Annotated in this window: 45 protein-coding genes (2 of these 45 running past the window's edge); 30 read left to right on the top strand and 15 right to left on the bottom strand. The window is 41.5% G+C overall.

Annotated features, from left to right (window positions below; translation table 11 throughout):
* From FUA25_RS06825 to FUA25_RS06810, 4 genes are all read right to left on the bottom strand, one after another.
* A protein-coding gene (locus FUA25_RS06825) for a fibronectin type III domain-containing protein (protein WP_147756154.1) crosses the window boundary here: on the bottom strand, positions 1 to 4,916 show its 5' portion. Its footprint begins 127 nt before the window's first position; the window shows 4,916 of its 5,043 coding nt (coding positions 1-4,916); its start codon is at positions 4,914 to 4,916; its stop codon lies off the left edge, out of view.
* A gap of 235 nt (positions 4,917 to 5,151) precedes the next feature.
* The gene (locus tag FUA25_RS06820; protein ID WP_147756153.1) at positions 5,152 to 8,013 is read right to left on the bottom strand and encodes a T9SS type A sorting domain-containing protein; all 2,862 of its coding nucleotides are present in this window, start codon (positions 8,011 to 8,013) and stop codon (positions 5,152 to 5,154) included.
* Positions 8,014 to 8,180: 167 nt separating this feature from the next.
* Positions 8,181 to 12,824 (bottom strand): DNA polymerase III subunit alpha, encoded by a 4,644-nt coding sequence (dnaE, locus tag FUA25_RS06815; protein WP_147756152.1) that lies wholly within the window; start codon positions 12,822 to 12,824, stop codon positions 8,181 to 8,183.
* 162 nt (positions 12,825 to 12,986) lie between these two features.
* The gene (locus FUA25_RS06810) at positions 12,987 to 13,199 is read right to left on the bottom strand and encodes a hypothetical protein (RefSeq protein ID WP_147756151.1); all 213 of its coding nucleotides are present in this window, start codon (positions 13,197 to 13,199) and stop codon (positions 12,987 to 12,989) included.
* Positions 13,200 to 13,468: 269 nt separating this feature from the next.
* On the opposite strand from FUA25_RS06810, the gene FUA25_RS06805 reads away from it, so the two are divergent.
* The 3 genes from FUA25_RS06805 to FUA25_RS06795 are packed head-to-tail and all read left to right on the top strand — an operon-like array spanning position 13,469 to position 18,322.
* Positions 13,469 to 15,541 (top strand): thiamine pyrophosphate-dependent enzyme, encoded by a 2,073-nt coding sequence (locus FUA25_RS06805; protein WP_147756150.1) that lies wholly within the window; start codon positions 13,469 to 13,471, stop codon positions 15,539 to 15,541.
* A gap of 38 nt (positions 15,542 to 15,579) precedes the next feature.
* Positions 15,580 to 16,884: a M48 family metalloprotease gene (locus FUA25_RS06800; RefSeq protein ID WP_147756149.1), complete on the top strand. Its 1,305-nt coding sequence runs from the start codon at positions 15,580 to 15,582 to the stop codon at positions 16,882 to 16,884.
* 16 nt (positions 16,885 to 16,900) lie between these two features.
* On the top strand, positions 16,901 to 18,322 hold the full coding sequence (locus tag FUA25_RS06795) for a DUF6770 family protein (protein WP_147756148.1): 1,422 nt from the start codon (positions 16,901 to 16,903) through the stop codon (positions 18,320 to 18,322).
* Between the two features lie 30 nt (positions 18,323 to 18,352).
* Here the strand turns inward: FUA25_RS06795 and FUA25_RS06790 are convergent, their stop codons facing one another.
* Positions 18,353 to 19,354, bottom strand: a complete 1,002-nt coding sequence (locus FUA25_RS06790; protein ID WP_147756147.1) for a glycosyltransferase — start codon at positions 19,352 to 19,354, stop codon at positions 18,353 to 18,355.
* A 44-nt stretch (positions 19,355 to 19,398) separates the two neighbouring features.
* Positions 19,399 to 20,571 carry a class I SAM-dependent RNA methyltransferase gene (locus tag FUA25_RS06785; RefSeq protein WP_147756146.1) on the bottom strand — a complete coding sequence of 391 codons (1,173 nt, stop codon included), beginning with the start codon at positions 20,569 to 20,571 and terminating at the stop codon, positions 19,399 to 19,401.
* Positions 20,572 to 20,720: 149 nt separating this feature from the next.
* Here FUA25_RS06785 and FUA25_RS06780 point away from each other — a divergent pair, with 149 nt between their 5' ends.
* Both FUA25_RS06780 and FUA25_RS06775 read left to right on the top strand, forming a co-directional pair.
* Positions 20,721 to 21,482, top strand: a complete 762-nt coding sequence (locus tag FUA25_RS06780) for a class I SAM-dependent methyltransferase (protein ID WP_147756145.1) — start codon at positions 20,721 to 20,723, stop codon at positions 21,480 to 21,482.
* Positions 21,483 to 21,493: 11 nt separating this feature from the next.
* Complete coding sequence (locus tag FUA25_RS06775) at positions 21,494 to 22,186, top strand: ZIP family metal transporter (RefSeq protein WP_147756144.1); 693 nt, start codon at positions 21,494 to 21,496, stop codon at positions 22,184 to 22,186.
* A 53-nt stretch (positions 22,187 to 22,239) separates the two neighbouring features.
* Here the strand turns inward: FUA25_RS06775 and FUA25_RS06770 are convergent, their stop codons facing one another.
* Both FUA25_RS06770 and FUA25_RS06765 read right to left on the bottom strand, forming a co-directional pair.
* Positions 22,240 to 23,604 carry an OmpP1/FadL family transporter gene (locus tag FUA25_RS06770; protein ID WP_228411664.1) on the bottom strand — a complete coding sequence of 455 codons (1,365 nt, stop codon included), beginning with the start codon at positions 23,602 to 23,604 and terminating at the stop codon, positions 22,240 to 22,242.
* An 82-nt stretch (positions 23,605 to 23,686) separates the two neighbouring features.
* Entirely contained in the window at positions 23,687 to 24,652 is a 966-nt protein-coding gene (locus FUA25_RS06765; protein ID WP_147756142.1) for a prolyl-tRNA synthetase, read from the bottom strand.
* A gap of 142 nt (positions 24,653 to 24,794) precedes the next feature.
* Between FUA25_RS06765 and proS the strand changes: the two genes are divergently transcribed.
* The 7 genes from proS (at position 24,795) to FUA25_RS06730 (ending at position 32,606) form a co-directional block, all read left to right on the top strand.
* The gene (proS, locus tag FUA25_RS06760; RefSeq protein WP_147756141.1) at positions 24,795 to 26,270 is read left to right on the top strand and encodes a proline--tRNA ligase; all 1,476 of its coding nucleotides are present in this window, start codon (positions 24,795 to 24,797) and stop codon (positions 26,268 to 26,270) included.
* A gap of 113 nt (positions 26,271 to 26,383) precedes the next feature.
* Entirely contained in the window at positions 26,384 to 27,667 is a 1,284-nt protein-coding gene (locus tag FUA25_RS06755; protein WP_147756140.1) for an OmpA family protein, read from the top strand.
* Positions 27,668 to 27,773: 106 nt separating this feature from the next.
* Positions 27,774 to 29,114 (top strand): Nramp family divalent metal transporter, encoded by a 1,341-nt coding sequence (locus FUA25_RS06750; protein ID WP_147756139.1) that lies wholly within the window; start codon positions 27,774 to 27,776, stop codon positions 29,112 to 29,114.
* Entirely contained in the window at positions 29,111 to 29,857 is a 747-nt protein-coding gene (locus FUA25_RS06745) for a transporter (RefSeq protein WP_185146669.1), read from the top strand. Before FUA25_RS06750 ends, FUA25_RS06745 begins: the two co-directional genes overlap by 4 nt.
* A 72-nt stretch (positions 29,858 to 29,929) precedes the next feature.
* A complete protein-coding gene (locus FUA25_RS06740) occupies positions 29,930 to 30,469 on the top strand; it encodes a nucleotide exchange factor GrpE (RefSeq protein ID WP_147756137.1) in 540 nt (179 codons plus the stop codon).
* 75 nt (positions 30,470 to 30,544) lie between these two features.
* The gene (gene dnaJ / locus FUA25_RS06735; protein WP_147756136.1) at positions 30,545 to 31,657 is read left to right on the top strand and encodes a molecular chaperone DnaJ; all 1,113 of its coding nucleotides are present in this window, start codon (positions 30,545 to 30,547) and stop codon (positions 31,655 to 31,657) included.
* 85 nt (positions 31,658 to 31,742) lie between these two features.
* Positions 31,743 to 32,606: an alpha/beta hydrolase gene (locus FUA25_RS06730; protein WP_147756135.1), complete on the top strand. Its 864-nt coding sequence runs from the start codon at positions 31,743 to 31,745 to the stop codon at positions 32,604 to 32,606.
* A gap of 8 nt (positions 32,607 to 32,614) precedes the next feature.
* Here FUA25_RS06730 and FUA25_RS06725 read toward each other — a convergent pair whose 3' ends face one another.
* From FUA25_RS06725 to FUA25_RS06715, 3 genes are all read right to left on the bottom strand, one after another.
* Positions 32,615 to 33,292 carry a DedA family protein gene (locus FUA25_RS06725; RefSeq protein WP_147756134.1) on the bottom strand — a complete coding sequence of 226 codons (678 nt, stop codon included), beginning with the start codon at positions 33,290 to 33,292 and terminating at the stop codon, positions 32,615 to 32,617.
* Between the two features lie 62 nt (positions 33,293 to 33,354).
* Positions 33,355 to 34,467, bottom strand: coding sequence for a peptide chain release factor 2 (gene prfB, locus FUA25_RS06720; protein ID WP_147756133.1), 1,113 nt, complete (start codon positions 34,465 to 34,467; stop codon positions 33,355 to 33,357).
* An 84-nt stretch (positions 34,468 to 34,551) separates the two neighbouring features.
* Positions 34,552 to 35,907, bottom strand: coding sequence for an AAA family ATPase (locus tag FUA25_RS06715; RefSeq protein WP_147756132.1), 1,356 nt, complete (start codon positions 35,905 to 35,907; stop codon positions 34,552 to 34,554).
* A gap of 230 nt (positions 35,908 to 36,137) precedes the next feature.
* Here FUA25_RS06715 and alaS point away from each other — a divergent pair, with 230 nt between their 5' ends.
* The 3 genes from alaS to FUA25_RS06700 all read left to right on the top strand — a co-directional run bounded on the left by alaS (position 36,138) and on the right by FUA25_RS06700 (position 41,657).
* Positions 36,138 to 38,795 (top strand): alanine--tRNA ligase, encoded by a 2,658-nt coding sequence (gene alaS, locus FUA25_RS06710; protein WP_147756131.1) that lies wholly within the window; start codon positions 36,138 to 36,140, stop codon positions 38,793 to 38,795.
* 195 nt (positions 38,796 to 38,990) lie between these two features.
* Positions 38,991 to 41,420 carry a DUF5686 family protein gene (locus FUA25_RS06705; RefSeq protein WP_147756130.1) on the top strand — a complete coding sequence of 810 codons (2,430 nt, stop codon included), beginning with the start codon at positions 38,991 to 38,993 and terminating at the stop codon, positions 41,418 to 41,420.
* Entirely contained in the window at positions 41,421 to 41,657 is a 237-nt protein-coding gene (locus tag FUA25_RS06700) for a hypothetical protein (RefSeq protein WP_147756129.1), read from the top strand.
* 10 nt (positions 41,658 to 41,667) lie between these two features.
* Here the strand turns inward: FUA25_RS06700 and folP are convergent, their stop codons facing one another.
* Positions 41,668 to 42,504 (bottom strand): dihydropteroate synthase, encoded by an 837-nt coding sequence (gene folP, locus FUA25_RS06695; protein WP_228411663.1) that lies wholly within the window; start codon positions 42,502 to 42,504, stop codon positions 41,668 to 41,670.
* A 78-nt stretch (positions 42,505 to 42,582) separates the two neighbouring features.
* Between folP and FUA25_RS06690 the strand changes: the two genes are divergently transcribed.
* From FUA25_RS06690 to tpiA, 4 genes are read left to right on the top strand one after another with little or no spacing between them, the layout of a single operon-like run.
* Complete coding sequence (locus tag FUA25_RS06690; protein WP_147756128.1) at positions 42,583 to 43,146, top strand: DUF1599 domain-containing protein; 564 nt, start codon at positions 42,583 to 42,585, stop codon at positions 43,144 to 43,146.
* Positions 43,147 to 43,150: 4 nt separating this feature from the next.
* Positions 43,151 to 44,239 (top strand): BT_3928 family protein, encoded by a 1,089-nt coding sequence (locus tag FUA25_RS06685; protein WP_147756127.1) that lies wholly within the window; start codon positions 43,151 to 43,153, stop codon positions 44,237 to 44,239.
* A 22-nt stretch (positions 44,240 to 44,261) separates the two neighbouring features.
* A complete protein-coding gene (locus FUA25_RS06680; RefSeq protein WP_147756126.1) occupies positions 44,262 to 44,633 on the top strand; it encodes a TerB family tellurite resistance protein in 372 nt (123 codons plus the stop codon).
* Between the two features lie 21 nt (positions 44,634 to 44,654).
* A complete protein-coding gene (gene tpiA / locus FUA25_RS06675) occupies positions 44,655 to 45,419 on the top strand; it encodes a triose-phosphate isomerase (RefSeq protein WP_147756125.1) in 765 nt (254 codons plus the stop codon).
* Between the two features lie 64 nt (positions 45,420 to 45,483).
* Here the strand turns inward: tpiA and clpP are convergent, their stop codons facing one another.
* On the bottom strand, positions 45,484 to 46,167 hold the full coding sequence (gene clpP, locus FUA25_RS06670; protein WP_147756124.1) for an ATP-dependent Clp endopeptidase proteolytic subunit ClpP: 684 nt from the start codon (positions 46,165 to 46,167) through the stop codon (positions 45,484 to 45,486).
* A 71-nt stretch (positions 46,168 to 46,238) separates the two neighbouring features.
* Positions 46,239 to 48,164 carry a DNA primase gene (gene dnaG, locus FUA25_RS06665; protein ID WP_147756123.1) on the bottom strand — a complete coding sequence of 642 codons (1,926 nt, stop codon included), beginning with the start codon at positions 48,162 to 48,164 and terminating at the stop codon, positions 46,239 to 46,241.
* A 117-nt stretch (positions 48,165 to 48,281) separates the two neighbouring features.
* On the opposite strand from dnaG, the gene tsaE reads away from it, so the two are divergent.
* The 8 genes from tsaE to FUA25_RS06625 all read left to right on the top strand — a co-directional run bounded on the left by tsaE (position 48,282) and on the right by FUA25_RS06625 (position 54,237).
* Positions 48,282 to 48,689 (top strand): tRNA (adenosine(37)-N6)-threonylcarbamoyltransferase complex ATPase subunit type 1 TsaE, encoded by a 408-nt coding sequence (tsaE, locus tag FUA25_RS06660; protein ID WP_147756122.1) that lies wholly within the window; start codon positions 48,282 to 48,284, stop codon positions 48,687 to 48,689.
* A gap of 94 nt (positions 48,690 to 48,783) precedes the next feature.
* Entirely contained in the window at positions 48,784 to 49,977 is a 1,194-nt protein-coding gene (locus FUA25_RS06655; RefSeq protein WP_147756121.1) for an alanine dehydrogenase, read from the top strand.
* Complete coding sequence (locus FUA25_RS06650) at positions 49,978 to 50,349, top strand: hypothetical protein (protein ID WP_147756120.1); 372 nt, start codon at positions 49,978 to 49,980, stop codon at positions 50,347 to 50,349.
* A gap of 151 nt (positions 50,350 to 50,500) precedes the next feature.
* Entirely contained in the window at positions 50,501 to 51,130 is a 630-nt protein-coding gene (locus FUA25_RS06645; protein ID WP_147756119.1) for an NUDIX hydrolase, read from the top strand.
* A 26-nt stretch (positions 51,131 to 51,156) separates the two neighbouring features.
* Positions 51,157 to 51,954: a lysophospholipid acyltransferase family protein gene (locus FUA25_RS06640; protein ID WP_147756118.1), complete on the top strand. Its 798-nt coding sequence runs from the start codon at positions 51,157 to 51,159 to the stop codon at positions 51,952 to 51,954.
* A gap of 12 nt (positions 51,955 to 51,966) precedes the next feature.
* Positions 51,967 to 52,410, top strand: a complete 444-nt coding sequence (locus FUA25_RS06635; protein ID WP_147756117.1) for a hypothetical protein — start codon at positions 51,967 to 51,969, stop codon at positions 52,408 to 52,410.
* Positions 52,411 to 52,419: 9 nt separating this feature from the next.
* Positions 52,420 to 52,983 carry a hypothetical protein gene (locus tag FUA25_RS06630; protein ID WP_147756116.1) on the top strand — a complete coding sequence of 188 codons (564 nt, stop codon included), beginning with the start codon at positions 52,420 to 52,422 and terminating at the stop codon, positions 52,981 to 52,983.
* A 66-nt stretch (positions 52,984 to 53,049) separates the two neighbouring features.
* Positions 53,050 to 54,237, top strand: a complete 1,188-nt coding sequence (locus FUA25_RS06625) for a homogentisate 1,2-dioxygenase (RefSeq protein ID WP_147756115.1) — start codon at positions 53,050 to 53,052, stop codon at positions 54,235 to 54,237.
* A gap of 57 nt (positions 54,238 to 54,294) precedes the next feature.
* Here FUA25_RS06625 and FUA25_RS06620 read toward each other — a convergent pair whose 3' ends face one another.
* Positions 54,295 to 54,585, bottom strand: coding sequence for a hypothetical protein (locus FUA25_RS06620; RefSeq protein WP_147756114.1), 291 nt, complete (start codon positions 54,583 to 54,585; stop codon positions 54,295 to 54,297).
* Between the two features lie 187 nt (positions 54,586 to 54,772).
* Between FUA25_RS06620 and FUA25_RS06615 the strand changes: the two genes are divergently transcribed.
* The 3 genes from FUA25_RS06615 to FUA25_RS06605 form a co-directional block, all read left to right on the top strand.
* Positions 54,773 to 56,050, top strand: coding sequence for an acetyl-CoA hydrolase/transferase family protein (locus FUA25_RS06615; RefSeq protein ID WP_147756113.1), 1,278 nt, complete (start codon positions 54,773 to 54,775; stop codon positions 56,048 to 56,050).
* Positions 56,051 to 56,190: 140 nt separating this feature from the next.
* Complete coding sequence (gene hppD, locus FUA25_RS06610) at positions 56,191 to 57,321, top strand: 4-hydroxyphenylpyruvate dioxygenase (RefSeq protein WP_147756112.1); 1,131 nt, start codon at positions 56,191 to 56,193, stop codon at positions 57,319 to 57,321.
* A 37-nt stretch (positions 57,322 to 57,358) separates the two neighbouring features.
* Positions 57,359 to 57,671 carry the 5' portion of a hypothetical protein gene (locus FUA25_RS06605; protein ID WP_147756111.1) on the top strand. Its footprint extends 149 nt past the window's final position, so 313 of the gene's 462 nt are visible here — the first part of the coding sequence; its start codon is at positions 57,359 to 57,361; the stop codon falls past the right edge of the window.

The raw sequence follows: 57,671 nt of genomic DNA, 5'->3' as shown, positions 1-57,671 counted from the left end.
CTTCCTGAAATATCAGTGATGATTACAGAAGTTACATCTTTAACATCTGAAATATTCAATACATCCTGGAATGGGTTAGGATATAATGAAACCTCTTTAGTATTAACTGAAACATTTGCTGTTCCAAGAACAGTGGTCAGATCATATTTAAAATCATCAATTAATACACTGTAAGCAGGAGAACCAGTATGTCTCAGCGCAAGTGTGGTTACACCTGCAGGAACTCCGGTAATAGTTAAGAAGTAATTGTCAACAGCTGTTACACTGGTGGCAGTATAGGTTCCTAAAACAACGAAAGTCGCCGCATCTGTAGGATTGGTCATATAACCCACTTCCACTATCCCACCAGCCGTAAAGTTTGCTCGTCCTTTAAAGGCTAGGCTATAGTTTCCGGTGCTTAAATTGCTTAAAGCAGGTAATTTAACGATAGCAATTTCAGTGGCTGAGTTACCGTACAGATAAAGGTTATTAGGACTGCTCATTACCGTACTTGCCTGAACATACGTATTTGAAGAACCGGCCACAATTTTAGACCAACAAGTTGGAAGAACCTGACCTGTAGCACTTGTCGTATCAAAATTCTCGTACAAAGTGGCAACTTCCACACAGTTAGTGGTAAAGTTAAGAGGTCCGGACCATGAACTTTGATCTGAAGCAGAACAGTTACTTCTGATCCATGCATAATAGGTTGTTGCAGGGTTTAGACCTGTAACAGACGCAGGTGAAACTGCACTCGTTACGGAGTTGGAACTGTTTAATACAGTTGTAGCCGTTGGTGCAGTGTTTACTGTACTGTAATACACCGTGTAGCCATTGGCCGGTACTGTTGTTGAGGCAGTCCATGTAAATCCTGCGGTGGTTGTTCCTGATGCAGAAAGCGCAAAATTAGTAGGCGCTAAACAGGTTGGAGCCGGGGCTATATTTAATGTATAATCAATATAGTTTCCATAAGGAGCCGGACCACAGGAAGTAATTGCGCCTGAATAAGACGAGGCAATTCGCATTCTGTAATTTCCGATAGCCAATGTAGAAGGGATATTGATTGTTCCAGTATTAGTTGCAGCGTATGCAGTTGTGGCAACGATGGTTTCGCCAGTATCAGCAAAATCAAGATCATTGTTCAGATCAACCCAAATGTAGTAATAATAAGTACTTCCTCCTGATGATTTCAGTTGATAATTAAAACTTCCACCAGGGTAACTTGTTACCGAAGTAGCGGTATTATCTACATAAGCAGTGTACGAAGAAACAGTATAGCTGATATTGTTCACTGCACCTGTAGTAGAAACATCATTTAAATAATAAGCGGTTGAACTGCCACCACCTGTTGGAATACAATATCCTGTAACTACAGTTGCAGGTCCTACCCAAACGCTCTGATCTGTTGTGCTGCAATGAGAGCGAACCCAAGCATAATAAGTAGTATTAGATGTTAAACCAGGGATTGTTGCCGATGCAGTAGTTGAAGTTACAGAATTGCTGGCATCCAGAACAGTAGTTGAAGTCGGTGCTGTATTAACAGTACTGTAATAAACATCATAACCACCTGCTGGAGCCGAAGCTGGAGCCGTCCACGCAAGTGAAATAGAATTCAGCGTGGCACCTGAACTGCTCAGTCCGGTTGGTTCCTGACAGGTTGGCGTTACATCAACCGAGATATTATCTACATACAGCCTGTTCATATCGGCAGCGGAATACGCGTTGAAACCGATATAATAAACACCAGTAGTAGAAGGTGTAAAGTCAACAATCACACTGTTGGCGGTTGTTCCGTTCACTACATTTGGGTAATCTGCCAATACAGTTGTCATAGCGGTGTTCACTGCGCTGTTACCATAGGCAACTTTCAGCTTTTCAGGATAAGTAGTACCGCTCGCATTTCCATAAATAAATTTCAAACGGTATGAAGTTCCGCCGGTTAAATTAAGTCCCTGAGTATAGAACCAGGCATTTGCCGGATTTGCTGTATTATAAGTATAATTTAGGACCTTTGTATTAAAACTTCCTGTTGCCGGAGAATATGTAATCCAGTCATTTCCAGTACCGGCATTCTGAATCGTTGTACATGCCGGAAGTGCTGGCGTGGTCACACTTTCAAAATCCTGCGCATATGGAATATTGGTTGCCGTACACAAAGTCGTTGCAGAACCTGCGGTGACCCAAGTACTGAATTGAGTGGTTGAACATTTAGATCTCACCCACACATAATAGGTGGTATTAGCCGATAAACCAGCAATTGTTGCGTTAGTAGAAGTAGAACTTACAGAATTTGTACCATCTAAAACTGTTGTAGAAGTAGGTGCTGTATTCACTGTACTGTAATAAACTTCATACCCTAATGCAGGAGCAGGAGTTGGTGCCGTCCAGGCTACAGCAACTGAGTTTACCGTAGGCCCGTTCACAGCAACTGCTGAAGGTTCCAAACAAGCTGGAGGAGCTACTACATTGAATGTAAAATCAACATAATTTCCATAAGGAGCAGGTCCACAAGCCGTAATTACTCCATTCTCGGATTCGCCAATTCTTACGCGATACGACCCCAGGGCCTGACCAACAGGAATGTTAAATGATCCGGCAGTAGTTGCAGCATATGTAGTAGTTGCTAAAATTGTTTCTCCGACATCAGAAAAGTCCAGATCATTATTCCAGTCAATCCATATATAGAAATAACAGGTCGCAGTTGTAGAACTGGTTATCGCATAGTTTAAAGTTGCCCCTGCGTAACTTGAGAATGAAGTAGCCGTATTATCTGCATAAGCTGCATATGCACTTGCCGAATAGTTTAGATTAGTGGTACCTCCGGTAGTGGTAATCGTTTTTAAATAATAGGTTGTAGAACTAGATCCACCAGTCGGGATACAATAACCTGTATATCCTGCTGCAGGCTGAGCTGTCCAGGTGCTTTTATCAACAGTACTACAGTTTGATCTCACCCAAAAATAATATTGAGTACCTACTGTTAATCCTGGAACTGTAACAGTAGTTGTAGTACTGGTAACAGAATTGGTACTGTTGAGAACTGTTGTAGAAGTAGGTGCAACATTAGAAGTGCTGTAATAGATCTCATAACCATTCGCAGGCGCTGTAGCTGGTGCAGTCCATGATAGATCTATTGAATTTGCCGTTTGACCTGTCACCAGAAGTGAAGTGACAGGGAAACATGTTGGAATTTGTTCCCAAATCACATCATCATAATAATATGATTTTCCGTCTGCCGGATTCATAATCGCAAGACGTGCACCTGCTGGAACCGTAGAAGGTACAACAACAGAGTAATCTGCTCCTGTAGTATAGGTGGTATTTGTTATATTCAGGGTTTGAATATTTACAAAAGTTGAAGCATCTGTTGGGATTGTTACGTAACCCACATTTAATGTTCCTGGTGCAACTCCAACTCTCGCCTTCATTTTCAACCAATGCGTACCGGCATTAATATTACTGAACTCCGGTAACACTACTGTTACAGGGGTCTGAGCTGCGGTTGCAGTCTGGAAAATATTTCTCGTACCCGATGCTGGAGTAGTTGATGAGATGCTTTGAGAACCTGGTGTAGTTGCCGGAACAATTCTTCCCCAACAAAGTGGCACCGCATTTCCGGTAGCATAGCTGTCAAAATTCTCCGTCATCGACGTCAAAGGTGCACAAAGTGTAGCTGCAGTTCCTGACGATGCAGACCATGTTCCAACATCTGTTGTTGAACAGCGAGGTCTAACCCACACATAATAATTAGTTCCTGGCGTTAACCCGGTAATTGTACCGGAATTCGTATTTGTGGTAACTGAATTACTGCTGTTTAAAACCGTTGATGATGTAGGTGCAGTATTTACTGTACTGTAATAAACTTCATAATTTGCTGGAGCGGATGCCGACGCCGTCCAACTCACATTTAATGATGTGGCTGTCGGAGTATTCACCGTAATAGCACTGGTCACCCACAAACATGACTGAGGAGTCCATGTAAATGTCTGGCCTGACGCCGGATAATTAACATTATCTCTGGCAACCGTAGCACTGTTAGAAGTTCCGGCTGTGGTAGCATTCCATGGAGTGGCTGCCGCACCTGTTCTGTTGTTAAAATCCGTACTTACTGTTCCTCTCAAACCAACTTGATTGGTTCGTGAGGTCGTACTGATATTATAAGTTGGTCCGTAAACTGCGGAGATAACATTTGTAGTTTCAGCCAATCTTAACTGGAAATTTAGATGGTTGCTTAATGCAGTTGTTGTACCGTAATCATTATAACCTTTCCATTCTATAACAAATACTCTGTTAGGAGCAGTTCCTTCTGTTGATGTATAGATCTTACCGGTTCCGTAGCGAATTACCGCGGTTGCAGAGCCCGAGGTGGCATTATTCGACATCGTAATAGTACCGGCAACCTGATCAAATGCAGTAACTGTTGTACTGGCAGGTATTCCATTAACGTTATTCAGCAGTTTACCAACTTCAATCCCCTGAAAGGATCCTACATTGGTGATCACATTTGAACCTGTGGTAGTAACTCCGGAGGTGACAAATGCACCCCATAAGTCCCGGTTCATAACACCAATCGCTCCTGCGTATCCTGTGGTGTCAGATATTACCGTACTACTCGTACTTGTGGTCGTGCCAAAGGTAGCCCCCCCGTTAGAATTAACATAAATTGATGTGTAATTAATACCATTAAAATTAAAGCCAAATGGTATGGTGACTGCCCATCCAGATGTATCATTTGTCGTAGCTGTAGTGGCGTCACTCCCTGTAACAACCGTACCGGTAGAAGCAATACTGGTAAATGTACCAACATTTTGCGAAAACGTATAGCCGCTTACCTGGGCATCCAAGCTTTGCACGGCTCCAAACAATGTAAGAACTATAATTCCTACATTTTGTAAACCACGGCGCCAACACCATCGATTTGTGTAAACTTTTTTCATAAAAATGTAAATTTAAAATTAAAATTATGTGTAAAAGTATAAATTTTTATTATACTAAACAATTTTTATTTTTTAACATATTATTTATCGCGATTACATTCAAAATATAGATATTCTGCATAAAAAACTTAAATACTATTTATTTTTTTTATTTTCTCTTTAGGTGTCTTTTAAAGTGGAATAATAAAAAAAAGGCAGCATACTGCTGCCTTAGATTTACTTAACTATGCTGTTTTTATTTTTTAATGGCTTTAAATGATTTCAATGATCCGTCATTATAATGCAGTGTTAATATATATAAGCCCGCTTTAAGGTCGATAAGATTTATTTCCTTATCGGGCTTATTAACCGTTTTAACTTTTCTGCCGGACACATCTGTTATGATTACATACTTAACATTCTTTATGTCTGAAATGTATACAACATCTCCGAAAGGGTTCGGATACATTTTTACCTCATCTTTAGACGCAGCGTTTACTGTGCCCAATATGATACCATTGGTGCTGACAGTGATGGTATAATTGCCTTCCAATTCATCCACAGTCGGATTGTACTGGCCTATGTTAATATAGTAAATCACTCCAATAGTTGTCGCAAACGAAGCGGTTTCTGAAGCACCGGCCGCACCTGCATCTTTATTAATGATACACGAAAGCGATCCGCAGCTTCCGGAATAAATTCCGATCTCCGGATCCCATGCACCTACATTGGTAACATCAACTGTGATGGTTGAACCGTCCCCTATTAAGGTATACCAAACTCCATCATTCATAATTGCTGTACCACAAGATACAAAGCCTGCATTATTCGTGGCTCCACTGGCATCCTGTGTGTTGACATAAGGGGTCAGCACTGTTGTGACCGCATTGATAGCGCCGGAACAAGCGTCATTTGCAGGGAGTGCAGCCGGAGTAGTGATACAGATATTGAAATTATTAGCATATCCTGCTCCGTTGGCATTGTACACTCTTATATAATAAGTTTGCCCTGGAGTAAGGCCATTTAATGATGCGGAAGACACAGAAGATGTATCACAAAGCATACTTGCCAAAGTTCCGCATGCCCCACTGAAAACCTGAAGAGAAAGCGCAGTAGAACTGGTTGTGCCAACAGAAACCACATTGGATAAAGTCACGATATGGGAAGAATTAGCAGCCACAAAGGAATACCATACATCATCGTTAGGTGTTCCTGTACAAGGAGCGACCGCTATACCGGAATCTGTAGCATTAAGTGTACTTCCTGAAATAGCGGATGTACAGGTGCTGGTTCCGCTTACTGTCAGACTGGTCGCGGTGGAACATTCATCATTTAAAGGTGTGGTAGGGGTAATGATGCAGATACTGAATGTATTGGCAGCTGCAGATCCCGCAACACTGTTATATACCCGTACATAATAAGTTTGGCCAACTGTTAGACCAGTCAGAACTGTTGGGGTTGTATAACTTGTATCGCAGGTTACACTTGAAAGCGTTCCGCAGGAGCCGCTCATTACCTGCAGATAAAGTGACGTAGAACTTGTTGTGCCAACAGACACGACATTGTATATAAGGACAGTATGGGCAGTAGAAGTCGCCACGAATGAATACCACACATCATCATCAGCAGTACCGGTACAAGGAGCTATTGCCACACCGGAATCGGTAGCCGATAAAGTGGTTCCTGATACAGGGGAAGCACACAGAGAAGTATTGCTTGGAACCAGTGTAACAGCATTTACACAATTATCATTTGCGGGAGGCGGAGGCGGAGTTGTAACACAGATAGTGAAACTTGCACTTGCTCCTGCCACAGCTACTGTATAAACCCTCACATAATAGGTTTGCCCAACTGTTAAACCGGTAACCATATTCGCATTGGGATCAGAGCAGAGCACACTCGTAAGAGCTCCACATGATCCGCTCAGTACCTGGAAGTACATGTCTGTTGTTGAAGTAACTCCCGTAGAGACAATATTGGATAAGGTAATGACATGTGAAGGTGATGTTGCCACAAACGAGTACCAAACATCATCATTTGAGACTCCGGTACAAGGTGTTGCAGCTAAAGATTCTGTAGCACCCAAAGTATTTCCAGCGGCTGAGCTTCCGGTGGCACATACATCATTGGAATTTACCGTTAAAGCGACTGCATTTGAACATTCATCATTAGCCGGAATCGCAGGTGTAGCAAAAGAAATTTCAGTACAGCCTGTTGCATCCCCAATTGCATTGGTAGGGACAACTCTGGCATAATAAGTAGTTGAAGGTGAAAGACCTGCTAATGCATAAGTGGTTACGTTTCCGACATTGGTTCCGTTAACCACATCACTTCCTCCCGGAGTTGTGCCGATAAATACTTTATAACCTGTTACAAATGCCACCGCATTCCAGGCAAGTGCATTTCCGTTCACTACATTGGTGGCTCCTGCTGTTGGAGACGTAATAGTCGTACACCCCGGCGCAGTGGTTGAAGCAACATCAAAAGCGATAAAAGGCCTCCTGTAATTGGATGAAGGCAGTGCACCCGTGAAAGCACCTGTGGTATTTTCGTATTTTGTAGTATTACTATTCGACGTATTTACACAGGGGCCTACATATTCATATTGCCAGTAAATATTGGTAGCTTGTGCTGTTGTCTGGGTATATTCTACAAAAACAGCCAGATTACTGCCTGCAGTATAATTGAAACTTACCGTATGCACAAACTGCTTATATCCTGCATTACTTCCAACAGCTGTTTGGGGATTTGAATCGTACACTAAGGTAGCAGTACTGGTTTCTGTGGCCCAATCTGGTGAAGTTGCACCAAAATCTACCGCAGCAGTGTTTTTAAGATAAATTTTAAAAGTAGTATCTGCATTGAGTGATCCGGTAGCGGTAGCCCGGCGGAAATAGGTCGAGGTAATATTTCCGCCGGCCATTGCTGTTAATTGTGATGCTGGAATGATAAAAGCCGTGCGGTTTTTGTCATTTGCCGTGGTACTGCTCCGCATTGCAGAATACGTCATGTTGTCCACATTACTGGAACACGTTGCTACAGTAAAATTTTGCGCGTAACTGAACTGATAAGGAATAATACCTATCAGAAGAACTAAAAATAATAGAGTTCGTTTCATATTAATTTAATTAAGTATTATAAAGTAAAATTAATAATATTTTTTACAATTATATAACTTAACAAAATAAAATCAACATTCTGGATATTAATAATTTTTACATTTTATAGAAAAGGCATGAAAAAGGCAGCTTTAAAAGCTGCCATTATTAATAATATGATTATATATTAATTCAGAAATATCTCATACTTGTTCATTTCGTTGAAAACCTCAAGTAAATTTCCATTCACATCAATGGAAGTCTGAATGCTCATGAGTTCCACGTGGCTTTCCTCATCACTGTTTTTGACGAAGAAATTCAGTTTTTGGTCACCACCGGCTTTGCCCAGGAGATTTTGCCTGAAGAAATCAAGATCTTCTTTTCTGAGATCCTGCAGATCCACCACCACGGTCATGCTTTTGGCAAATTGTTCGAATGCCTCTTTAAGTTCGATAACATCAGTAATATTTACGAAAACACGTCCGTCTTTCGCAATCGAAAATTTGAGCTTGAAGATCAGAAAACGCTGCACATCAATCTTATCCCGTAGCCGGAGGTAATCGCGGTCGCCCAAACGGAAGGAGTAGCTGCCGGAATAATCTTCAAGGCTGATGAACGCAATTTTTTCACCACTGTTCCGCCCGTCTTTTACAGTGTATTCTGAAACGAGTCCGGCCACCATATATTCCTTGGAATTGGCGTTGAATTTCTGCTTGTCCTTATAGTCTTTGATCTCCTCAAAAAGTCTCACCTGTTCCGGCCCGAAATTTTTATCCCGGAACGCATCAATCTCATCAAGGTTCAGGAAATTAAAATTGCCTTTTGCTTCAACATTTCTTGACGGTTCTTCCATAATTTCGCCTTCCTCATCCACCATCAGATCAATGACCTCTTCGGCATCCTCATCGGCATCCACCTCTACCGGGATCACCACTTTTTCCAGCGGAAGGACTTCCTCTTCTTTCCGGCTTTCCAGAATGTTTTTACGGCTCAGGGCCCCCTGAATAAACTGATACTGGTATTTAAATTCATCCAATGGATGCGCCGAAAGATAGAATCCAATGATTTCCTTCTCCTTGTTGAGTTTATACATATTCGGCCATTCGGGCGCGGAATTGATTTTGGGCGGTTCAATTTTCACCTCATCAGCAAAATCCGCAAAAAGAGAATTCTCGATCTCGTTTTTACTGTCTTGAAAGCTTTGGCCGTAACGCAGCAGTCTTTCCAGATTGGTTCTTCCGGCATTGTCGATTTCAAAATACTGGGCCCGGTGATAACGGTCAACCTCATCAAAAGCTCCGGCAATCACAAGACTCTCTGCTACCCTTTTGTTCATTTGTCCCGAAGGTATTTTTTCAAAAAAGTCGTAAATATTCGCGTACCGTTCTGCTTTTCTGGCATTCACAATGGCTTCACTCGGACCTTCACCGATTCCTTTGATGGCGCCGAGCCCGAAACGGATCTGCCCTTTGCTGTTCACCGCAAATTCGTACTGCGACTCATTTACATCGGGTCCGAGCACATCCACTCCAATATTCTTGCAGTCTTCCATAAACATGGTGATCTGTTTGGTATTGTTGAGGTTGTTGGTCATGACACTCGACATATATTCTGCCGGATAATTTGCTTTAAGATAAGCGGTATGATACGCAATCAGCGCATAACACGTCGAGTGGGATTTGTTAAAGGCATATTCGGCAAACGCCTCCCAGTCTTTCCAGATTTTATTGAGTTTGTCAACATCGAGACGATTTTTTTCACCGCCTTCGAGAAATTTCGGGTACATTTTATCCAAAGTCGGGCGGTCTTTTTTCCCCATCGCTTTACGCAGCGTATCGGCTTCACCTTTCGTAAAATTGGCCAGTTTCTGCGACAGCAACATTACCTGTTCCTGGTAGACGGTGATTCCGTAGGTTTCCTTCAGGTATTCCTCGGTTTCAGGAAGGTCATATACAATTTCTTCGAGCCCATGCTTTCGGTTGATGAAATTCGGAATGTATTTGATCGGTCCCGGACGGTACAGCGCGTTCATGGCAATCAGATCGGCAAAAACGGTGGGTTTCAGTTCCCGCATGTACTTCTGCATCCCCGCACTCTCGTACTGGAAAATCCCAACGGTCTTTCCATCTTTAAAAAGCTGATAGGTCTTGGCATCATCCAGCGGAATGTTATCTGGATTGATTTCAATTCCGTGTCTTTCTTTAATAAGTTTGATGGCGTGTTTGATGATTGTTAAAGTCCGGAGTCCCAGAAAATCCATTTTCAGCAGACCTGCATATTCTGCCACGGAATTGTCGAACTGCGAAACCAGAATATCAGCATCTTTCGACGCAATTGTAATCGGAACCAAATTCGAAATATCTTCGGGGGTGATGATAACTCCGCACGCATGGATTCCCGTATTTCTGATGCAGCCTTCCATCCTTTGAGCGGCTGAAAGCACTTCATATCGTGCGTCTTTTGGATTCTGCAAAATATCTTTCATCTCCTGCGCCAGAACTTTATCTTCGGGACTCAGTTTGTCGAATTTCGAAAAAGCTTTCGCGATATTCATTCCGGGCGTTGAGGGAATCAGTTTTGCGATATTGTTGGTTTCCGCAATGGAGACATCCAGAACTCTTCCGGCATCCTTGATCGCCGATTTTCCACCCAAAACTGAATAGGTTATGATTTGCGCCACATTGTTTTTTCCGTATTTCTCAACTACCCATTTAATGATTTTATCGCGGCCCTCATCATCAAAATCGATGTCGATATCGGGCATGGAAATACGTTCAGGATTCAGAAAACGCTCAAATAGCAGGTCATATGCGATTGGATCCACGTTCGTGATTCCGATACAGAACGCAACAGCAGAACCAGCCGCAGAACCCCTTCCCGGCCCTACCCAAACGCCCATTTTTCTGGCTTCGTTGCAGAAATCCTGAACGATCAGAAAGTACCCGGGATAGCCTGTCTTTGCGATAACCTGGAGCTCAAAATCCAGCCGGTCCCTGATCTCATCGGTAATTTCAGCATATTTTTTCTTGGCGCCTTCGTAGGTCAGATGTCTTAAATAGGCATTTTCTCCACGTTTTCCGCCATCGGTTTTGTCTTCGGCACTTAAAAACTCTTCTGGAATCCCGAATTCCGGAAGCAAAACATCGCGTTTTAAAGTGTACGCTTCAAATTTCTGAAGAAATTCCGTGTAGGCTTCAAACGCATCCGGAAACTGGATGAATGCCTGTTTCAGTTCGTCGGCATTTTTAATGTAAAATTCATTCGAAGGCAGACCTCTTCTTTTGCCGAAACCTTTTCCTACTGGCGAAGAAAGTTTTTCCCCGTCTTTGATGCAGTACAGGATATCCTGAATATTGGCATCGGATTTTTCAGTATAAAAGGTCTCGTTCTGAGCCAGGATTTTCACGTCGTATTTTTCAGCAAACTCCAGCAGGACCTGATTCAGATGTTCTTCTTCATCTACCGCATGGTTCTGGATCTGCACATAAAAATCATCGGCAAATGTTTCACTCCACCATCTGAAGACCTCCTCCCCTTTCTGTTCCCCGAATTCCAGCACTGTATTCGGAATATCGCCGTAAGTTCCTGCCGTCAGAGCAATCAGATCTTCTTTATATTCCGCGATCATTTTTTTGGAAATCCGCGGTACGCCGAAGTAAAATCCGTTTACATAACCAAGACTCGATAGTTTTGCGAGGTTTTTATACCCGTTGAAATTTTTTGCAAGCAGAACTACATTCGTCCGCCGGTCCGGATCGTCTTTCGTAAACTGTTTCTGTTCCGGGCGGTCAGAAATATAGAATTCGCAGCCGATAACAGGAATGAGTGGTTCTTTACGGGGTTCCATTTCCTTGAAAGCGGTTCCTTCTTCTTCGAATTTTTTCTTTTTTTCTGAATATTCCTGATAGGTTTTAATAATATTTCCGTTGGTTTTTTCCACTTCAGAGACAAACTTAAAGGCGCCCATCATGTTTCCGAGATCTACAAGTCCGACGGCTGAAAAATTGTTTTGCAGTGCCTTGCTGATGAGTTCGTTGATGTGGGTTGATGCCTGCAGTGAAGAATAAATGCTGTGGTTGTGAAAATTGAAATAATCGCCAATTTCTATTTCATCGGAATCGCCAAAATCAATTTTTTTCTTCTTTTTCGAAGCGGCAACCTGCCTGCGGATGATGATTCCAAACGGCGCGAAAGGATTCGGGTGGGTACTGATAAATTCCTGCAGTTCGGGTTCTGTAATCCGGAGTTTTTCGGCAGGAATAATCCCGATCCGCGCCATTTCGAAAAAGACCTGCGCCGTGGCATTCACATCGGCTGCGGCGTTGTGGGCTTCATCGAATTTCTGGCCGTAGAGTTTTTCGTAGAGTTCCTCGAGTTTCGGAGATTTATATCTGCCGTTTTTTCCGCCCCCCAACTGGCAGTATTCGGTTCCCAGTTCCATGGTATCGGCAGACGGAATTTGCTGTAAAGTATTATCGACAAATTTGCGGTGAAATTCGGCGCCGGCAATCTTGTAATCGAAATCGATATTGTGACCGGCAACGACTTCGGCTTTTCTTAAAACCTGCTGAAATTCTTCCAGAACTTCCGTCAGGTCACGGCCTTCTTCCCTCGCCATTTTGGTGGAAATTCCATGAATCCGCGTCGCGTTAAAAGGGATATCATACCCTTCAGGTTTAATGATGTAATCCTGGTTTTCGAGCAGGTTACCGTCGCGGTCATGTAGCTGCCATGCAATCTGAACCATACGGGGCCAGTTGTCGGAATCGGTGAGCGGAGCGTTGAAATTTTTAGGTAATCCTGTGGTTTCGGTGTCGAAAATCAAATACATGGAGCGGAAGAATTTTGGTAAAATTAGTAGAAAATTTGCTAAAAATTTGCATTCTACCTGATTTTATCTTCAGCAAAAAAAAACAGCCTTATGTAAATAACATAAAGGGATAATATTGAGTAAATGTTCAATATTGCTTAAGCAGACACCGTATTTTACATCCTAATTGCAGGTCACACGGTATTCATATTCTTCCTTACGGGTGTTGCCGTTCGGAAGAATCTCTGTAGTTTCTACTCCAGGATCTATTACCGCACCATTCATAGCACAGTCATTGCTGCTGATTTTCTGAGCCAATCCTGTACCGTTCCAGCTAGTAGTTGCTACTACCACATCAGTTGTTCCCTGATATTCAACAGTACGCTCCCACCGCAACTTAGAACAGTCGCAATCTGTGGTCGAATTACTGCAAGCCATAAGAATCATCGATGAGAAAATAAGAAGATATTTCATAATGTGATATTTTTAAAGTTAAGTGTACTATATTCCATTTTTGTTAGCAAAAAACTGACCATCTGTAAAATATTCCAAAAAAAAATGCAAATAATAAAACTTCGTTACGAATTTTTGAAAATAGCTAACATGGGATCCAAATGAGTGGTGCTTTATCACTCTTTTCTTAAAAAATATTATCTTTGCTCTCTATGGAAATTACGACACAGGAAAAAGTTTCACAGGATGTTTTACTGAAGGCTTTCAACCACATGATGCTGGCAAAAGCGATGGCCGATATTTATGAGGAAAACCGTGGCATTACCAAATATGTGCACAGCACATCGCGCGGTCACGAAGCCATTCAGCTGGCCACCGCCTATCAGCTGACAAATGAAGACTGGGTTTCACCATATTACCGCGACGAAAGTCTGCTCCTGGGAATAGGTTTTGAACCTTACCGGTTGATGCTGCAGCTTCTGGCGAAAGCCGACGATCCTTTTTCCGGCGGACGTTCGTATTATTCTCATCCTTCGAGTCTCGAAGCAAACCTTCCGAAAATCATCCATCAGAGTTCCGCAACCGGAATGCAGGCCATCCCTACTACGGGTGTCGCACAGGGAATCAAATATATTCAGGAATTCAACTTAAAGACTTACGAGAAAAATCCCGTGGTCGTGTGCAGTTTTGGCGACAATTCGGTGACCGAAGGCGAAGTTTCGGAAGCTTTTCAGTTTGCAGCGCTTCATCAGCTGCCGATTATTTTCCTAATTCAGGACAATGAATGGGGAATTTCGGTAACGAAAGAAGAAGCGAGAACCTCCGACGCTTATGATTTTGCCGCAGGATTTGTCGGACTGAACAGAATGCGCGTAGACGGCACCGATTTCGTGGAAAGTTATGACGCCATGAAAAAAGCAGTGGACTTTGTAAGAACCGAAAGAAAACCACTTTTGGTGTGCGCCAAAACCGTTCTGATTGGCCATCATACTTCCGGAGTCCGCAGAGAATTTTACCGTGACGATGAAGATCTCGTAAAACACCGCGCAAAAGATCCCGGAACTATTTTAAGAAACTATTTACTGGAAGGTGGTGTTGATGAGGATCTTTTGAAACAGATCACCAAAAAAGCCAGAATTGAGGCAGAAGAAGCCTTTGAAAAAGCAGTCAATGCTGAAGATCCAAAGCCGGAAACGGTAGAAAACCATGTCTTCGCTCCCACTCCGGTTACCGAAGAAAAAGGGGTACGCGAACCTGAAGGTGCCGAAAAAATTGTAATGGTGGATGCTGCCATTCATGCGATTCAGGAAATCATGTGGAAACACCCGGAAGCCTTACTTTACGGTCAGGATGTTGGAGAAAGAATTGGTGGTGTATTCCGGGAGACGGTAACTTTAGGCCAGAAATTCGGAAAGAAAAGGGTCTTCAACACCCCGATTCAGGAAGCTTATATCATCGGCTCCACCGTTGGGATGAGTGCCGTCGGACTGAAACCGATCGTTGAAGTTCAATTTGCGGACTATATTTATCCCGGAATCAACCAGTTGATTACCGAAATTTCAAAATCATGTTATCTTTCCCAGGGAAAATTCCCGGTTAGCAATATCATCCGCGTTCCAATCGGCGCTTACGGCGGCGGCGGACCTTACCACAGCGGAAGCGTGGAGAGTATTTTAGCCAATATCAAAGGAATCAAGATCGCGTATCCGAGCAATGCAGCCGACTTCAAAGGGTTGCTGAAAGCGGCCTATTACGATCCGAATCCGGTGGTGATGCTGGAACACAAGGGTTTGTACTGGAGCAAGGTTCCGGGAACCGAAGACGCCAAAACCATAGAACCGGATGAAGATTATATCCTGCCGTTCGGAAAAGGAAATATCATCTTAAAAGCCAGCGAAACGGAAACCGAAAAAGGCAGGACTTTGGTCATTGTTACTTACGGGATGGGCGTTTTCTGGGCAAAAGAAGCGGCAAAAAACTTTGAAGGAAGAATTGAGATCATCGATCTGCGTACGCTGATTCCCCTGGATGAAAAACTCGTTTTCGAAAGAGTGAAAATCCACGGAAAATGCATCGTTCTTACCGAAGAGCAGCTTCAGAACTCTTTCGCAGAAGCATTTGCTCACCGGATTTCCAAAAACTGTTTTGCGTATCTGGATGCCGCTGTTGAGGCTGTAGGATCTTTAAATTTGCCTGCTGTGCCGATTAATCTGGTTCTGGAAAAAGAAATGCTCCCGAACGCTGAAAAACTTTCCCAAAAAATTTCTGCGCTGTTTTCAAATTAATTCTATATTTATGTCCGACATAAATATAGAGGCATTTGATGAAAAAATATTTTTTTGTTCTGGCAGTTTCCCTTTTCACTGCGGGATTTTCTCAGAACTACAAACCAGCAGACACCACTTACAGCCCGGTAAAACTCAAAACCTTTCAGGTTTTTTTGGAGACGAGCAATGAGAATTTAGGGAAGGACCTGAAGGCACTGAACCTGAAGAATAAAAGCACCGTTTCCGATATCACTTCGAGCAGAAAGAAAATGTTTGCTGAAATGATCAAGGAAAAGACCTTTTTCTTTGATGAGCCCACGGAAAAATACATTCAGGGACTTATGGACAGAATTGTTCAGAAAAACAGCCTGAAAATTGCTCCTCAGAAAGTGCTGCTGAGCCGTGAAACGAGTCCGAATGCGCTAAGTCTCGGAGATGGACTGTACATTTTTAATACTTCCATTGTTAATAAAATGGAAAGCGAGGACGAAATTTCCTATATCCTTTCTCACGAACTGAGCCATTATATTCTGAAACACCTTCAGCGTTCACTGGTGAAAAATGACGAGCTTAAAAATTCGGCAGATTTCAAGGCCCGCGTGAAAGAGATCAGAAAAACCAGGAATACCGGTATCCAGAAAGGGCTCTCCCTGATGAAGGATTATCAGTATTTCGACAAAAAAAATTCCAGAAAACAGGAAATAGAAGCAGATTCTCTGGCGTTTATCCTCTTTAAAAATGTGGCCAAAGACCCCGCAAACGCAGCCGTTGCACTCTCAAAACTGGATTCGGTTTCACCGATTGAAATTGCAAATCTCCAGAAGGATGACTACCGTAAATTTTTTGATACACCCTCACAGAAATTTAAAGAAGAATGGCTTGAAATTTATGGCGAGAATACCTATAATTATTCCAAATCCAAAGTAAATTCGCTCGGAATCAACAGCGATTCCATTTCCACCCATCCTGAAATCACCGAAAGAATTGCACTGCTCAGTAAAAAAAGCGGGGCTGTTAACACGCAGTCTGTTTCGGGAGTGACTCCGGAATTTCAGGCTTTCAAAAATAAAATGCTGAACGAAACGCTTTTCTCCTATTTCGTACAGAAGGAATACGGGCGCGGGCTTTACTTTGCCCTTCAGGTACAGAAAAAGGATCCCGGAAATGAATTTGCCGGAAAAATGCGCGGCTTTTTTCTGGAAAACCTCGCTGATGCCCGTAAAAATCACACTTACAAACGTTATGTAGACGATGTAAATGTCCAGAAACAGTCCGATTCCTATACCCGATTTTTGGCCGTACTCGAGAATCTTTCCACTTCGGAGCTGGAAAAGCTTGCCCAACATTATAAAAACAACTAAAAACCATTAAATTCCCATGAGAAAATTTTTCATTCTATTCCTGTGTGCTTTTTTCAGCATTCAGACCTACAGCCAGCGTGTTTATCCAGTCTTCAACAGCAGCGGCGAAACATTTGGCTATTCCAGTTTCAGTTTGGTAGGTAAAGAAGCCAATAAAGAGATGTCAGTTCAGATGGAACTGAAGGATATCAATCTGAATAAAATCAATGATGTAGTGATGAAGTTCGCCCGGACTACTTATAATTACAGTGTAGTTTACAATAAAAAGTCTGTTCTCATCCTTGGCTGGCCTTATATGGGCGGACTGATGCCTGGAAACGCCCAGTATTATATTTATGATCTTACTGCAAACAAACTTTCAGAAAGAATGAGCTTTCCAAAAGCCTTCGACAGGACAAAGTATATCAACCGCGTTAAACCGGTGGACGATAGCGGATTTCTTTTTGTGATTTCAAACAATAAAAGTGACCAGATCGATCTGGTAGCAGTAGATCAGTCCAACAAACAGCTTTGGGCATCCACGCTTACCAATACGGTGAATGGAAAGAAAAAAGACATTCTTTTTGATGAACTGGATGTGGATAATGATCTTGCTGTGGCAACCTATGTTGACAATGAAGACGGGAAAAGAGCGCAGTACGGCCTGGTGTTTATCAACTCGAAAAACGGGAATGAACTCAGCCGCGTTTTGTTGGATGACGCCAGCTACCGTTACCAAAGCAACCAGCTGATCATGAAGAATGACAAAGTATACGTTTTCGGCGATCTCTACAATGAAGGCAAAAAATTCAACGGCCTGAACACCGGAATATTTATGGTGACTACAGACCGAACCGGAAACAATATTGTGAAAAAGAATCTGCAGTGGACCGACCTTAAAGGCAAACTCGACATCGATGAAAAAGGATGGGTTGAAAAAACCGGATATATTTATACCCACACCTTCATCATCGACGATGCGAGCGGACACATCCTAATGCCCGGTGAATTTTTCAAAGGCACTCTCAACGGTGTGAACATTTCAGATTTGGTCATCCTTGATTTTAATAAAGATTTCGATCTTCAAAACGTAAAAAACTTCGATAAAAAATTAACCTCGTTTTCGATGAACAGTTTCAAAACCGGTTCCTCCAGAAAATACGGTGAATTTCTCAACAATGCAGGATATTTTGATTATCAGTTCCACAACAAACTTGACCGCAACAAAGGAACCGTCATTTATTACCTGGATGTTGAGAAAGAAATGGGAATGTTCAGCAAAGGGAAATATGCTTACGGAACCATTGCCTACATCAACGGAGAATGGAGTCGGGACAAGATTAACTTCACGAGCAAAAACCCTATGGGGCTGCTTCCTTCCAAACCCGGCTATGTGATGCTGTATGAGGAAGTGCAGGGAAGTGCACCGGAAATGAGAATTGAGAAAATCAATTATTAAATAAAAAAGCACTGAAGATCAGTGCTTTTTTTAATTTTTATGGAAGTGTTTCGGAAAAGCTTCATCAGGTTTCATCCTCAGAATATTCAGCATAAACCATGATTTAAGAAATCCGTATCCGTAGGAAAACATCTGGATATAGGTCGAAATAATCGCCATGGAAGCAATGCTGATGTTTTTGGTCTGATACAGTGCATGGAAAAATATCAAAAAAGTATAAAGACCGTAAAGCGCAAGAATAAATCCGTTGCCGAGGACAAAATATTCCGTAAATCCTAAAATATAACCGATCAGAAACAGCGAAGGAAAAGCGAAAGAAATCTTCACATAATTCGGATGCCGCTGATTGAGGATCGGTCTTGCGCAGCCAAACTGATAGACTTGTTTCGAGAATTTACCGAAATCAACCCTGCGTTTATGATACACCCCGATATTATCGAAAAACTCCGTTGTAAAACCGTTTTCCCAAAGGGTCATAGAAAGATCCGGATCTTCGCCGATGCGCATTTCTGAAAATCCACCCACTTTTTCGAATGCTGATTTGCGGACACCCATATTGAAACTCCGTGGCTGGAATCTGGTCACGGCTTTTTTACTCCCGCGGATTCCACCGGTCGTAAAAACCGAGGTCATGGAATAGGAAATCGCCTTCTGCATCAGGTTAAATCCTTTGTGGGCCTTGTCGGCTCCACCGAAGGCGTCGCAACTGGAAGTTTCGAGATTTTTTTTGATGTTCTGAATATAATCGTTCTCCACAATCACGTCGGAATCTACAAAAACCAGCCAGTCATTTTTTGCTCTCCGTGCGCCGTAATTTCTGGACAAACCAGGCCCTGAATTGTCTTTCCGAAAGAACTCAATGTTCAGACTCTCAGAAAAGAGTTCAATCGTCGGTCTCAAATCGATCATCGAACCGTCATCTACAATAATCACTTCAAAATCCTTATCGGTTTGACGGGACAGTGAACTGAGCAGCTCGAAAAGTTCGTCTCTGCGGTTGTAGATGGCGATGATGATGGAAATCGAATTCAATGAGATAATGTGTTAATGAGATAATTTGAAGAGAGGTATGCGCCTTATTCGGGATCCCTGTTCTCCAGTTTATGAATTTTCTTTGTGCCTTCATACATTTCGAACTGCAAGAATCTGCATTCCAGTTTTCCGTTGAAGAGTTTTATTCTTCGCGAAGGTCTTAATCCTACTTTTTTGGAAGCATCAAGATCCGAAGAAATGAGCCAGGCCAAAGTATTCGGATAATTTTTCTTGAACGTATCCCCTATTTTTTTGTAAAAGTCATCATCGGTAATTTCCAGTCTTTCGTCGTACGGTGGATTGAAGACCATCATGAGCGGGAAAAGTTCTTTTTTCGATTCGAAGAAATCCTGACGCCTTACTTCAATCACATCTTCCATTTCCGCGGCTTCAATATTGAGATGGGCCGCATTCAGCATATCCGGATCCAGATCATAGCCTACTATTTTTCCCGTAAATTCTTTTACGCGCTCAATTCGGGTTTCTTTTATTTTCAGGAAAAGTTCTTCATCATAATTCTTCCAGTTTTGGAACGCGAACTTTTTTCGGAAAATCTGCGCCGGTAAATCCAAAGCCACCATTGCAGCTTCGATCAATAGTGTTCCTGAACCACACATCGGGTCCAGGAAATTTCCTTTTCCGTCCCAGCCTGCAAGCTGCAGCATTCCGGCTGCCAGAACTTCGTTGATGGGGGCATCTCCCTGTTCCCTTCGGTAACCTCTTTTGAAAAGAGGATCGCCGCAGGAATCAAGCGAAATAGTTACGAGCTCACGGTCGATGTGAAGGTGGAATTTAATATCCGGATCGCGCGCATCAACATCGGGACGTGTTCTGTACTTGAATTTGAAATAATCCACAATCGCATCCTTCATTTTCTGGGACATGAACTGCGAATGGGTAAAACGGTCGGAATACACAGTCGCGTCGATGGCAAAAGTCTGATCCACGCGCATATAATCATCCCACGGAAAGGCAAAAAGTTTATCGTAGAAACGGTTTTCGTCCCAAGCCTTAAACGTGAGCAAAGGAATCATGATTTTAAGTGCCGTCCGCGTTGAATAATTGATTTTATAAAGAAAACCGAGGTCGCCTTCGCAGTTTACCGCGCGGTTTTTGATTTCCACATTTTTTCCGCCAAGTTTTCTGATTTCTTCGGCTAAAACTTCTTCCAGACCGAAAAAAGTCTTGATCTGTATCTGTAAATTTTCTGTATCCATAATATTTTTAAACCGCAAAGACATCAAAGACACTGATTAATAGTAAGGGAACAGCAGAAAAACATAATTTTCACGCTTCTGACCCGTGTTGATGAAGAAATCTTGTGACTTTGTGGTTTAGCAAATGCAAATTTAGTTATTTTTGCACAATGGCATGGTTTGAAACGTGGTTTGATACCCCTTATTATCATATTCTTTACAAAGACAGGGATTTTGCAGAAGCAGAAAATTTTATTTCGCTGCTGGTTAAAGACCTCCAACTCCCGAAAAAATCAAAAATTATTGACCTGGGCTGCGGAAAAGGAAGGCACTCGGTATTTCTTCACCAAATGGGTTATGAAGTGCTGGGTCTGGATCTTTCCAGAGAAAGCATCAGTCATAATAAGCAGTTTGAAACTTCCGGTGATAGTGAAATCCCTTTGAAATTTGAAGTTCACGACATGAGGGATGAGATTTATCCTGAAATCTCCAGCGAAAAGGTGGATGCAGTTTTCAACCTCTTCACCAGTTTCGGCTATTTTGAAGAGAAAAGCGATGATGCAAAAGTTTTCAACTCTGTAAATCACGCGCTGAAAGAAAACGGTTATTTTGTCCTCGATTTTTTAAATGAGAAATGGGTGAAAAATACGCTCAAATCTGAATTCATGAATACGAAAGGAGGCATTGATTTTCACCTTAAAAAACGGATTGAAGACCAGTACGTCATTAAAGATATTTATTTTGAAGACCAGGGCAAGGATTTTCATTTTTTTGAGAAGGTTAAGCTGCACACGATTGAAGAAATCGGTCAGTATGCAGAAGAATTCGGTTTCGAAAGGGTAAAGATTTATGGTGATTATCAACTTTCGGAATTTGATCTGGAAACCTCGCCCAGATGCATCAATGTTTTCAGGAAAAAAGAAGAAAAGTAAAACACAGAATTATGATTGTTTTTCTACTTATTTTAAGCGTTTTAACAGGAGTTTATCTCGGTAAACTGTTTGGCAACAAGCATATGTTCGCCAAAAACCTGCTTATCTTAAGCGCCGGTTTCCTCATCACCATCTGTCTGAACGAAGTTTTTCCGGAAGTTTATAACGGCGAAAACAGCAATATCGGACTTTGGGTTATCGGCGGGGTGTTGCTTCAGATGTTGTTGGAAAACCTTACCAAGGGTTTCGAGCACGGGCATTTCCATCATCATCAGGACGAAAAAAATATTCTCCCCGTCGCTTTGATGGTTGGGATGTTTATTCATGCTTTTCTCGAAGGCATTCCTCTGGCGAATGAAACTGAAATCCTGAGTCCTTATTTAATGGGAATTTTATTTCACAATCTCCCAATTTCTTTCGTTCTGGGCGCTTTTTTAATCAAAGATTCAAAATTTTCGCCTTCTTCATGGCTGATTATATCGATTTTCGCATTGGCATCACCGCTTGGTCTGCTGTTGGGCAGGTACTTCAATCCTGATTTGAAGATCTATTTCCTCGCCATCGTGGGGGGTATCTTTCTCCATATTTCCTCAGTCATTATTTTCGAAAGCAATAAAAATCACAATATCGACTGGAAAAAAATTACGCTTGTTGTAGCCGGCGTTTTATTAGCCATGTTCGGTCATGTTTTTCACCAGCATTAATTAAAAAAGACTCCGAATTTCTTCGGAGTCTTAAATTTATATTTGAGGAGAAATTAAAATTTCCAGCCTACAGTAAGAAAGAAATTATTTCTGGTATTCTTCACCTGAGATACAACCGACGAATTTGAATTGACATCAAAATCTGCTGAATAATATCCTGTTCCGAACTCTTCTGACCCTCTTAAAAACGGATTGCTGTATTCCGATACGGTATTCTGAAAAGCTGCATCAATAAACAAAGAGGTAAAGGCATATCCTATTCCCAGTCCAAGAGTGTTTCTTTTACCTATGAAGAGCTGATCGTAAGAAGTGTTCCCTTCAACACCGGTGTTTGAATAAGAACTTATTGAAACCGCATCAAACGGATTGGTTGCGAAAGCATATCCTCCTCTTAATCGTAATGCTTTAAGTCTGTATTCTGCTCCGAACTTCACTTCTGATAAACTTTTATAGTTGTCGTTGAAAAAATCATTCAGTTCGCTTTCAGCAGCACCCTGTACTCTGTACCGTGGTTTTGTTAAACCCAGACTGTAGTCCACATTCAGTGAAAAATTCTTATTCGGAACAAAGGAGGCACTAAGATTGGCCTTCAAAGGTGAACTGAAATTTCTGGACTCTTCTAAAGTTTCAAAAGAAATATAACCGGAGTTATCAACATAATTTTCATTATAAAGTCTTTGAATAGTCCACCAGGTTGGCGTTTCCACTGATGCACCCAATCTGAACTGATTGTTGACTTTGCCTATGACTCCAAAAGTTGCTGAAAAACCAGCAGACTCTTCCGTGAAAGGGGTGTATTGCTTGTCGTAGGTATTTACCGAATTGTCCAGATCAAGTCCGAACTGGGCTGAATCATACTGCTCAATCTGAGCATAATGAAAATTAAGGCCGGCACCCAGATAAAGGGAATTGGCATAATTCGCTCCTACACCGATACTCATTTTTGATTGGTTCCCGTAACGATTGTAAGCATGTCCTAAATAGGAAAGATTTCCGGTAACATCATTTCCACCTGCATCCACAAGAGCTTTTTGAATGACGATGCTGGAGTTTCCTGGAGTTTCCACGTAATCTTCAATGGTCTGATTGGAATAACTAATCCCGATATTGACAAATTTCCAGGGACTTTCGGTCATCAACTGAAAAGCAGCGACACCATTTATATTTCCTATTTCGCCAGTGTTGATCTTATAATCAATTGATGATCCATTAAGAGAACTCACATTTTTATTGCTCTCAACAGCAAGTGTTCCGGAAAAATCGCTTGAAATAGCAACACCTAAACCGGCCGGATTATTGAGAAGAGAATTTCCGTCCCCGCCCAACGCTCCTGTTGAACCTGCCATTCCATTATATTTTGCTGAACCGAAAAAATTGGTGTTTGAATAAATGTCAACTGAATTTTTAACTGTTGACATATTTTGAGCGCTTGCGAAAAAAACAGCAGCCACGCTCATTACGGTAAATGATTTTTTTAACATATGATATATGGATAATTAGTTATCTGAATCCGCCTGATCTTGTACCTGAAGAACTTGAACTTGATCTTCCGCCTGAAGATGAATTGTTAAAACCGCCTGACCGATCGCCGCCCGATCTGAAACCTCCACTATCATTGGATCTTGGCGTGGTATCGTAACGTGGCGTTTGTTGTGGCGATCTGTATCTTGGTGTATTTTGTCTCGGAGTGTTATTTGGATTAACCGGTCTCGGAGTGTTAAAACGTGGGGAAGAAGAATTTTGTGGGTTTCTGAAACCAGATGTTTGTGGAGTTCTAAATCCGGGAGTCTGTGAGTTTCTGAATCCCGGCGTTGTTGAATTAGCATTTCTCAAAGTTCCCTGACTTCTGAATCCGGAATTGGAACCCTGTCTGTTCAAACCGCTCGGCCCGAAACTGTTGCCGATTCTTCCGTCTGCACCGCTTCTTTTATATCGGAATGGAGAAACGTATCCATATCCGTAATATGGATTATAACCGTAATACGGGCTATATCCGTAGTAGCCCCAATATGGACTGTATCCGTAACCGTAATAAGAACTAAATCCAAAATCCCAGTATGGATTATAACCGAAGCCACCCCAAGGTGAGCCCCAAGAAAATCCCATTCCGAAACCTGAATTCCAACCCCAAGGTGAGTACCCAAATCCGTATGGATAATTCCAGCTATCGTTATAATAATTGAATTCTGTACCGGAATACAAACCCCAATCTGAATTTAATACATCGTTATATTCATTCTGAGTTTGATAATCGTCATAAACATAGTCATTTCCTACTTGGTTCATTTCATTTGTAATGACACCTTCAGGAATTGTATCTTTATTGGGATCGTAATAAACACCGTCGGTTTCTGTATAACCGCCCATCTGTGTTCCGCAGGACATTAGCATTAATGAACCAGCAACCATTAAAACACTCTTGGTTTTAAGGATATCAACTAAATTTTTATATGTAAATTTTTTCATGATAGGTGAAAAGTTTAATTTGATTTATATTTGCACTCCCTACCAAAATTATACCATTTAACAAGGTAATGATTTGGGTAAAAATACACTTTTACTTTAGATAAAAGGATCAACAAAAAGTTAAATCAAAGATAAACAATAAATGGCAAAACTTACTTCAAGAGCCGAAGACTACAGTAAATGGTATAATGAATTGGTTGTTAAAGCTGATTTGGCAGAAAATTCAGGTGTTCGCGGCTGCATGGTGATCAAACCTTACGGTTATGCAATCTGGGAAAAGATGCGTGATGAAATGGATAAAAAATTCAAGGAAACAGGACATGAGAATGCCTATTTCCCAATCTTTATTCCCAAAAGTTTATTTGAAGCAGAAGAAAAAAATGCGGAAGGTTTCGCTAAAGAATGCGCAGTGGTGACGCATTACCGTTTAAAAACTGATCCTGATAATCCGAAAAAACTTATTGTTGACCCGGAAGCAAAACTTGAGGAAGAACTTATTGTACGTCCAACTTCAGAAGCCATCATCTGGAATACTTATAAAAACTGGATTCAGTCTTACCGTGATTTACCGATCTTGATCAATCAGTGGGCAAACGTTGTTCGTTGGGAAATGAGAACGCGTCTGTTTTTAAGGACTGCAGAATTTCTGTGGCAGGAAGGTCATACTGCACATGCAACTAAAATTGAAGCGGTAGAAGAAACCGAAAAAATGCTGGACGTGTATGCTGACTTCGCAGAAAACTTCATGGCGATGCCCGTGATTCGTGGGATCAAAACAGAGTCTGAAAGATTTGCCGGTGCTGATGAAACGTATTGTATTGAAGCGCTTATGCAGGACGGAAAAGCGCTACAGGCAGGAACTTCACACTTTTTGGGACAGAACTTCGGAAAAGCATTCGATGTGAAATTCACCAACCGAGAAGGCAAGATTGAACATGCCTGGGGAACTTCATGGGGAACCTCTACCCGATTGATGGGCGCACTCATTATGACTCATTCTGATGATTTTGGATTGGTTCTGCCTCCTACACTTGCGCCGATTCAGGTTGTGATCGTTCCTATCTTTAAAGGTGAAGAGCAGTTGCAGCAGATCGATGAAGTGGCTTTGGAAATCCAGAAAAAACTGAAGGAAAAGGGCATTTCTGTAAAATATGATAACCGTTCGGAATACAAGCCCGGTTGGAAATTCGCAGAATATGAACTGAAAGGAGTGCCGATCCGAATCGCGATGGGTGCCCGAGATCTTGAAAACAAAACCGTCGAGATTGCCCGCAGAGATAACCTGACAAAAGAAACCCATTCATTGGAAAATCTTGAAAATCATATTGAAGAATTACTGAAAACAATCCAGAAAGATATTTATCAAAAAGCTCTTGATTACCGGGAATCCCATATTACAAAAGTGGAATCGTATGAGGAGTTCAAAAAGGTTCTTGAAGAAAAAGGCGGGTTTATTTCTGCCCATTGGGACGGAACTGCTGAAGAAGAGGAACAGATTAAAAACGAAACAAAAGCAACAATCCGATGCATTCCGCTAGATAATGAAATGGAAGAAGGCATTTCTTTAATTTCGGGTAAAATTTCAAAACAACGTGTAATCTTTGCAAAAGCTTATTAAAAATATAACATATTCTTAATTTAAGTTAATTTTCAATAATATCAGCATTAAATTAAGGTTTTGGATTAAATTTTGTATAGCTGAAATTACATTAATTCTAAAACTAAACTATTATGTCATTAAATGTTATCGATCTTATTAAGGGACAATTAGGTCCGGCTTTAGTATCACAGGCTGCAGCGCAGTATGGAGAAAGCGAATCCAGCATTTCAAAAGCGATTAGCGCCCTGCTACCTGCTGTGGTAGGGGGAATGGCAAATAATTCCAACGAACCTGTTGTTGTTGATTCCATTATGAGCGCCAATTCCAGCGGAATGTTAGGAAATTTATTGGGGAATTCTTCAGGAGACTCTCTTATTTCTTCTGTGGTTTCCACAATTTTCGGAGGTAAAACAAACGGACTTATCAATGAAGTTTCCGGTTTTGGCGGAGTAAGCCATTCCACCGCAGATTCATTATTGAAAATGGTCACAGGTGCTGCACTCGGTTCTTTGGGAAAATATGCCGCGGATAATAATTTAGACAGATCCTCTCTTTCAAATTTACTCGCAGATCAGAAGGGCGTAGTATCTTCCCTTTTACCGGCAGGTCTTTCTTTAGGTTCTCTAGGATTAGGAGGCGTAACTGAAACTGAAAAACCTTTTGGAACTGAAAAAGTAACCGTAATCTCTTATGACGAACCTAAGGTTGAGGTAAGCAGAGGGGGAAATACGCACGTAAACGTTGACAAAACTGATGAAAACAGCGGTTCCATCTGGAAATGGCTTCTTCCTGTTATATTATTGGCACTTGCTGCCTGGTTTTTAGTGAAACAGTGCGATAAAAAAAATACCCAAACTACCACTACAACTACTGATTCAACTGCGGTAGTTTCAGACTCATCAGCAACAATGGGTGATTCAGCCAATGTTACTGCTAACAGAGAAATGACTGATATCGACCTTAACGGGACACCAATCAGAGGTTTTGCAAACGGTATGGAAGCAAGCATGATCACTTTCCTCAAAAATGACGGTTACAAAAATGCTGACGACGATGCTGCGTTGAAAGACAATTGGTACAGTTTCGACAATGTAAACTTCAAAATGAATTCTGCAAAAGAATTAGAAGCAGGTTCAGAAGCGCAGCTTCAAAATCTTGCTGCAATTCTTAAAGCCTATCCGGATGCAAAAATTAAAATTGGAGGCTATACCGATAACACCGGCGATACAGCTGCAAACAAAAAATTATCTCAGGAAAGAGCCGATTATATCAAAAATAGACTTTCTGACATGGGAGTTGGAGCTCAGATTTTAGGTGCTGAGGGGTACGGCAGTGAATTCGCAACAGTAGCAGCAAATGCTTCTGATTCTGAAAGAGCTACAGACAGAAAAATGGCAGTAAGATTTGCAAAATAAATTTCAAATCATAAATAATAATCCCGGAAATCCGGGATTTTTTTTGTGTAGTATTTGCATATTAGATATATTTATCTAAATTTGTTAGATTAATCTAACATTTTGAATTTTGGAAGAAAAATTACCCTCAAAAGCCTGGAAAAAAGAAAGGACTTCAAAATCCTTACCCGAAGTTTTTTCCAGTATAAACATTCCCAGAGACGCCGGTTTCTGGAAGAAATTGATGGCGTTTGCCGGCCCGGGTTTAATGATTGCCGTAGGTTATATGGATCCGGGAAACTGGGCGACTGATATAGCAGGAGGAGCACAGTTTGGTTATACCCTGCTCTCGGTGATTCTGATTTCCAATCTTTTTGCCATGATTTTGCAGCATTTATCACTCAAACTTGGCATCGTTGCAGAAAGAGATCTGGCACAGGCCTGCCGCGATCATTTCAGTCCGACTACCAACTTTATTTTATGGATTTTCTGTGAAATTGCGATTGCGGCCTGCGATCTTGCCGAGGTTCTAGGTTCAGCGATTGCGCTTAATTTACTTTTCGGAATCCCTCTTACCTGGGGTGTGGTGATTACCGTTGTGGATGTTTTTCTTATTTTATTTCTGCAGGCAAAAGGGTTCAGATTAATTGAAAGTATTGTCGGCGGACTTATCTTTATCATCTTAGGATGCTTCGCTTACGAAATCATTTTGAGCAGACCCGATATTTTTCCGATTTTAAGCGGGCTGGTTCCGCAGAAAGAAGTGATCAGTAATCCGTCGATGCTCTACATCGCGATCGGAATTTTGGGAGCTACAGTAATGCCTCACAATCTCTATCTGCACAGCAGTATTGTGCAGACGCGGAATTATGAGCGAAACCGTGAAGGAAAAAAAGAGGCGATTAAATTTGCGACGATCGACAGTACGGTGGCTTTATTACTCGCATTTTTCATCAATGCTGCTATTTTAATTGTAGCAGCGGCAACCTTCCATACCACAGGAAATACAGAAGTTGCTGATATTTACGATGCCCATAAAATGCTTACGCCGCTTTTGGGAACCACTTTTGCCAGCATTTTCTTCGCAGTGGCACTCCTTGCATCTGGCCAGAATTCAACTTTAACGGGAACGCTCGCGGGACAGATTGTAATGGAGGGATTTTTGAATATCCGCCTGAAACCCTGGCTCCGCAGGTTGATTACCCGTTTAATCGCTGTTATCCCAGCTCTGATTGTCACCATTATTTACGGTGAAAAAGGAACGACAGATCTATTGGTCTTAAGTCAGGTAATTCTTTCCATGCAGTTGAGCTTTGCCGTGGTTCCGCTCGTAATGTTTACCGGTTCCAAACTGAAAATGGGCGAATTTGTAAACAAACCATGGCTCAAAATTTTGGTGTGGGTAATCGCAGTGATCATTATTGTTCTGAATTTATATCTATTATACGAAACATTTTTTGGCAAATGAAAAATATCTGTTTTATACTTCTTTTCCTTCTGCCTTTCATTTTAGAGGCGCAGGAAAGTATCCAAACCGACCGTCCCGACCAAACGGAATCTGTAGCCATCACCCCAAAGAACTTTCTTCAGATAGAAAGCGGGCTGCTTTACGAAAAGACCGGCGATAATTCAGAAAGTTATTCCCATCCAACAGTGCTTTGGAAGTATGGTATCAATGAAAATTTTGAATTGAGGATGGTCACGGAATTCAATACCGAAAGATCTGAAAATAAAAATTTATCAGGACTCGCCCCTATGACTTTGGGTTTTAAAGCTAAACTCGCCGAAGAGATAAAATTTTTGCCTGCTATTTCATTCATCGGGAGTTTAACACTCAATAAAACCGGCACACAAACCTTTCAAACGCCATATACAGCGCCGGCTTTCCGGTTTTTGTTACAGCACACCCTTTCAGAAAAATGGAGCCTTGGTTATAACTTAGGAGCAGAATGGAATGGTGAATCACCCGACGCGACTGGTATTTATACCCTTTCCGCTGCTTATTCCCTCACAGAAAAATTGGGAGCTTTTGCGGAATTTTATGGATTTTTAAATAAGTATCAAAGCGCAGACCACCGGTTTGATGCCGGTTTTACCTATCTACTGAATGACAATCTTCAGATTGATGCGTCTTCCGGCCTCGGCATTTCAAAAATATCTCCCGACTACTTCCTTTCCTGCGGAATTTCCTACCGTTTCAGTACCCGTTAACCGTCTGCCGAATTGTCCAGAATTTTTCTTTGGCAAAATCTTTGTGAACAATGACTCGTAAAATTAAATACTATGTCTGAAAATCAAGATACAGAAAGAGATAACGTGCAAACTCCAGAGGAAAACGGCTCCGCTGCAGAGAACACTAATCCGGAAAATATGACACCGGAAAAAACTACTGAAGAACTTTTGGCAGAAGAAAAAGACCGCTACATGCGGCTTTTTGCAGAATTCGAAAACTATAAAAAGCGAACTGCAAAAGAAAAAATGGATTACTTTCAGTACGCCAATCAGGATATGATGATTGCAATGCTCGGCATTCTCGATGACTTCGAGCGCGCCATGAAAGAAATTGCCAAAAACGGAAATGTCGCGGATTTACAGGGTGTTGAACTGATTTATCAGAAATTAAAACACAGACTTACAGAGAAAGGCCTGAAACCGATAGAAGTTAAGATCGGTGATGACTTCAGTGTAGATCTGCATGAAGCCATCACTCAGATTCCTGCACCTTCTGAAGATTTAAAGGGCAAAATTGTGGATGTTGTGGAAACTGGTTATCAGTTAAATGATAAAGTGATCCGTTTTACCAAAGTGGTTACAGGAAATTAAAAACACGGGAAGCCGGTAATAACAGGATCAGATTTATGATGCTAGTTTATTACTCACTATCTATACTAAAAAGAGATGTCAAAAAGAGATTATTACGAAATTCTGGGTATTTCAAAAAATGCCACCGCAGAAGAAATAAAGAAAGCTTACCGAAAAATGGCCATCAAACATCACCCGGATAAAAATCCTGGTGATAAAGTTGCGGAAGAAAATTTCAAGGAAGCTGCAGAAGCCTACGAAGTGTTGAGCGACGACAATAAGAAAGCACGTTACGACCAGTACGGCCACGCCGGAGTGGGTGGTGCAGGTGGCTTTGGCGGCGGCGGTTTCGGCGGCGGAATGAATATGGAAGATATCTTCAGCCAGTTCGGTGATATTTTTGGCGGACATTTCGGCGGAGGCGGCGGAGCACAGCGACAGCAGTTCCGGGGAACCAACCTTCGTGTGCGGATAAAACTGAATCTGGAAGAAATGGTGAACGGAACGCAGAAAACCATCAAAGTCAAGAAGATGAAACTTGCGGCGGGAACCACTTCAAAAACATGCCCAGTGTGTAACGGAAGCGGCGTTCAGGTAAAAGTGATGAACACGATGTTCGGACAGATGCAGAGCCAGACCCACTGTTCCAACTGTCAGGGAATCGGAAAAGTTGGAGACAAAATTCCGCCAGGCGCCAATGCACAGGGTTTAATCAAAGAGGATGAAGAAGTAACGATTAACATTCCTGCAGGAGCACGTGAAGGCATTCAGCTGAACGTACGCGGAAAAGGAAACGATGCTCCTTTCGGCGGAAATGCCGGAGATTTGCTGGTGGTAGTGGAAGAAGAAGTGGATTCAGCCATTAAGCGTGAAGGCGACAATCTGCATCAGGAACTTTATGTTTCTTTCGCGGAAGCTGCTTTGGGAGCCCAAAAAGAAATCCCAACGGTTGGCGGGAAAGTTAAAATTAAAGTGGACCCGGGAACACAATCGGGTAAAATCCTGAGGCTTTCGGGTAAAGGTTTACCAAGCATCGACAGTTACGGAAAAGGCGACATGTTTGTCCACATCAATGTTTGGACTCCACAAAAACTTTCGAAAGACCAAAGAGACTTCTTCGAGAAACAAATGAGCAACGGCGAAATGATTGCCGAACCTTCGGGTAATGAAAAAACTTTTTTTGATAAAGTGAGAGATTTATTCAATTAAAATATAAGGAGATTTAAAAAATCTCCTTTTTTATGGGCAAATTTCTCATTTTCAGTATATTTGATCTCTTTTGCAGCCTTACAATATGAAAAAAAGGATTTTAAGTTACCATTTCTGGCTTTTGGGAGCATTAAGTTTCTTCCTGAATTCGTGCAACACCAAGCACCGCATTTGGATGGGTGAAAAAGGCGAGCAGAAAATTTTCAACCTCAATTATGGCAACGATAAAAGACAGGTAATGGATATTTTTCTTCCTGAAGAATATAATGCTGAAAAACCTGCAGTAATCATTATTCACGGAGGCGCCTGGTTTTACGGCCGGAAGGAACACATGATCAAACTTCAGAAACTGCTGTTTCAGAACCGCATTCCCACGATAAACATCAATTACCGCCTTGTGAACAGGAATATCACTTATCAGCAACAGTTGGAGGATATTAAACTGGCGATCGAAAAGTTCAACAGTCTTTCAAAAAAAGCAAAGCTCCAGCCAAATCGGTATATTTTACTGGGAGAAAGTTCCGGCGGGCATCTTGCCCTGCTTTATGGATATAAAAATCCGGAACAGGTCAGAAAAATCATTTCCCTGAGCGGGCCAACGGATTTTTTCACGAAAAATTTTACCGATTCATTTTATTCGAAATATTCCGTTTCAACGATACAAAAAATGGTTGGTGATAAATTCCACAGAACCAATATTTCCGAAGCATTTAAGGCTGCAAGTCCGATTGCCAATGTATCAAATGTCCCAACGCTGCATTTTCAGGGCGATCAGGATGTTCTTGTGAATAAAAGACAGGGATTGGCTTTGGATTCAGTATTGACTGTAAAAAACATTCCGCACCGATTTGTGTACATGAAAAATACCGGTCATGCGCCGAGATTTTTCAACCACAAGAAACGAGACCACATTATTTATCCGGCCATTCTGGATTTTATCAAAGAGTAAATACGAGATTACTCAGATATTTCTTCTTTCTTTTTCCCGAAGACGATTTTTAAGATCAAAGGGAGCGTGGTCACCAATACGATCACGAGAATAATAAGTTCAAGATGCTTCTTTAAATCGATTCCGAACTGATCTACAAATAATTTGTCCAGATAGTGTCCGGCAAAAATCAGTAAAAAGGACCACAAAAATGCCCCGATAATATTGTCAAAAAGAAATTTCTTTTTATCCATGCGTACAATTCCTGCAACGATAGGAGTAAAAGTCCTGATGATGGGTAAAAAACGCGCCATGATAACGGCTAAAGCGCCATGATCTTCAAAAAAATCGTGGGCCTGGTTCAGGTATTTCTTTTTAAACAGAAAAGAATCTTTTCTTTTGTAAAGCGTAGGGCCGGCTTTGTAACCGAACCAGTATCCCACTTCATTCCCAATAATTGCGGCAATGGCAACAGCGGTGGCCAAAAGAGTTGTATCCAGAAGTTCGCTGCCTGTAGTTCCGAAAGTTTCACGCATGATTTCCACAGCATAAATGCCGGAAACAAAGAGTAAACTGTCTCCGGGTAGAAAAAAACCGATGAATAGACCGGTTTCTGCAAAAATAATGAACAAAATGAGCCAGAAACCGCCCATTTTTATATAAAATTCAGGATTAAGCAAATCCTTCCAACTCTCGAAATTTTCCATATTCCAAAGATAGGAAAAGGAAGCTAACGAAATAATTTCAAATCTGTTAAAATTCCTTAATTTTAGAGGTCAAAGTCATCGTCCGTCGCCGCGGTTCCGTCGGCCATCAGGAATGCTTTCAGAAAAGGGGTAATATTGCCGTTCATCACACCGTCTACATCTGATGTTTCATAGCCTGAACGCACATCTTTTACGAGTTTATACGGGTGCATCACATAATTCCGGATCTGGCTGCCCCACTCTATTTTCATTTTTCCGGCTTCTATTTCTGTTCTGGCTTTCATCCTTTCTTCAAGTTCCATTTCATAAAGCCGGGAACGGAGCAACTGCATTGCTTTTTCTTTATTCTGAAGCTGGGAACGGCTTTCGGAATTTTCAATGATTATCCCTGAAGGAGCGTGACGCAGACGGACCGCCGTTTCCACCTTATTTACATTCTGCCCCCCTGCGCCGCTCGAACGCATGGTTTCAAAGGAAATATCTGCAGGATTGATGTTGATTTCAATCGTATCATCCACTAACGGATACACATAAACCGAGACAAAACTTGTGTGGCGTTTTGCGTTCGAATCGAAAGGGGAAATCCTCACGAGGCGGTGAACACCGTTTTCGCCACGTAAATATCCAAAAGCAAATTCACCGTCGATTTCCAGTGTCACCGTTTTTATTCCGGCCACATCACCTTCCTGATAATTCAGTTCCCGGAGTTTATATCCCTGTTTTTCCGCCCACATTGTGTACATTCTCATCAACATTGCAGCCCAGTCGCAGCTTTCAGTACCGCCCGCTCCTGCGGTGATCTGAAGAACTGCTGAGAGTTCATCGCCTTCATTCGACAGCATATTTTTAAATTCAAGATCTTCAATTTTTTCCAGAAGTACGGGATAAGATACATCAAGTTCCTTTTCAGAATCCGGATCCTCTTTCGCAAAATCCAGGAGAACCTGCAAGTCTTCAAACCGTGAAAAAATCTCTTCGTAATCGTTCACCCATTTTTTCCGGGAACGCAGCTGCTTCATAAAAATTTCAGCCTCCTTCGGATTATCCCAGAATTCCGGAGAAACGGTTTTTTCCTCATCGTTTGTTATCTCAATTTTCTTTTTTTCGATCTGAAGGTACTTATAGAGATCCTCAATCCTTTGTTGGAGGTCTTTTATCTGGTCGCTGTTAATCATTTCGCAAAAATAAGAATTTGAAAATTTACACGGTGATAATTTGTCATTAGTTTGAGCCCTGAGGTTTTTACGAAATAAAGTGGCTTACTTTTTATCTTTCTTCTGTTCATGATTTTTAAAGCCGATACTTTTTATAGGTTTTTCAACCACTTTGTAACTGTTCAGTTCCTGCTGCAGTTCCTTAGTTCGCTGTACAAAATCATCATGATTGTTATGAGAGACATCGATGATAAACTGTGCCACCTGATTGAGGTATTCTTCCGTTAGTTTTACAGAAGCATCCCTGAATGCCACGTCCAGAAGCTTCTTATCAATTTTAATATTTTCGTTATTGTCTTTCAGATAAATGTTTCGAATGCGTTTTTTCAGACTTTGGGTAAAATCAATAATCATGGTGTTCGAAAAAGCTTTCATGCGGGCAGAAATTTCCTGCCAGAAAGGCTGATGATCGGCTTCATTCTGCATCAGGATTTTCAAAAGCAGTGCATCCGCCGACAAGTCATCTGTCATATGGAAAAGGATCATTTCCGCCCGTTCTCGGGAATTGGGCGGGAAAATCGGGATTACCACATCAAAACGTCCCGGCGCAAGGATTTCTTCATCAATATCCACCAGAGAATTTGCTGAACCCACCATTAAAAGGTCCTCTTTTTCGAAACGGCTTACATAATGGAGGATAATTTCCTTTGTTTCTTCGTCGCATGAATCCACCGACTTTTCTTCGCTTCGGTGGCTCATGATCTTATCAAAATCCTCCATGAAAAGCAGTACTGAATCTTCTTTCATCATCTGCACGAGAAAATCATTGAAATCCGTTTTCTGACCGTCGATAAAAGAGGTTCCCAAATAATGTTTTTTCACTTCGCGGAACTGATAACTGATGATTTCTGCAATTTTATTCGCCCAGAAAATCTTTCCGCTTCCCGGTGGCCCGTAAAGAATGATTCCTGCGGGTTTATGAATCCCCCAGTTTTTAGTCTGCTCCATATCCAGAAACGGTTCAAGAGTCACCGAAATATAAAAAAACAAGTCACGGTAGCCGATAAAGTCGCGCTCTTTCAGGCCGGTTTTCTTTCCGAAATAATCATAAACGAACTGGTAATTACCGCCCAGTTTATTATCGATTCCAAAACTGGAAACTGAGGATTTGAAAAATCCGTTATCGAAAAGTCTAGGTTTATCCTTTTTAATGAGCGCTTCCACTTTTTCCTGAGGCTGGTTGATGGTTTCCGCAATATCTTTTGCCGATTTTTTCAAATCCAAATCATCCTGATAGCGTTTCAGAAAACCCACATTTTCTTTGGCAAATCTTTCGAAATCAGGTTTCACCTCGAAGTTAGTGGAAATACATTCTGAAAGTTCAAGGTCAAAGTCCTGAATAAATCTGATAAAACATTCGGTAGAGACATTCAGGGTTTTGGCGAGTTCGGCGAGTTTCATTGTGGTTGGTTAATGGTGAATATTAAATATAGGATTTTTCTGTTCTATTGGCACCAAAAATTGTGCAATCAGCTACATAAAATGGAAAAATGCAGCATTCCTTTCATTTAAAAGCAACTGTTGCTGCATCTAAAACTGCAGAAAGCATTCATCAAAATGATTAAATTTCCTTAAATTTGCGGACTTATAAATGCGTAAAGCCTTTTACTTTCTGCATAAAGCCAAAAAACATGACTTCACAACAGATACGCCAGCAGTTTTTAGATTATTTTAAAGAGAAAGGACATCTCATTGTTCCTTCTGCCCCAATTGTCCTGAAAGATGATCCAACTTTGATGTTTTCGAACTCCGGAATGACGCAGTTCAAGGATTATTTCCTCGGATACAGGGAACCGAAAGCACCCCGAATTGCCGACACTCAGAAATGTCTGCGCGTTTCCGGAAAACACAACGATCTGGATGATGTAGGCCGGGATACGTACCATCACACGATGTTTGAAATGCTCGGAAACTGGTCTTTCGGAGATTACTTTAAAAAAGAAGCCATTGATTTTGCCTGGGAACTTTTGACAGAAGTTTATAAAATTCCGAAAGAAAATTTATACGTTACCATCTTTGAAGGCGACGCTTCCGAAAATCTGGGCCGTGATCAGGATGCCTACGACTGCTGGAAAACCCATATCGACGAAAGCAGAATCATCAATGGGAATAAAAAAGACAATTTCTGGGAAATGGGAGAAAGCGGACCCTGCGGACCCTGCTCAGAAATCCACGTTGATTTGAGGAGTGAAGAGGAAAAAGCAGATATTTCTGCGCTGGACCTTGTAAACAACGACCATCCGCAGGTTGTGGAAATCTGGAATCTCGTGTTCATGGAATTCAACAGAAAAGCCGACGGATCTTTAGAAAAATTGCCCGCACAGCACGTTGACACCGGAATGGGTTTCGAACGTCTTTGCATGGCTTTACAGAATCAGAAATCAAATTACGATACCGATGTCTTCACGCCTCTTATTGCTAAAGTAGAACAGCTTTCAGGTAAAAAATATACGGGCATTTTAGAAGATGAAAAAGATATTGCAATCCGCGTGGTTGTGGATCATATCCGTGCAGTTGCATTTGCGATTGCCGACGGACAGCTGCCTTCCAACGGTGGCGCCGGTTACGTGATCCGCAGGATTCTGAGAAGAGCAATTTCCTATTCGTACCGTTTCTTAGGAATGAAGGAACCTTTCCTATTTGAACTTGTTGCTGTTCTGAAAAGCGAAATGGGTGATTTTTTTCCGGAACTCACCAGACAGCAGAAGCTCGTGACAGAAGTCATCAGAGAAGAAGAAAATTCTTTCCTGAAAACCATCGAACACGGATTGAAAAGAATAGATTTAATCATCAGTGAAACCATTGCCAAAAACGAAAAAACGCTTCCGGGCGCCGAAGTTTTCGAACTGTATGATACTTACGGATTTCCGGCCGATTTATCCAGAATTATTGCAGAAGAAAAACAGCTGACTGTAGATGAAAAAGGTTTTGATGAAGAAATGGAAAAGCAGAAGCAGCGTTCCAAAAAATCATCGGCACAGAAAGTCCACGACTGGGTAATCCTCGAAGAAAAACAGGAAATATTTATCGGTTACGACCAGACAGAAACCGAAACCTATATCACCCGCTACCGGAAAATCGAAAATAAAGACGGCGAGTTTTACCAGATCGTTCTGTCGAAATCTCCTTTTTATCCTGAAGGCGGCGGTCAGATTGGTGACAAAGGTATCCTGATTCCGAGTTATACCGAAGGTTTTGATATTTCTAACCCAAGTCTTTCTGAAATTAAAAACTGCAGCGACCTGATTGAAGTCCTTGAGACACGAAAAGAAAACAACCTGATTGTTTCCCTAATCAAAGAATTACCGAAAGACGCAGGTGCTGTTTTTTATGCGAAAGTGAATACTTCTGAAAGAAAAAACACGCAGGCCAACCACTCCGTGACGCATCTTTTGCACGAAGCACTCCGGGAAGTTCTCGGAACACATGTAGAGCAGAAAGGTTCCTTTGTAGGACCGGAATATCTGCGTTTTGACTTTTCGCATTTTTCAAAAATGAGCGAAGAGGAACTTAAACTGGTCGAAGACAAGGTAAACTCAAAAATAAAAGAACATATCGCGCTTCAGGAATTCCGGGAAATCCCGATTGCAGAGGCGATGGAGAAAGGCGCAATGGCGCTTTTCGGTGAAAAATACGGTGACAAAGTAAGGATGATCCAGTTCGGGACTTCCCGGGAACTCTGTGGCGGAACGCACGTTAAGAATACAGGCGAGATCGGCCATTTTAAAATTCAGAGCGAGAGTTCAACTGCCGCCGGAATCCGAAGAATCGAAGCGATCTCGGGTGACAAGTCTGATGAATATTTCCGTAATCTTGAAACGCAGGTGAAGGAGATTGCCGCTTTGCTTAAATCCAAAGACCTGGCAAAATCGGTAGAGAAACTGATTGAGGAAAACACCTCACTGAAATCAGAAATAGAAGCCTTTAAAAAAGAAAAATCCAAAGGTGAAACAGCAAACTGGATCAATGATTTCACAGAGAGTGGCGACAAAAAACTTCTTGTCAAAAAAGTTTCGCTGGATGCCGGAAGTGTGAAAGACATCGTATTCCAACTCAAAAAAGAAATAGAAAATGCAGTGATCATCATTCTTTCGGATTCCGACGGCAAGCCCATGATCACGGTCGGCGTTTCCCAGAATCTGGAAGGCAGTTATCACGCCGGAAACATCGTAAAAGAACTGGCGAAAGAAATCCAAGGCGGCGGTGGCGGAAACCCCGGTTTCGCGACTGCAGGCGGAAAAAACCCCGAAGGTTTGGATAATGCTTACCAAAAAGCTTTGGCGCTGTAATTTTCAGAAATATTTTACTCTGTTCTATATAAATCCCGGCTTATCCCGGGACTTTTGATTGTTGACGGAATAAACGACTTCATATTTCATATTGGAGGTATAATGCATATTTATAATGCGTTTCATTCTTTATATAAACCAGTTACCTCAATTTTTCTTGCAGAGTTGAACAAAAAAACAACTAAATTTGCAGGAATGAAAAATTTCTATACTTTTATACTGATTTGCTCTGCTTCCCTGTTTTTTGCACAGTCGAAAATCACGGTGAAAAGCAGTGGCGACAATCTGCCGCTCTCAAATGCAGTGGTATCGTGCAATAAAAAAATTCTGGGCCGGACCAATACAGCCGGTGTACTCGTTTTCCGTTCTAACTGTAATAAAGTAGAAGTGAAAGCACCGGGTTACCTGGAAGACGAAGCAGTTGTAGACAAAGTCATGGAAATCACACTCGCTAAAAACGATCCTGACGTGAAATCCATTGAGGGCGTGGTACTGCAGGACAAAAGCGATCCGCGCGCACTGGCCATCCTTCAGAAAGTGAACGACAATTATAAAGACAACTCCCCTAAAAGTCTGGATTCGTACGCTTTTAAATCCTACGAGAAATTCTCCTATGACTTTGATGAAGACAGTTTAAAATCTTATAACCGGTATATCAGCAACCGCATAGATTCCTTAAAAGGGCTCCCTGAACAGGCGATGAAAACAGAAGAGAAAAAAGACTCGCTGGATGAACTGAATATGCTCAAGCTCATGAAACAGAGCAAGCTTTTTCTTTGGGAACGCGCGCAGGAATATTTGTATTCCCAAAAGTTTGGTGAAAAAATAAATGTTCTTGACAATCGTGTTTCAGGACTTAAAGACCCCATCTACGAATTAATGACCGTACGGTCGAACCGTACCAAGATGCCGCGAGAAATTCAGATAGAAAACCGTGATCTTTACCGCTTTTTCCTTACCGATACAATTGAAATCGAAGGCCGTCAGAACTTTGTGATCCGTTTTCGTCAGGTCGACTATAAGCAACCGGTTCAGCGCCGAAGATTCAACGGTTATCTCTATGTGGATGCCGAAACTTATGCTCTGAAAAAACTCGAAAGCAACAGCAAGATAAAAAGCGAAGGCACCATCACGAGTATCTGGAAACCCATTGATAACAAATGGTTCCTCCTGCGCGAAGATCTTAAACTCCGAATGGGAAGCACTGTTTTCGATGAAAAGAAAACGGACGATAAAAAAGATAAAACCAAAAAGAAGCGGTTCGGGAACTACGTGTACATGAGTACCGATTATTTCGATTTTAAAACGCCGATTGAAGTCAAGGCGAAAGATTTTTCAGGATATACGATGAGTGTTCAGAACACCGACGGAACGTTGCTGGATCAGTACAGAACCGATACTTTAAGTGTCAGAGAAAGAAATACCTATACCCAGATCGACAGTTTGGGAAAAAAATATAATATCGACCAGCGCGCCGGCGTGATCACCAATCTCATCAAAGGAAAAATAAGAGTCGGAATGGTGGATTTCGATGCTTCCAGAATCCTTGGCTATAACCAATATGAAGGTTTGAGACTTGGCATTGGCGCTAAACTGAATGAAAAATTCAACAGATACATTTCGCCTGATGCATACATTGCTTACGGCTTCAAAGACGGCGACTGGAAATACGGTGCAGGTCTGGATGTAAAAACAACGCTCGAAAAAACTTCTTTTTTCCGTGCAGAGTTTTTCCACGACGTAAAAGCAGCCGGTAGGTTCAGTGAAAATCTCTGGAATTTCCGGATGAAACTTATGAATTCCGGTATTGATCTTAAAAACGACCGGTTCTACAGTTTCGAAGGGTTTAAAGTTTCCTACGAAAACGACCTTACGAATGCACTCACGATGAATATTTCGGCAAAACACCAGAAAGAAAGTGCCGTTTTTGACTATAATTTCATGAATCTGGGCAATGATTTTCAGAATTCCAGCGCGTTGCTTACGTTTAAATATTCCCCGAATTCCAAAAACATCATGACCCCTTCCGGGAAATACACTTACGAACAGAATTATCCGGAAGTGTATCTGAATTACGAACAGAGTGTAAAAACGTTGGGTGGTGATTTCAGCTTCTCCAGGATCGATGCACTTTTCCTTCACAGTTTCCGTACCAAAATCGGCGTTACCGGTGTCCGACTTTATGGTGGAATTTCAGTGGGCGACGCGCCGATCTGGCACAAATTTTCGATGAACGGTTTGAGTTCCGGAAAAGATGGACTGAACTTCAATCTGGCTTCCTACATTGGTTTTGCGACCATGGAGGGCGGAAAATATTACAACGACAAGTTTTTCGGATATTATTTCACGCACCGGATTCCGTGGTATTTTAAAAGTTTCGGTAAAAACACTTCAAGTTTTGATGTGATTTATAGAGGAATTACCGGCGACATGAAGAATCCGGAGTACCACCAGATGGATTTCCAGAAACTCGATCATCTGTATCAGGAAGTAGGTCTGGAATGGAACAATTTCCTGAGTTCGCAGTTCAATTTAGGACTTTTTTACAGAGTGGGTTATTATTCAACGCCCAATTTCAAACAGAATTTTGCCATTCAGTTAAAATTAAAAGCATTAGGATTTTAGATGAAAACCATACAGATCAACGCGGCTCAATTTTTTGAACTGCTGAAACTGAAAGACACCCCTATGTGGGAAATATTCGCGCAGATGATTGACGGTGAGGAGAAGGAAATTATTTTTCTGGATGATGAGGATAAAATCCTTTTCAATTACATCCTCCCGCAAAATCTTGAAAAGCTGAAGGAAGACCAGGAAAAATTCTCCACAGAATATGCGGAGAAACTGGCGGGAGTAAATTAGTTGGAGCTTTTTAAAGAACGTCCAACAGTTTCTGTGTTTCAGGCACATCATGAACCCGTAAAATTTTTGCACCTTTCTTAAGGAGTTTCAGGTGAAGTTTCTGTGTTTCTTCATTGATGTCGAAGGGCGATTTTCCAAGAGGTTTGTAGATAAACGACTTTCGTGAAATACCCGCCAGAACAGGGAATTTCCCAAAACCGATGAATTCAAACTCGTCAATGATCTGGTGCTGCTGCTCCACGGATTTACCGAATCCGAAACCCGGATCGAGGATAATATCCTTCACCCCGAAGCTCCTCAATTGCCGCACTTTTTCTGAAAAATACCGGTTAATGTTTAAAATAATATCCTCCTGAATCTGCTTTTCGTGCATGGAATCATAAGTCGGATTTATGTGCATCAGAATATACGGAAGTCCGATTTCACCAACGGTCTCAAACATTTTTTCATCGAACATTCCGCCCGAAATATCATTCACGAGATCAATTCCTTCATTAAATCCGAATTTTACGGTTGCCGCATAAAAAGTATCCAATGAAACCAGACTTTCGGGGAATTCTCTTTTGATGGAGGAAATCACACTGCCGATCCTTTTCATTTCTTCGTTTGCTGACAGCAGTTCCGCACCCGGACGCGTTGACTGGGCGCCGATGTCAATAATTTCTGCGCCGTCTTTCAGCATTTTTTCTGCGTGAAGAAGCGCTTTTTTTTCCTCGTTGAATTTTCCGCCGTCTGAAAATGAATCCGGCGTCAGATTCAGGATTCCCATAATTTTCGGGACCGATAAATCCACCAGTTTCCCACGGCAGTTGATTGTGGGTTGCCACTCCGTTGTGAAATAACTCATGCTGCAAAATTAAAAAACTAAATCCCAAGTCCTGCAACCTAAAACCTAATTTTGTATATTTGAAAAGTTTAAAGATTTATGCAGAAAACATCAGACCAGTTCGACGAAATTATCCGGAAATGCAGGGATTTGTTCAGTAAAAAGCTGAGTGATTATGGGGCGTCGTTCCGAGTGCTGAGAACATCTTCTTTAACCGACCAGATCTTTATTAAAGTGAAAAGCCTCAGGAATTTTCAGACCACCGGGATTTCAAAAGTCGGGGAATCGGAAGAGGAAAACTTTATGGCAATCGTCAACTACTCCATCATCGGACTGATTCAGCTTCAAAAAGGTTTCGCAGATGACTTTAAGCAGGACAGTGAAGAAATTCTTTCACTGTACGACAAGTTTGCAGCTGAGGCCAAAGAACTCATGAGCCGGAAGAACCATGATTACGGCGAAGCGTGGCGTGAGATGAGAATTTCTTCCATTACCGATCTGATTTATCAGAAAGTACTGAGGACAAAGCAGATTGAAGATAATGCCGGAGAAACCCTCGTCTCGGAAGGCATTGATGCCAATTATTTCGACATGCTCAATTATGCGGTATTCTGCCTTATTAAGTTTTCGGAAAACACAGATTTTAAACCCAAGTATATCTAAAATTATGCTCAAATCTATCTTACGGATCATCATCGCGCTTATTTTTATTGCATCTGGTTTTGTGAAAGCAGTAGATGCGGTTGGATTTTCATTCAAACTCGAAGAATATTTTTCACCTGCGGTTTTCAATATGCCGTTTCTTGAAAAAGCAGCACTTCCGGTTTCCATTTTTGTGGTAGCACTGGAACTGCTCCTCGGATTTATGCTGCTGCTGAAAATCCGGTTAAAATTTGCACTTACAGCGCTTATTGCTTTATGCGTATTCTTCGGTTTTCTCACCTTTTACTCCGCTTATTTTAACGTTGTTACCGACTGCGGGTGTTTCGGCGATGCCGTAAAATTCACGCCTTGGCAAAGTTTCGCTAAAGACATGATACTTCTTGCCGGCTTGCTGGTCCTGTGGTTTCTGTACCGTGATAAATTCCAGTTGTTGCAGCAGAAAAAACAGTCGAAGTATATTGCATTAACAGTATTTGTGGTGATAATGGGACTGATTATACTCCGCGGAATTCTGCACGAGCCTTTGATTGATTTCCGGGATTATAAAATCGGCACCGATCTGAATGCAGAAAAAGTGAAAATCGCTCAAAATCCTTCGGAATACAAGACATATTACTCCTTAAAAAACGAAAAAACCGGCGAAATACTGGTCGTGAATCAGGACGATTATGTCAATGAAAAAAAATACTGGGAAGAAGGCTCGCCGTGGAAGATTGAGAGTGATAAAAATGAATCAAAAATTGTTAAGCAGGGCTACGCGTCAGAAATCGCCAAATTCAAACCGGAAAGTGCGGACGGAACTGATCTGACTGAAGAAATCCTGAAAGCGCCAAAAGCGCTGCTGCTTTTCAGTTACGATCCGATTAATGCTGACAGTGGGATAATAGCAAGGACAGAAGCCAAACTAAGATCCCAGAAAGGAGCATTTGTTTTGGGAATTTCAACCAATCCAAATACTTTCAAAACCATCAGAAATGCCACGATGGACGGCACTGCGATTAAAACCATCGCCAGAAGCAATCCATTTGTACTGATGATGGAAAACGGAAAAATTACCGATAAAATATCAGCGGAAGATTATCTGAAACTATAATAAACTTTACAAAAATATATATATGCAAAAATCAAATAAATCAATTGCAGGATATCATCTATTAATGATCCTGTCGTCTGTTGACGGCGAATTTGCCCCTGCAGAGGGGCTGAAAGTCCAGGAATATCTTGCGGAAGAATTCCCTTTTAAAATCAACCTCGACAATGAGCTTGATGTGATTGCAACCTTACAGCCGGAACAGTGGAAAGACCATTTTGAGTTTCATGCAAGATGTTTCTTCGATGATTCCATCGAACAGGAAAGAACCGACTTCATTAAGTTTGCAAAATCACTGATTAAAGCGGATAATGAAGTAACTGAAAGTGAGCATCACTTTTACGAACTTTTGAAAAACCTTTGGAACCACAGCAATCACTCGCCGAAGCAGTCATAACCAAAAATTAATGAGTACAACATGAGAAAAAACATTGTCGCCGGGAACTGGAAAATGAACAAAAATGTGATTGAAGCACAGCAGCTGATGTTTCAGTTACTTGAATATAAAAAAAGTCATACTGCGAACTGCGAAGTGTGGATTGCCCCGCCTTCACTTTACCTGATGATGGCGAAAGATTTATATGAGCATGATGAAATCGGTGTTTTTGCACAGGACATGAGCGAATATGAAAGCGGTGCCTATACAGGTGAAATTTCCGCAGATATGCTTGAATCCATCGACGCAACCGGCGCAATTATCGGTCATTCAGAAAGAAGACAGTATCACGGTGAAACCGATGTGCACTGCAACAAAAAAGTGAAACTGGCTTTAGACAAAGGCTTAATTCCAATCTACTGCAACGGTGAGACACTGGAACAGCGAAAATCCGGACAACATCTGGAAGTGGTAAAAAATCAGACTGAAGTGGCACTTTTCACGCTTTCGGCAGAAGAAATCAAAAAAGTCGTCATCGCTTATGAACCGGTTTGGGCGATTGGAACCGGTGAAACGGCCTCTCCGGCACAGGCTCAGGAAATTCATGCGCACATCAGAAACTTAATTGCAGACAAATACGGAAAAGAAGTGGCTGACGAAATTTCGATCTTATACGGCGGTTCTGTAAAACCCGACAATGCAAAAGAAATCTTCTCTCAGCCGGACATCGACGGTGGGTTGATTGGTGGCGCTGCCTTGAAAATCGATGATTTTGCAAAAATTATTGAAGGATTCGATCAGAATTAAATTCTGTATATCCATAAAAAAAGAACGCGCCAAAATTGGCGCGTTCTTCAGTTAACCTAAAATTTTATTTGTCGGTTTTTCTTTCCAAAACTTCATCCACCATCCCGAATTCTTTCGCTTCGGTAGATGTCATCCAGTAATCCCGGTCTGATGCCTTTTCCACCCATTCATAAGTCTGTCCGGAGTGGTTGGCAATAATATCGTAAAGTTCTTTTTTCAGTTTCAGCATTTCTCTGAGGTTGATTTCCATGTCGGAAGCAACACCCTGTGAACCGCCTGAAGGCTGATGAATCATCACTCTTGAATGTTTAAGTGCCGAACGCTTTCCTTTTTCACCCGCAACAAGTAAAACTGCCCCCATTGAAGCGGCCATTCCTGTACATATTGTCGCTACATCCGGTTTGATGATCTGCATGGTATCATAAATTCCCAAACCTGCGTAAACGCTTCCGCCCGGAGAATTGATGTAGATCTGAATGTCTTTCGACGCATCTGAACTTTCCAGAAAAAGCAGCTGCGCTGTTACAATATTCGCCACCTGATCGTCGATTCCTGTTCCCAGGAAGATGATCCGGTCCATCATCAGACGCGAAAAAACGTCCATTTGTGCCACATTTAAGCGGCGTTCTTCCATGATATAAGGAGTTAAATTGGTAGGACCGTACATTCCCATATACTGGTCTGTTGCCAATCCGCTGTTTCCTAAGTGTTTTACAGAGAAATCCCTGAAATCTTTTTTAATATCCATTATGAGGTATTTTTATTTTTTATTGTTCAGGAAAGTCAAAATTCGTTCCCAATTCAAATTTAGACAAATTGTCACAAAATCCTGAATAATTTTTCGTCGATTGTATTTTTCAGCTGCATGAGCATAATGATTTTCCGGTAGGTATCATCGTTATCGGCTTCTGCAGAAAGCTGCGCTTTCATGTCGTTGATGAGTTTCACGACATATTCCCTTTTGTGACGGAAAAGCACATCCTCTACAATTTTCGGGACCAGTTCTTCCTCCTTGCTGAAAAAGATCTGATGCTTTTCCCAATTGCTGGTTTCATAAGGGTTAACAAAAGAATCCGCAACTTTAAGTGAAATCTCCTCGTCCATAAAAGTCAGGAAAAAATTTCCTGCGCGGAGTTCCTGTTGATTAATTCCCTCCTTTATTTCATTAATAATTTTTTGGTTTAGTGGCGACTGGATTTCACACTGATCCTCCTCAAGATGGCCGATGATTTCTTCAATAACCGTAATCTGGTATTCGTTGTTATCTTCGTCGGTGCGGTTCAGGATCTGGTCTCCGTATTTCAGCATAAGCTCCACCAGTTTCTCTTCCAAAACAAAAAGTGGGCTGACGGTTTCAAAAACTTCGGTTACTTTCTCAATTTTAGGCTGAATCTGCTTTTCCTGCCTTTGTTGAGGCGAAACCTGCTGTTTCTGAAGCTGCTTCTGAAGATTCAGTTCATTAAAAAGTGACTGTTCCGAAAGCCCAAACTTGTTTGAAACTTCCTTTAAATAAACTTCCTGCTTCAGTGCATTCTGTACAAAGGCAACCGACTTCACAATATCGCGGATGGCTTCCGCCTTTTTTATCGGGTCGGTTCCGGCTTCCTTCAGTAGAATTTCAGACTTGAAATCGATAAAATCCTTCGCCTCATTCTTGATGAAATTTTCCACATATTCCTGCGGGTGTTTTCTGGAAAAGGAATCGGGATCTTCACCATCAGGAAAAAGAAGAACTCTGATGTTCATCGAATCGGAAAGCAGCATATCAATGCTTCTGAAACTGGCTTTAATACCCGCAGCATCACCATCAAAAAGAATCGTTACATTTTCCGTCAGCCTTTTGATAAGCTTGATCTGCTCCACTGTTAAAGCCGTTCCGGAACTCGAAACGACATTTTCAATGCCGTTCTGGTGAAGTGCGATCACATCCATATACCCTTCCACCAGCAGGCAGAGATTGTTTCTGGAAATCGCCTGTTTGCTTTGGTTTAATCCGTAAAGAACATTGGATTTGTGATAAATCTCGGTTTCCGGGGAGTTGAGATATTTCGCGGTCTTGATGTTGTTATTGAGAATTCTGGCGCCAAAGCCCAAAACACGTCCGGAAAAACTGTGAATGGGAAAAATTACCCTTTCGCGGAAACGGTCAATTCCGTTTGGGGCATTTTCCGGAAAGATGGAGAGTCCTGATTTTTCAAGAATTTCTTTTGAATAGCCCTTTTCCAAAGCGAATTCGGTAAAAGCATTCCGGTGTTCGGGAGAATAACCGAGGTGGAATTTTTTGATGATATCGTCGCGAAGTTCCCTTTCCTTAAAATACGAATAACCGATTGCCCTTCCTTCTTCGGTTTCAAAAAGCTGGTGCTGGAAAAAATCGTTGGCAATTTCGTGGATTTTAAAAAGGATTTCTTTGTCGGTCTGTGACTGTTTTTCCTCTTCTGTGAGTTCCCGTTTGTCTTCTTCGATCTCGATTCCGTATTTTTTTGCGGCATGGCGAAGCGCTTCAGGATAAGTGAAATTCTCAATTTCCATGAGGAAAGAAATGGCGGTACCACCCTTTCCGGAAGAAAAATCTTTCCAGATCTGTTTGCTCGGCGAGACCACAAAACTTGCCGTTTTTTCCTCATGAAAAGGACTCAAGCCTTTAAAATTGGAACCTGCTCTTTTCAGTTGCACATATTCACCGATGATTTCCTCAACACGGATGGTGGAAAAAATTTTATCGATGGTGGCTTTAGAAATCATGGCGTAAAAATAGGAAATAAGTTTTTTTTAAATTCAGATTTACAAAATTACTTTTCGGCGCTCGCTTCGCTCGCGCCTCCCAAAATTTCTTTATTTTTGCCGGATATTTGAAACACTATGCAGTTCACGCTCAATAAAATAGAAGACTGGCAGAATGTGGTTGATGAAATCATGCCAAAACTTCACCACCCTATTCTTCTGCTGAAGGGCAATCTGGGAGCTGGAAAAACCACTTTTACACAGTTTTTTCTTAGATCGATGGGAAGCACAGATGAAGTTTCCTCTCCTACTTACGCCATTGTTAACGAATACCATACTCCGAAGGGAAATATTTTCCACTTTGACCTGTACCGGATGAAAAATATTGGCGAAGTGTATGATATCGGCATGGAAGAATATCTAGACAATGCTTTTCTCTGCATCATCGAATGGCCGGAAATTTACGAAGAGGAGTTGGAAGGGGTGCCGCATCACGAAATCAGAATCGAAAACGACGGCGAGGTGAGACTGGTTAATTTCAGGTAAATTTTTAATTTTTTAATTTAATGATTGTATCTTTGTACCCTTAAATCGATTTACAATTATCCGCCGGTAAATATCGGGATATCCATTATGAATAATGAGTAGTACAAATATTTTTACACCGTTTTCGGAACAGGAATTAATGCCGCAGGAAGAAAAACTGGAAGTGATCAGAAAAGGAAAACAGTTCAGTATTGGTGTTCCTAAGGAAACCTGCCTCAACGAAAGAAGAACCTGCCTTACACCCGACGCGGTACAGGTTCTGGTCGCCAACGGACATCAGATTATTGTGGAATCGGGCGCGGGAGAAGGATCGTTTTTTACCGATCTGCAGTATTCGGAATCGGGAGCAAAAATTACCGATGACCCGAAAGAAGCATTTCAGCAGGATTTGGTCTTAAAAGTAAATCCACCGACTACCGACGAAATTGAATTTTTAAAACCATGTACGTATCTGATTTCAGCATTGCAGATCAATTTGCGTGATCAGGAATATTTCAAAAAACTTTCCGAAAAAAAGATCAACGCCATTGCTTTCGAATTTATTGTTGATGAATACAAACAGCTTTCGCTCGTAAGACTTATCGGCGAGATTGCCGGAAACATCTCGATCCTTTATGCAGCAGAACTTCTGGCGCTTTCCAACGGACTGATGCTGGGCGGAATAACTGGAGTAAGACCAACTGAAGTAGTGGTTTTGGGAGCCGGAATTGTAGGTGAATTTGCGACAAAAGCAGCCTTGGGTTTAGGCGCAAGTGTAAAGGTTTTCGACAATTCACTTTCAAAACTGCGCAGGCTGCACATGATGGTGGACGGCAGAGTGCCTACTTCGATTATTGATCCGAAAGAACTTTCAAAAAGTTTAAAAAGAGCCGATGTCGTGATTGGGGCACTTTCAAAAATAAGCCTGACTCCTATTGTTACGGAAGAAATGGTATCGAAAATGAAAAAAGGCAGCGTGATTATAGATGTCACCATTGATAACGGAAAAGTTATTGAGACTTCCGAACTCACTGATATGGAAAATCCTTATGTGATTAAACACGGTGTTATTCATTGTGGTCTGCCGAATTTAACCTCAAAAATGCCGCGCACGACTACCAAAGCGATTTCCAATTTCTTCCTAAGTTACCTGTTAAACTACGACGAAGAAGGCGGTTTCGACAACATGCTGGTCCGTAAAAACGAAATGAAACAGACGCTTTATATGTATAAAGGCCGCCATACCAAGAAACTCATCTGCGACCGATTCAACCTTACTTATCACGACATCAACCTTTTAATATTTTAAATGAGAAAGTTTAAGTTTTTTCTCATCGGGCTTGTTCCCGGTTTGCTTCTTGTTTTTTTTATTCTGAACAAAAAAGGAGCGAGCTGCAGCGGTTATTTACCGAATTCAAGGGTGATCGCGGAAACTTTGTCGAAAGATTTCCAGTATTCTGAAAATTTCAAAAAGGAGATGGCGATCAACCGTATCAATGAAAAGTTCTTAAAAGACAGCATTATTACTCTGGGCAAAATCAATTTCGAAAAAAGCCATGCGCAGAATAAACCCTGCCCCGACTATATTTTAAGCTATCCGAAAGATCATCCGAAATGGGAAATCAATTTCGAAAAATGCGAAGAGCAGTCCATATTCAAAAGCATCAAGAAAATCAGGTAATATTAATTTGAGTACAACCATAACAAGCTCCCAAATATTCGGGAGTTTTTTTTCGTTCTCAAGCCAGTGCAAAATTTTCAGGCCCTGTATAGATCTGAAATTTTAACTTTCTTTAAAACACTTTCCATAAACCTTTTCTTAAATTTGTGCTATGGGAATTTTCGGAAAAGATTTACTTAAAAAAATACAGGAAGCCGAGCTTCAGGGCGAAGATGCACACTGCATTTTTTCGCCACCTTACCGCCCGCTTTATTCCTACGAGGAGATTTTAACCAGAGATCCGAAATTTGCGGCCGTAAATATTGTACTTTATCTGAAGCACAGCGAATGGTATTTTCCGCTCATCGTGAGAAGCACCAACGAACGCGACCGCCACAGCGGACAGATTTCACTTCCGGGCGGAAAAAAAGAAGAATCCGACAGCACTTTTGCAGACACCGCAAAGCGTGAAACTTCGGAAGAAATGGGGATCGAGGAACCTTATATCAGAATGATCCGCGAAATGTCGCCCATTTATATCCCGCCGAGTAATTTTTATGTCCGCCCTTTCATTTCCTACACCAAAAAAAATCCCGATTTTTTCCTTCAGGAAACCGAAGCCGTGGAACTCATTGAATTTCCGGTTTCTTCTTTGCTGAAACTTACGGAACAGCCCGAAATGATGGTTTTGCCAAGCTCACGCGGCGTGGAAGTGCCGGTCATCAACTTCAACGGATATCTGATTTGGGGCGCCACTTCCATGATTTTAAGCGAGTTCAGCCAGTTGCTTAAAAATTTGTAAATTTGCAGATTATGTTTAATTGAAAAATGGCGAAGAAAAACATTTTTACCGATGCATTCGGCAACCTTTATTTCCTGAAAAGGCTGATTATTTTTACGCTGGGAATGATTTCGTACCGAAGATTCAACGGGTTCAACAAGCTGAAAATTTCAGGAACGGAAAATCTTGTTGACCTGCCCGATTCCAACGTGCTTTTTGTCTCCAACCACCAAACCTATTTTGCGGATGTAGCCGCGATGTATCACGCATTTTGTGCAGTGAACAACGGTTACCTGAATTCGATAAAAAATCCGGTCTACCTGCTGAATCCTAAAGTTGATTTTTATTATGTAGCGGCAGAAGAAACCATGAATAAAGGATTTATGACCAAAATCTTTAAACTTGCGGGAGCAGTTACAGTAAAAAGAACCTGGCGTGCAGAAGGTTCAAATGTGAACAGAATGGTAGATCTTTCAGAAGTGGAAAATATCATGAAAGCACTCGACAACGGCTGGGTCATTACTTTTCCGCAGGGAACAACTTCAGCCTTCGCACAGGGCAGAAAAGGCACCGCAAAACTCATAAAAAACCAGAGACCCATCGTAATTCCAATTAAAATTAACGGTTTCCGTAGGGCTTTCGACAAAAAAGGACTGAGAGTTAAAGTTACGGGCGTTAAACCCACAATGGAATTCAAAAAACCGCTGGATATTGATTATGATCACGACGATTCCCAGACGATTTTAACAAAAATAATGGTTGCCATAGAACAAACCGAGGATTTTAACGTTTTACATGAATATGACGAGGAAAGAAAAGCCCAGAAAAACGAAGTGAAAATTTAAAAACGATAAAAAGTGAAGAATTTGTTTTTTGTTATTGCAGCCATCATCTTAACCGGTTGCAGTTCCCAGAAAAAATATACCGATTTCGACATCAGTTACTCCCGCAGTGGCGGTTTTGCTCCTATTTATGAAAATCTTCTGATCAAAGGGACCTATGCGCATTATTCCTTTGAAGGGCAGAACAAAAAAATCAAAAAAGATTTCAAAATTTCGGCTGAAGAACTGGAAGAGATCCAGAACGTGCTTTCAGCAAACAGCTTCAGGAAAATTGGCGAGGATTACAAAAAAGTGTACGACAATATTTCCACCACGATTAATGTGAAAAAAGGGGACAATTCCGGACTCAAGACCGATGCCTCTTTTATCCTTGAAAAAGACAGAAAAAAATGGGAAAATATCACAGGAGTATTTTGCCGTCTTATCGACAATAAGATTAATGATTCTTCCGAAAAATAAATATTCAGTATGAACTTAATTTCGGAAATTGCTGACTACTCCCAAAACAAAACCCGAGTCCTGATTTACGCTTCCAATCCTGCAGTTGCCCAACTCGTGCTTCAGGTGCTGGATTTTCATGGAAAAAATACCGATTTTTTTCTTCAGAATGGAATAAACGAAACCTTGGGAAATGATTTCGTGCTTTTGGAAACCTCCGACCTTCTCAAAGCAGCGGATTTCCGGCCCAATATTGTTTTGATGACAGAAGATTTTGGTGATCATGATCTTTCACCGCTTTTAAAGAATATTATACCTGGTGGTGTGCTGATTTATCCTGAAACTTCTGAAAATCAGGTGGAAAATGCAGAAAATTTCTTCCGCAAGCTTCCCTTTTCCAGAGCCAAATTTCAAAAAAACAGTCAGTCTTTTGTTTTGAATACGGATTTGGGTGCCCTTCCACTCCTTTCCGCCAATGAAAATTTAATTGAAAACATCAACGGCATCAAACTTCTCTGTCAGCAGTTCGGGGTGATGGAAGAGGAATTTTATGAACCGGTGATGAATTTCGTAGAGACTCCTTTATTTTTTTAAACCTTTCATCAGCTTTTTTCTAAGTCTGAAAATTTCATTAAATTTACGTACAACAAAAAGTAAAAAATGAGATACCACCAATCCGGAAAGATTCCGCAGAAAAGGCACACCATTTTCAAATCCGAAGATGATAAGTTTTATTACGAACAGCTTTTCGGTACCGAAGGTTTCCACGGAATTTCCTCGCTATTATATCATATTCACCGGCCAACTCAGATTAAATCCATCAGCGAGCCAAAAGATGTAACGCCCAAAATCGCAGTGGGCAAAAATGTAACGCCAAGAATGTTCAAAGGCATGAATGTGACCGCTGAAGACGATTTTCTTGACAGCCGGAAAATCCTTATGCTGAACAACGACCTGAAAATGGGACTCGCAAAACCGCGCAAATCCACAGAATATTTCTATAAAAACGCCGAATGCGACGAAATGCTTTTCGTTCATGAAGGCACCGGAACGCTGAAAACATTTGTCGGAAATCTTGAATTTTCGGTCGGGGATTACCTCATCATTCCGCGAGGAACGATTTACCAGATGGAATTCCATACCGAAAACAATGTTTTTCTGGTGGTTGAAAGCCACTCCCCGATTTACACCCCGAAACGCTATCGGAACGAATTCGGACAGCTGCTTGAACACTCGCCGTTCTGCGAACGCGATATTGTGATGCCCGTTTTTGTGGAACCGAAAAATGAAAAAGGGGAATTTCTCATTAAAGTGAAAAAAGAAGATCAGATCTGGGATTTCGTATACGCGACCCATCCTTTTGATGTTGTGGGTTGGGACGGATTTTTCTATCCATTTAAATTCAATATCAAGAATTTTGAACCGATTACGGGCCGCGTTCATCTTCCGCCACCTATTCATCAGACTTTCGAGGCACACAATTTTGTGGTCTGCTCTTTTGTAGCGAGAATGTACGATTATCATCCGCTCTCAATTCCGGCGCCTTATAACCATTCCAATATTGATTCAGACGAGGTTTTATTTTATACGGAGGGTGATTTCATGAGCAGAAACCATATCGATCTGATGGATTTTACGCTCCATCCGGGTGGCGTGGTTCACGGACCACATCCGGGAGCAATGGAAAGGAGCATCGGCAAAAAATTCACTGAAGAATACGCCGTGATGGTTGATCCTTTCAGACCCTTGAAATTAACCGAGGAAGCGATGAAGGTTGAAGACCCTACTTACAAAACTTCCTGGCTTGACACCGAAGATAATCATCTGGAAGACCGCTCTCAGGAATAAGCGACATAAAATAAAAGCTAACCCAAGGTTAGCTTTTTCGTTTTCAAATTTGATGTATTAATTTCCCGCAAACGGTGTTCCGAAAATTCCTACCGCCAGTTCTGCCCAAACCAAAAACAGAATTCCTAAAATCAGAACACTTAGAATTAACCTGTTTCTGGCAGATTTTACTTTTCTTAAAACCACATCAATTACGCCTGCAGTACCGAAAAGCAGTACTGCACCAATTAGAAAGTCTGAAGCCGTCCAATCGACTTCTTCTGTAAACTGCATTGCGATTAACGGAATGCTTAGTAAAACAGCTGCCGCCAAGAAAATTGCCACGCTTCTTTGATCTTGTGTTGTCATTGTATTCATTTTTTAAGTTACTTAATAATTAAAAGAACTTTGAATTACAAAGTAAAAACTTTTTTTATTCTCAGCCAAAATTTTTCTGTAATTATTTAGGGTAAACTGATTTTGCTCATTTCCTTTCCGGTTAAAATGGAGTAAATTTGAGTTCGATTCTAACCATAACAAAACTAAAATTATAAAAATGAGTTTATATGTAAGTCCTGAAGAAGCAGTATCGCTCATTAAAAGCGGTGACCGTATTTTTTCTCACGGAAGCGCCTGTACACCAAATCTTCTCATCGACGAACTCGCCAGACAGTCTTCCCGACTGACCGGCGTTGAATTCGTTTCCATTACACAGCAGGGAAATGTGGAAATTGCGAAATCGCAGTATAAAGAAAGCTTTTATATCAATTCGTTATTTGTCTCCACACCGGTGCGCGACGCAGTAAATTCGGAACGCGGAGATTTTGTGCCTGTATTTTTAAGCGAAATCCCTACCCTCTTTAAAAAAGGAATTCTACCGATCGATGTCGCGATGGTAACGGTGTCTCCTCCCGATATTCACGGGTACTGCACATTGGGAACTTCTGTAGATGTCGCCAGAAGTGCTGTTGATACTGCCAAAATCATTATTGCGCAGGTGAATCCCAGAATGCCGCGAACCCACGGTGACGGGATGATTCATTTTTCAAAAATCCACAAAATGGTTTGGCATGATGAGGAACTGTTGACAATAGATTACGGGTCAAAAGTAGGCGAAGAAGAACTCTTGATCGGGAAAAACGTGGCCGAACTTATTGATGACAGGTCTACTTTGCAGATGGGTATCGGAACCATTCCGGATGCGGTTTTGAAATGTCTTAGTAACCATAAAGATCTGGGTGTTCACACCGAAATGATCAGTGACGGCATTGTAGATTTGGTAGCGAGTGATGTCATCAATAATAAATTCAAAGGAACCCACTCGAACAGAACAATCACCAGTTTTGCGTTCGGTACCCGCAAATTATATGATTATATTGATGACAATCCGGCATTTTCGTTCATGGATGTGGAGCATGTGAATTATCCCATCAATATCATGAAAAACAAAAAAATGGTCGCGATCAATTCCGCTATCGAAATTGATTTGACAGGCCAGGTTTGCGCAGATTCCATCGGAACTTTTCAGTTCAGCGGAATTGGCGGACAAATGGACTTCATGCGTGGCGCAGCTCTTTCCGAAGGAGGAAAACCCATTATTGCTGTTTCTTCACGCACCAAAAAAGGGGTACCGAGAATCGTGCCTTTTCTGAAACAAGGCGCCGGAGTGGTAACTACAAGAGGCCACATTCATTATGTAGTCACCGAATTCGGGACTGCCTATCTTTACGGAAAAAGTTTAAAACAGAGAGCCAAAGCGCTCATCAATATTTCTCATCCCGATGACCGTGAAATGTTGGAAATAGCAACTTTTGAGCGGTTTAAAAGTTTTTAACTGAGATCCTTAATTCTGTTTCTTTCTATTGTTTTTTAAAATTTCATGAGCAAAATCTGCGCTTTTTGTTTTCAGGATACATTTTAGTCAGTCTTAAAAATTTTGTAAATTAGCGGGATCAATCTAATAAAAACAAACAGATGTCTACACTTACATTCGCCGAAAAAATAGCACAGGCAGAGAACTTCTTACCGATTAACGGAACAGATTATATTGAATTTTACGTAGGAAATGCCAAACAGGCTGCTCACTTTTATAAAACTGCTTTTGGCTTCCAATCAGTTGCTTATGCAGGTCCGGAAACGGGACTTCGCGATAGGGCTTCCTATGTCGTTCAGCAGGGAAAAATCCGGATTGTTTTAACTTCAGGTTTAAATTCAGACTCCCCGATCTGTGAACATCAGAAAAAACACGGTGACGGCGTAAAAGTTCTGGCTCTTTGGGTAGATGATGCTTATTCAGCATTTGAAGAAACCACGAAACGTGGCGCAAAACCATATCTGGAGCCCCAAACGATGACCGACCAGCACGGAGAAGTTCGCATGTCGGGAATATATACCTACGGCGAAACGGTTCACATGTTTGTGGAACGTAAAAATTATTCAGGCGAGTTCATGCCCGGTTTTCAGAAGTGGGAAAGCAACTATAATCCATCAGATGTCGGACTTTTATACGTGGATCACTGCGTTGGAAATGTAGACTGGAACCGTATGATTCCGACCGTTGAATGGTACGAAAAAGTAATGGGATTCGTGAATATCCTGAGTTTTGATGACAAGCAGATCAACACCGAATATTCTGCATTGATGTCGAAAGTAATGAGCAATGGCAACGGTTTCGCCAAATTCCCCATTAACGAACCGGCAGAAGGAAAGAGAAAATCGCAGGTGGAAGAATATCTGGATTTTTATGAAGGCGAAGGTGTGCAGCACATCGCCGTTGCGACCAAAGACATCATCAAAACCGTTACAGAACTGAAAGCGAGAGGAATTGAATTTCTTCCGGCGCCTCCAAATGCGTATTACGATATGGTTCCTGAACGTGTTGGAACGATTGATGAGGACATTAAAAAACTTTCAGATTTGGGAATCCTGATCGATTGCGATGAGGAAGGATATCTGCTGCAGATTTTCACCAAACCTGTTGAAGACCGGCCTACTCTTTTCTTTGAAATCATTGAAAGACACGGCGCGCAAAGTTTTGGTGCAGGAAATTTCAAAGCCCTTTTTGAAGCGCTCGAAAAAGAACAGGAAAAAAGAGGAAATCTTTAATGCCACCTAATCGGCGGTTCAAAATATTGGAAAAGCGATGAAAAAAATATTTCTGACCGCATTACTGTTGGGATCTGCAGTAGGTCTTAAAGCACAGTACGGAACGATGAATGCTATTCTCGACCGTTTGGAAGAGCGAAGAGGCGTTAATCAAAATCTGAAAGACGTGAATATCGATGATACCAAATTCGTCATGATCAAAGATTTTAAGGATCATACGGAGAGAAATTTTATCATCATCAAAGGAAATCAGGCAACGTATGTGGAAATGTTCGATGATAAAGCTACCGGCAAAAGCACTTCCAATATTTTTACGGGAGACATCATGAGGCCACAGCATAACATCATTT

It is taken from the genome of Chryseobacterium sp. (genome assembly GCF_008014695.1).
Classification (GTDB): Bacteria; Bacteroidota; Bacteroidia; order Flavobacteriales; family Weeksellaceae; genus Kaistella.
This window is presented reverse-complemented; position numbering and strand designations above follow the sequence as displayed.

Bases quoted from the DNA above. Each gene is read 5' to 3' on its own strand.
- FUA25_RS06680 (WP_147756126.1), top strand. From the start codon at position 44,262: ATGCAAAAATCAAATAAATCAATTGCAGGATATCATCTATTAATGATC.
- FUA25_RS06765 (WP_147756142.1), bottom strand. From the start codon at position 24,652: ATGAAAAAATTTACATATAAAAATTTAGTTGATATCCTTAAAACCAAG.
- FUA25_RS06715 (WP_147756132.1), bottom strand. From the start codon at position 35,907: ATGAAACTCGCCGAACTCGCCAAAACCCTGAATGTCTCTACCGAATGT.
- FUA25_RS06795 (WP_147756148.1), top strand. From the start codon at position 16,901: ATGAGAAAATTTTTCATTCTATTCCTGTGTGCTTTTTTCAGCATTCAG.
- FUA25_RS06800 (WP_147756149.1), top strand. From the start codon at position 15,580: ATGAAAAAATATTTTTTTGTTCTGGCAGTTTCCCTTTTCACTGCGGGA.
- FUA25_RS06685 (WP_147756127.1), top strand. From the start codon at position 43,151: ATGCTCAAATCTATCTTACGGATCATCATCGCGCTTATTTTTATTGCA.
- hppD (WP_147756112.1), top strand. From the start codon at position 56,191: ATGTCTACACTTACATTCGCCGAAAAAATAGCACAGGCAGAGAACTTC.
- dnaJ (WP_147756136.1), top strand. From the start codon at position 30,545: ATGTCAAAAAGAGATTATTACGAAATTCTGGGTATTTCAAAAAATGCC.
- dnaE (WP_147756152.1), bottom strand. From the start codon at position 12,824: ATGTATTTGATTTTCGACACCGAAACCACAGGATTACCTAAAAATTTC.
- FUA25_RS06705 (WP_147756130.1), top strand. From the start codon at position 38,991: ATGAAAAATTTCTATACTTTTATACTGATTTGCTCTGCTTCCCTGTTT.
- FUA25_RS06780 (WP_147756145.1), top strand. From the start codon at position 20,721: ATGGCATGGTTTGAAACGTGGTTTGATACCCCTTATTATCATATTCTT.
- FUA25_RS06690 (WP_147756128.1), top strand. From the start codon at position 42,583: ATGCAGAAAACATCAGACCAGTTCGACGAAATTATCCGGAAATGCAGG.
- FUA25_RS06645 (WP_147756119.1), top strand. From the start codon at position 50,501: ATGGGAATTTTCGGAAAAGATTTACTTAAAAAAATACAGGAAGCCGAG.
- proS (WP_147756141.1), top strand. From the start codon at position 24,795: ATGGCAAAACTTACTTCAAGAGCCGAAGACTACAGTAAATGGTATAAT.
- FUA25_RS06630 (WP_147756116.1), top strand. From the start codon at position 52,420: ATGAACTTAATTTCGGAAATTGCTGACTACTCCCAAAACAAAACCCGA.
- FUA25_RS06640 (WP_147756118.1), top strand. From the start codon at position 51,157: ATGGCGAAGAAAAACATTTTTACCGATGCATTCGGCAACCTTTATTTC.
- clpP (WP_147756124.1), bottom strand. From the start codon at position 46,167: ATGGATATTAAAAAAGATTTCAGGGATTTCTCTGTAAAACACTTAGGA.
- FUA25_RS06730 (WP_147756135.1), top strand. From the start codon at position 31,743: ATGAAAAAAAGGATTTTAAGTTACCATTTCTGGCTTTTGGGAGCATTA.
- FUA25_RS06775 (WP_147756144.1), top strand. From the start codon at position 21,494: ATGATTGTTTTTCTACTTATTTTAAGCGTTTTAACAGGAGTTTATCTC.
- FUA25_RS06655 (WP_147756121.1), top strand. From the start codon at position 48,784: ATGAGTAGTACAAATATTTTTACACCGTTTTCGGAACAGGAATTAATG.
- FUA25_RS06820 (WP_147756153.1), bottom strand. From the start codon at position 8,013: ATGAAACGAACTCTATTATTTTTAGTTCTTCTGATAGGTATTATTCCT.
- folP (WP_228411663.1), bottom strand. From the start codon at position 42,504: ATGAGTTATTTCACAACGGAGTGGCAACCCACAATCAACTGCCGTGGG.
- FUA25_RS06725 (WP_147756134.1), bottom strand. From the start codon at position 33,292: ATGGAAAATTTCGAGAGTTGGAAGGATTTGCTTAATCCTGAATTTTAT.
- FUA25_RS06615 (WP_147756113.1), top strand. From the start codon at position 54,773: ATGAGTTTATATGTAAGTCCTGAAGAAGCAGTATCGCTCATTAAAAGC.
- FUA25_RS06650 (WP_147756120.1), top strand. From the start codon at position 49,978: ATGAGAAAGTTTAAGTTTTTTCTCATCGGGCTTGTTCCCGGTTTGCTT.
- FUA25_RS06805 (WP_147756150.1), top strand. From the start codon at position 13,469: ATGGAAATTACGACACAGGAAAAAGTTTCACAGGATGTTTTACTGAAG.
- alaS (WP_147756131.1), top strand. From the start codon at position 36,138: ATGACTTCACAACAGATACGCCAGCAGTTTTTAGATTATTTTAAAGAG.
- FUA25_RS06740 (WP_147756137.1), top strand. From the start codon at position 29,930: ATGTCTGAAAATCAAGATACAGAAAGAGATAACGTGCAAACTCCAGAG.
- FUA25_RS06700 (WP_147756129.1), top strand. From the start codon at position 41,421: ATGAAAACCATACAGATCAACGCGGCTCAATTTTTTGAACTGCTGAAA.
- tsaE (WP_147756122.1), top strand. From the start codon at position 48,282: ATGCAGTTCACGCTCAATAAAATAGAAGACTGGCAGAATGTGGTTGAT.
- FUA25_RS06770 (WP_228411664.1), bottom strand. From the start codon at position 23,604: ATGTCAACAGTTAAAAATTCAGTTGACATTTATTCAAACACCAATTTT.
- prfB (WP_147756133.1), bottom strand. From the start codon at position 34,467: ATGATTAACAGCGACCAGATAAAAGACCTCCAACAAAGGATTGAGGAT.
- dnaG (WP_147756123.1), bottom strand. From the start codon at position 48,164: ATGATTTCTAAAGCCACCATCGATAAAATTTTTTCCACCATCCGTGTT.
- FUA25_RS06625 (WP_147756115.1), top strand. From the start codon at position 53,050: ATGAGATACCACCAATCCGGAAAGATTCCGCAGAAAAGGCACACCATT.
- FUA25_RS06785 (WP_147756146.1), bottom strand. From the start codon at position 20,571: ATGGATACAGAAAATTTACAGATACAGATCAAGACTTTTTTCGGTCTG.
- FUA25_RS06620 (WP_147756114.1), bottom strand. From the start codon at position 54,585: ATGACAACACAAGATCAAAGAAGCGTGGCAATTTTCTTGGCGGCAGCT.
- FUA25_RS06745 (WP_185146669.1), top strand. From the start codon at position 29,111: ATGAAAAATATCTGTTTTATACTTCTTTTCCTTCTGCCTTTCATTTTA.
- FUA25_RS06755 (WP_147756140.1), top strand. From the start codon at position 26,384: ATGTCATTAAATGTTATCGATCTTATTAAGGGACAATTAGGTCCGGCT.
- tpiA (WP_147756125.1), top strand. From the start codon at position 44,655: ATGAGAAAAAACATTGTCGCCGGGAACTGGAAAATGAACAAAAATGTG.